Genomic DNA, 57671 nt, shown 5'->3' with positions numbered 1-57671 from the left:
CGTTCCGCGAGGCCTATCCCGAGATTCACATCGAACTCGTGCTGTCGGAAGCCAAAACGGATCTGCGGCGCAATAACTTCGACATCGACTTTCGCATCTCGCCGCCCGTCGAGGCCGGCCTGAAGCGGCGCATCCTGTTCAAGAGCGAACGCTACCTGGTGGCCTCGCCGGCGTACCTGGCGAATCGCGAAGTGCCTACGCGGCCCGCGGATATCGCGCAGCATGACTGCCTGGCGTATCTGCTGCCCGGCGACCAGACCTGCTGGCGCTTCAAGCAGGGCGACGCCATCGACGAGGTGCTGATCAAGCCGCGGCACGTCACCAACAACGGCGTGGCCTTGCTGGAACTGGCCCGGCTGGGCGAAGGCATTGCGCTGCTGGATGACTACACCGTGCACCATGACATCGAGCGCGGCACGCTGGTGCGGCTATGCCCCGATTACCGTGTCACCAACACGACGTTTGAAGAAGGCATGTACGCCACCATCCTGGACACCGCCATGATCCCCGTGAAGATCCGGCTGTTCCTGGACTTCGTGGCCTCGCACGTATCCGGCGCGGAACTGCGCTTTGCGGCGTACGGCAAGCCGGCCGCCAGCGACTGACGCGCCGGCAGGCCTCAGGCTTGCGGTCGGATCCGGCAATGCGGACGCGGCGCGCCGGCATAACCCGTGCCGCGCACGCGCAGCAGTGCACCATCCATCGGGCCGTCCGCCGACAGGCGTCCGCTGTCGCTGATGGAGGTGACGTACAGGTCGGCCAGCCCGTCCCCGCCAAAACACAGCGACGCTGGATGCGCGACCGGCAGGTCGATGCGCACATCCAGCTTTCCGTCGCGGTCGAACCTGGCAATGGCGCCGGCATGCACCAACGCCGTCCATAACCCGCCGTCGCGGTCGAAACAGCAGCCGTCGGGCGCCGACCCTAGCGCGTCCGTATCGACGAAGACGTCGCGTTCCGACAATCTGCCCTGCGTGTCCATGCGGTAGCGGTAGATCTTGCGCACCGAACTGTCGCACACGTAAAAGTGCGTGCCGTCCGGATGCAGGGCCGGCCCGTTGACCACCCCCAGCCCCGCGTCGATGCGGTCAAGGCGGCCGGCGGGATCCAGGCGGTACAGGCCGCCCAGCGGCGGCTCCCCGGCCTCGCGGTAGATATGCATGGTCCCCGCCACGAAGCTGCCGTCCGGCAGGGGCGTGCCGTCGTTCAACCGCAGATTGGGGTGGCTGTCCTCGATACTGGCCAGCATCCGCAGGCTGCCATCTGCCGGCCAAAAGCGCGCAAACGACTCCTTCAGCGCCACCACCAGCTCGTCCTCGCCGTTGAACGCAAAGGAACCCAGCGGCGCAGGCAACTGCCAGCGTTGCACGCTGCCAGAGTCGGGGTTCACGGCCAGGATCAGCCCCTTGCGGCAATCCGCCATCCACAGCAGCCCGCGCGCCGCATCCCAGACCGGACATTCGCCCAGGGCTGCGCGCAGCGTCCCGATTTGTTCAATCAGCATCTTCCGCCTCGCTCCTTATTAGCCGGCTTTCCACCGACTTTTTTCCCCATGGTATCGGCTTGGCGTGGGCCGGAATATGCGGCATTCCTGCAGAACACAACCACCGTTTTTGGCGTAGATCGCGCAGGAGCCCCTACCTAAAATCAAAAAAAAGTCCGGCGCCGCCCGGCACGGACTGCGGACAAGACAGGTCGATCCGACCCGAGGAGACTTCCATGCAGCACGCCCACGGCGCCCGGCGCCCCACTGTCCATGCCCAGTCGAACGAGGTGCGCGCATGAGCGACACCCCCGTCAAGTTCGAAGTCAACGAAGGCGTTGCCCTGGTCACTCTGAACAACGCGCCCGTCAACGCGCTCAACCGCAACATGCGGCGGCGCATCGTGGCGATCTTCGACGAGATCTCCGAGCGCGAGGACATCCGCTGCGCGGTGCTGACCGGCAACGGCACGGTGTTCTGCGCGGGCGCCGACCTGAAGGACCGCCCCAACGCCGACATTGCCGGCGACTTTCTGGAACACAACCGCATCACCCGCGAGACCGGCAACGCCATCAAGGAGTGCGCCAAGCCGGTCATCGCCGCCGTCAACGGCGCGGCGCTGGGCGCCGGCCTTGGGCTCATGGCTGCCTGCGACATCATGTATGCGTCCGATAACGCCACGTTCGGCATGCCCGAGATCAACGTCGGCCTGGCCGGCGGCGCTTCCATGCTGCGTACGCTGTTCGGGCGCTCGACACTGCGCCGCATGTTCTACACAGGACAGCGTTTGACCGCGCACGACCTGCTGCGCCGCAACGTGCTGGAAGACGTGCTGCCCCCCGATCAGCTGCTGCCCGCCGCGTTGGCGCTGGCGCACGAAATCGCCGCCAAGGCGCCGCTCGCCGTGCTGTACGCCAAGCGCGCGGCCAACATGGTGGACCTGATGCCGCAGCGCGACGCCTATCGCTTCGAGCAGGACTTCACGATGGCGCTGGCCAAGACCGAAGACGCGCGCGAGGCCCGCATGGCGTTCCTGGAAAAGCGCCAGCCGCAATTCAAGGGGCGTTGAGCATGACGCAGCAGAATCAACGCCCCGGTGCGGGGCTGGCGCCCTTTTTCCAGGCGTCGGGCATCGCCGTGATTGGCGCCTCCGATGAGGTCACCAAGATCGGCGGCCGCCCCGTCCACATGCTGATCAAGCATGGCTACCGCGGCGCCGTGTATCCCATCAACCCCAAGGGCGGCACCATCCAGGGGCTGCCGGCCTACACGTCGGTGAAAGACACGCCGGCAACGCCGGAACTCGCCATCCTGGCCGTGCCCGCCGCCGCCACGCCTGCCGCGCTGCGCGACTGCGGCGCGCGCGGCGTGAAGGCGGCCATCGTCCTGTCGGCCGGCTTCACCGAGGCCGGTCCGCAAGGCGCGGCGCTACAGTCCGAACTGGTGGCGATCGCTCGCGAACACGGCATGCGCGTCCTGGGCCCGAACTGCCTGGGCACCGTCAACGTCGCCGAGCGCCTGATCGGCTCTTTTTCGATCGCGCTGGAAGAGAACATGCCGCCGGTCGGCCACGTGGGCATCGTGTCGCAGTCCGGCAACGTGGGCAGCCACACCATGCAGAGCGTCGCCCGGCGCGGCATGGGCGTCAGCCGCTTCATCGCGACCGGCAACGAGGCGGATGTGGACGCCGCCGACGGCATTGCCGCGCTGGCCGAGGATCCGGACACGCGCATCATCCTGTGCTGCATGGAAACTTGCCGGAATGCCGGAAAGCTCATCGACGCGTTGCGCCTTGCGCGCGGCAAGGGCAAGCCCGTCATCATCCTGAAGATCGGTTCCACGGAAAAAGGCCAGGCGGCCGCCGCCTCGCACACGGGCGCCCTTACTGGCTCGGACGCGGTGATCGACGCGGTCTTCCGCCGGCACGGCGTGCTGCGCGTGCGCTCTGTTGAAGCGTTGATCGACATCGGCCACGCGGCCTCGCTGCTCATGCCCGACCGCCTGCCGGCCAACGACGCGGTCACGCTCGTTGCCGCGTCCGGCGGCTTCGGCATCATGATGGCCGACGCCATGAGCGACGCCGGCCTTGCGCTGCCCGCGCTCGCGCCCGACACCCAGCGGCGCATCCTGGAAGCCGTGCCCACGGCCAGCACCGGCAATCCGGTGGACGCGTCCGCCCAGATGTCCAGCCGCCCCGACATTCTGCTCAAGATGCTGACGGCCCTGCTGGACGATCCGTCGGCCAGTTCGCTGGCGCTGTTCATGTCGCTGTCGCTCTACAACACCCGGCTGCGCGGCATCTATCTGGAAGCGCTGGCCCGGGTACGCACCAGCCATCCAGACCGCCTGCTGATGGTCATCAGCCAGGGGCCCGCCGACGCCGTCGAACAGATCAACGCGCTGGGCATTCCGGTGTTCTCCAGCATCGACGCCGCGGCGACGGGGCTGTCGGGCCTGGTGAAGCTGGGCAAGCTGCGCGCGGCCGCTTATGCCGACACGGCGCTGCCCGCCGCCGAACCCGTCGATCCCGCGGTGTTCCGCAACGAATTCCACGCCAAGCAGGCGCTGGGCAACGCCGGCATCGACGTGCCGCGCGAATTCATCGCCCGCAGTGCCGACGACGCGGTGCGCGCGGCCGAGGCCATCGGCTACCCCGTCGTGCTCAAGATCGCCTCCGAAGACGTCGCGCACAAGACGGAAGCCGGCGGTGTGCTGCTCGACGTGGCCGATGCCGACGCCGTGCGCCACGGCCATGCCCGCATCCTGGCCAACGTCGCGCGCCATGCGCCCGGCGCCCGCATCGATGGCGTCCTGGTCGCGCCGATGGTCGCGGGCGGCACCGAACTGATCGCCGGCGTGTCGCAAGACCCCGTCTTCGGCCCCATCGTCATGGTCGGCATGGGCGGCATCTACGCCGAGGTGCTGAAGGACGTGGCCGTGCAGGCCGCGCCCGTGACAGAGGACGAGGCCGCGGAAATGATCCGCTCGCTCAAGATGTTTGCCATCCTGGACGGCGCGCGGGGCCAGCCCAAGGCCGACATCGCCGCCGCCGCGCGTAGCGTGGCGCGCCTGTCGGCGTTTGCGTACCGCCATCGCGACGACGTCGCCGAGATCGACATGAACCCCATTCTGGTCCGGCCGCAGGGCCAAGGCGTGGTCGTCCTGGACGCGCTGATGATCCCGCGCGCCGCGCCCGCCCATTGAGGACAGCCATGCAATTCGAACAACTTGCCACAGTCCCTGACCCGGGCGCAGGCCCCGAGGTCTACCGCCAGCATGCGCGCACCTGGCTGCGCGCCAACCTGCCAGATTTCATGCGCGCCGACAGCCCGGACTGGCGCGCGCCCACGCTTGCCGAGAGCAGCGCCTGGGAGGCCGCGATGTATCAGGCCGGACTCGCCGGCATGACGTGGCCCAAGGCCTACGGCGGCCACGGGTTGACGCTGCGCGAGCACCTGGCGGTGAACAAGGAGATCGGCGCGCTGCCCATGCCGGAAAGCGTCAGCTCGATCGGCAAGGAACTGGCTGGGCCAATCATCATGGCCGTCGGCACCGAGCAACAGAAGCAGGAATTCCTGCCCGCGATTCTGGCGATGCGGCAGTACTGGTGCCAGGGGTTTTCAGAACCGGACGCCGGCTCGGATCTGGCACGGCTGCGCACCAAGGCCGTGCAGGAAGGCGACACGTGGCGCATCAACGGGCAGAAGATCTGGACCAGCGGCGCGGCCAAGGCGCATTACTGCCTGCTGCTGACGCGCACCGGCACCGTGGCCGACAAACATCGCGGCCTGCTGATGTTCGCCGTGCCGATGGACACGCCGGGCATCCGCGTCGTTCCCATCAAGTCCATCGACGGCAAGGAATCCTTTGCCGAGGTGTTCTTCGACGACGTGGTGGTTCCCGACAGTGCACGCCTGGGCGCGCCGGACGAAGGCTGGAACGCCGCCATCCGCGTGCTGTCCATCGAGCGCGCCACCAACCGCATGTATCGCCCGTGGCGCTTCGAGTGCGAATTGCGCCAGCTCATTGCGGCCTGCAAGTCCGATGCGCAACTGGCGCCCGCGCTCGACGACGGCTATGTCCAGCGCCGCGTCGGCGATCTGGTCAGCGAAATCGACGGATTGAAGGGTCTGGTTGAACTCACGGTGGCGCGCATGCTGCGTGGCGAGACCATCGGCGCGCGCGGATCGCTGACCAAACTTTATTGGTCGGAATGCCACCAGGCCTTTGCCGGCCTGGCGCTGTCTCTGCTGTCGCAGGTCGGCCCGCACTCCAGCCCCCTGGCGCGCCGCGCCCAGAAGGCCTTTACCACCGCCTACCTCTTCTCGCGCGCCGAGACGATCTACGCCGGCACCACCGAAGTGCAGCTGGACGTCATCGCGCAGCGCGTCATGAATCTGCCCAAGGACCTGACATGAGCCACGAAGAACTGCGGCCCGAGGAATTCGCGCAGGCCGCCGAAGCCGCGATCACCGACGCCCTGTCCCGCCCGGATGCCGGCGCCATGGCCCAGGTGCTGGCGCAGGCCGGCCTGACTGGCGTGATGGCAGCCGAGGAAGACGGCGGGCTGGGCCTCTCACTCGATTTCGCGCTGCCGATCGCGCACGCCGCCGGACGCCTGCGCCTGCCGCTGCCGCTGCCCGAACAGATCCTGCTTGCCAGCGCACTGGCCGGCACGCCGCAGGCCGCCGCGCTGGCCGCCGGCGAGCGCCTGGCCGGCATCGCGTGGCAAGGCAGCCTGCAGTCGGGCCATGCCCGTCTGGACAATGGCCCGGCGGACTGGGTGCTGGTGGCTGACGGCGAGGGCGCCGCGCTGCTCGATGCCAGCGCCCTGCCCCGCGACGAACAGGCGGCGCTCGATCCCGATCATCCGCAAGCCTGGATCGCGCTGGACGGCGCGCCCGTGCTGGCGCGCCTGGACGCTCGGGCCTGGGACGCGCTCCAGCGCCAGGCCCATCTGCTGCTTGCCGAGTTCGCCAACGGCGCCGCCGAAGGCGCCCTGCAGGCCGCGGCCGAGTACATGGCGACCCGCGTGCAGTTCGGCCGCCCCCTGTCGGCCAAGCAGGCCGTGCGCCACCTCCTGGCCCGCATGCGGCTGCTGCAGGACGTGTCCAGCGCCGCGATCCGCCGCGCCACGCAAGCCGACGAATACGGCGCGCCGCGCGAGACGCAGCCCGCGCTGGCCGGCGCGCTCGCCAACGCGGCTTTCGTCATCGAGAAAGCCATCCACCTGCACGGCGGCATGGGCTTCACGTGGGAACTGCCCCTGCATCGCGCCTTGCGCGCGGTGCGCAAGCTGGACGCCGCCTTCGCGGGTCTGGCCAGCGGCAACGGCCGCGCATTCATCCAATCGGTATAGGAAGACACCATGGCACAAGATCTCGCCGGGCGCGTCGCGCTCGTCACCGGCGCGGGCGCCGGCATCGGCCGGGCCACCGCGCGCCTGCTCGCCGCGCGCGGCGCCACGGTCGGCGTCAACGACCTCAAGCAGGAGCTGGTGGACGAGGCCGTCGCCGGCATCACCGCCGAAGGCGGCAAGGCCTTCCCCGTCGTGCAGAACGTCGCCACGCGTGAAGGTATCGGCCAAGCGGTGCGACAGGCCGCCGAACAGGGCTCGCGCCTGGACATCCTGGTCAACAACGCGGCCTGGGTCCGCTATCAGAGCGTGCTGGAGATTCAGCCCGATACGCTGGAACGCATGCTGGACATCGGTTTCAAGGCCGTGATCTGGGGCATCCAGGCCGCCGCCGAGGTCATGGACGCCGAACGCGGCGGCGCCATCGTCAACGTGGCGTCAACCGCGGCGCTCAAGTCCGCCCCCAGTTCGATGGTGTACTCCGGCATCAAATCAGGCGTACTGGGCGTGACGCGCGCGGCGGCCGCCGAACTGGGCGCGCGTCGCATCCGGGTGAACGCCGTGTGCCCGTCAGCGGTGCCCACGGAAGGCACGCAGCGCAACCGCAACGCCGAGCGCGATGCGCGCCGCGTCGCAAGCACGCCGATGGGCCGACTGGGCTCGGTGGACGACATTGCCGACGCCATCGTGTTCCTGGCCAGCGACGAGGCGCGCTTCATCACCGCGCAGGCGCTGGTGGTCGACGGCGGCATCACGTTCACGACGCTCTGATGGACACCGTCCTGCTCACCGGCGCGGCCAGCGGCATCGGCCGGGCGACGGCCCGCCGGCTGGCCGCTGCGGGCCAACGCTGCGTGCTGGTCGATCGCAACGCGCCGGCGTTGCACGCGCTGCAGGCGGAACTGCCCGCCCTCGCAGGCGACGACCATCTTGCCTGCGTGACGGACCTGACCGAGGCCGGGCAGATAGCGGCGCTGGCGGACGGCTTGCCGCGACTGGACGCCATCATCAACAACGCGGGCATGACGGACAGCAGTAATCGTCCCACCGTCGACCAGACGGACGAGGACTGGCAGCGGCTGCTGGACCTGAACCTGCACGCGCCCGCGCGCGTGGTCAGCGCCCTGCGCGGTTGCCTCGCCGCGGGCGCGCGTGTCGTCAACGTCGCCTCGGGCGCGGGGCTGCGCGCCATCCCGTGGCGCGGCGGCTACAGCCCCAGCAAAGCCGGCCTGATCGCGCAAAGCCGCGCGCTGGCGCAGGCCGACCCCGGACTTTGCGTCACCGTGCTGTGCCCGGGATATGTGCAAACGGAACTGGTGGACGGCCTGATCGCATCCGGCCGCCTGGACCCCGCGCGCGCGGTCGCCAAGATTCCGCTGGGCCGGTTGGCCGATCCCGACGAGATCGCCTGCGCGCTGGTCTTTGCAGCGGGTGCGCAGGCCAAGCCCCTGGCAGGCAGTCTGCTGTGCGTGGATGGCGGCTCATCGGTGTACGGCGGCAGCCAGACCTATGCGCCGACCGCGGGCGAAAACCGTATTCAAATCGACGCGCCCCTGTCGCTGACCGTGCGCGGCGATTGGCCCTCGCCACGGGACGACGGGGCCGGCGACGGCTATCCCGCCGTGCTGGATGCCACGGTGCTATCCAGCCCGCCGGGGCAACGCCTGGCGGCCGTGCTGAATGCCGCGCGCCGCTTCGACCTGGACGGACCCGCCAGCCTCACGCTACTGCTGCCCGGCGGCGAGGGCCTGACGTGGGAGCATGCCGGGGATCACGCGGCGGCGCGGATGCTCGTGGCCTCGCTGGCCTGCGAATGGGGCCCCGCGGCGCGCCGCATCAACGCGGTGCAGGTCGCGCCGGGCGCCGCGCCCGAGGCGCTGGCGCCGCTGCTGCGCTTCGTCGCGGGCGCGCAGGCGCAATACCTCACGGGTCAGGTGCTATGCAGCCAATAAGCGATCTGGACGACATCAAGGCGCGCTTCATCGCCGCGCGCGGCTATTGGCGGCCGTGGACGGACGCGATGCTGCGCGCCAATCCGGGGTTTCTCGCGCACTATGCCGACTACGCGGGCCATCCCGCCAGCACGGGTCCGCTGTCGCCGCGCATGGTCGAACTGATCTATGTGGCGCTGGACGCATCGGCCACGCATCTTTACGAAGCGGGACTTGCCACCCATCTGCGCATGGCGCGCGAGGCCGGCGCCACGGATGCCGACGTCTTCGACGTGCTGCATCTGGTGACCCTGCAGGGGTTGAGCGCGGTTCTTCTGGCCGCCGATCTGCTGCACGAGGCCGCACCGCTACCGGCGCTGGACGCGCAGGATCCCTTGCGTAACCGCATCGCCGCGCTGTGGCCGGAACAGGCGCCCAGCCTGTTGCGGCTGGCGGCGCAGGACCGGGGCTATGTCGCCGTCCTGCTCGACTTCCTGGAAGGCGGCGCGTCGGCCGGCGGTCTGTCGCAGACGGAACGTTTGCTGATTCGCATCGCCTTGCACGCGTGCTTCACGCAGGGCGACATGGCAAACACGCGCGCTTGCATCGGCGAAGGGCTCGCACGAGGCCTGTCGCGCAGCGAGATCCTGCAAGCCATTCAACTGGGCGCCCATCTGGCCGTGCATGGCGCGGCGCTGGGCGCGACCGTCCACGCGCGTCTGCAAGACACCGGCGCGTCCCGCTGAAACGCGGACGCGCCGCGTTCACACGTGCAGCTGGTCCAGCACCGACCACCCGGCCCGCGCCTCAATGACCTCGCCGGCCGCCAGGCACAGGTCTTCGCGAAAGCGCCCGGCGACCAACTGCACCCCAACCGGCGCGCCCTCGGCGCGGCCAACGGGTACGGAGAGTCCCGGCAATCCCAGGATCGCCGTTGAAATCAACGGGCTCTGCGCCCGAAGGATGTCCGCCATCACGTCCGCGCCCTGCTGATCCCGATCCACCGGAAATGGCAGCGCGAAAGACACGGGCATCAACAGGACCGGATAGCGCTCAAAGAAGCGGCCCCACTCGCGCAGGATCGTCGTGCGCATCGCCATCGCCTGAATGAAGCCGTCCTTGTCCCGGCGGGGCGTGTGCGAAAGCATGCTTTGGTACGCGTTCTGGATGGCGCGGTCGCCGGCGCGTTCGATCTCGCGCTGCATGGACCCGGCGGCTTCGTTCATCAGCACGTCCAGCCACAGCGCGGCCGCGGTGTCGAACTGCGGCGGCTCGGCAACCTCGACGAAGTAGCCCGCGTCCTGCAGCCAGCCGGCGGCGCGCTGCAGCGCGTCGGTGACTGCAGCGTCGGCCTTGTGCTGCGCCGTGCCCGCAAACAGCGCGACACGACGGCCGCTGTTCAAGTCAGGAAATTCCAGTGGCGCCGGCACCCACCAGGGATCGCGCGCGTCGCCGCCCGACATCGCCGCCAGCCCCAAGCGCAGATCCGCCACGGTACGCGCCAACGGCCCTTGCGTGGCCGCCATCTGAGAGGCTACCGGGCGCTCGGCGCGCTGGGTCGCGTTATACGCGGGCACCCTGCCCTGCGAGGGCCGCAGCCCTGCCACGCCGCACGCATACGCGGGATAGCGGATGGAGCCGCCCTGGTCGCTGCCATGCGCAAGCGGCCCGACGCCCAGCGCGGCCGCCACTGCCGCCCCGCCGCTGGAGCCGCCCGGCGTTCGCGCCACATCGAATGGATTGACGGTGCGGCCGTGCAGATCGTTGTCGCTGAACCAGCGCCAGGAAAACGCCGGAACGTTCGTGCGTCCGATGACGATCGCCCCCGCGCGAAGCCAGTTGTCGACCGCCGGATTGTTTTCCTGCGCGATGAGGTCCCGGTAGGCCGTCACGCCGTTGGTCGTGGCCGTGCCCGCCAGATCCGCGTTGGCCTTGATCGTGACCGGCACGCCATGCAGCGCGCCCAACTCCTGCTTGCTGCGCACCGCCGCGTCGGCCGCATCCGCGGCGCGCAGCGCCTGCTCGGCATAGGTCTCCGTCAGCGGGTTGAAGGCTGGATTGACGACTTGGGCGCGGTCCAGGCAGCTTTGCACCGCCTCCCGGCTGGATACTTCACCGTTGCGGATGGCGCGGGCCAGGTCGAGCGCGTTCCAGCGCCAGAGTGCGTTAGTCATGTTGTCTCCCTATTCTGAAATACCGGATGTGCAAGAACCGCTGCGCGGCACGCGTTCTGCCCGCGCCATCCTGCAACGCGCGCTCAATCGGCGGACGCGCCGGATTGCTTCACCATCGCCGCCCAGCGCGGAATCTCGGCGGCGATCAGGCTGGCGAACTGCTCGGGCGTGGACGGCGTGGCGTCGACGGACAGGGTTTCGTTCTGCTTCTGCACCGCGGGGTCCAGCAGCGCCTTGGCGACTGCGGCATTCAGCTTATCGATCACCGGCTTGGGCACACCCGCCGGCGTGACGATGCCACCCCACGACACCACCTCGAATCCCTTCAAGCCCGACTCGTCGAGCGTCGGCACGTCCGGCAGCACGGGCACGCGTTTCAGGCTGGTGGCGCCCAGCACCTTGACCTGCCCCGACCGAATGAAGGGCAGAACGCCGGCGACGTTGTCGATCATCACGTCAAGCTGCCCGCCCGCCAGATCCACAACCGCCTGCTGGCCGCTCTTGTACGGCACGTGCAACATGGTGGTGCCGGTCTCGCTCTTGAGCATTTCGCCCGCCAGGTGGGCGCTGGAACCGACCCCCAGCGATCCCACGCTGACCTTGCCGGGATTCTTCTTCGCATACGCGGCCAGCTCCTGCACGTTGTTGGCCGGCAGGCCATTGCGCGCGATCAGCACCAGCGCGTTGCTGATGGCCAGACTGACGGGCGCCAGGCTGCGCTGCGGGTCGTAGGGCAGCTTGGCGTACATGCTCTTGTTGATCGCCAGCGTGACGATGTTGCCGAAGCCGATGGTGTAGCCGTCGGGCGGCGCCGACGCCAGGGCCTGCGTGCCGACGATGCCGCCCGCCCCGCCCCGGTTTTCCACGATGACCGGCTGCCCCAGTTCGCGGCCCAGCGCGTCGGCAATCGGGCGCAACACCACGTCGGGACCGGAGCCTGCGGCGTACGGAACGATGAGCTTGATCGGCCGTTCCGGCCAGTCGGCGCGGGCGGCGCCAGCGGCGGTGGCGGCCACAAAGACAAGAAACAAGGAAACGGCACGGCGGGCAAAGATCGGCATGGCATTCTCCTGAAGCGCTTTTTGGGCCAGGCCTCTCGGTTCTTGCCGGGCCTGATCGACGATCAGCTTAGGGATGGTCCGCGCTGCCTGTAAGGCTATATTTTTGTTAAGGTGACAACCCCAGATTGTCAGCCGGAAAGCCGTCATGAAGGACCATCAATTGCGGGCGTGGCTGAAGGTCGCCGAACTGCGCAGCATCCGCGCCGCCGCCCGCAGCCTGCACCTGAGTCAGGCCGCCGTGACCAAGGCCATCAAGGAACTCGAAACCGAACTGGACGCGCCGCTCCTGACGCGCAGCCCCAAGGGCATCGCCGTCACCGAATGCGGCGAACACCTGACGGTGCGGGCCCGCCTGGCGCAGGCGCAGCTCGCACTGGCGCGCCAGGACATCCGCCAATTGCTCAGCGGTGCGCAAGCGCGAGTGGCGGTGGGCGTGACACCCATGGTCATGCTCAGCGTGCTGCCCGACGTGCTGGCCGAATTCCGGGCCAGCATGCCGGCCGCGAAGGTCAAGGTCTCGGAAGGCCTGCTGGCCTCGGTGCAGCCGGCCCTGCGCAACGGCGCGCTGGATTTTGCGCTGGCCTCGCGCATGAACGACGGCGCTGGCGGCCAGGAATTTGAATTCGAAGAACTGCGCCCGCTGGAATTCATGATTGCCTGCCGCAAGGGCCATCCGCTGGCGCGCGCGCGGCGCTGGGAAGACATCCGCGGCTGCGAATGGCTGCTCAATGTCTCGGGCGGCAGCCATACCGAAGCCTTCCTGCGCGGCCTGCGCGCGCACGGCCTGCCCGAGCCCGCCCGCGTGATCGAATGCGACACCTTCGGCGTCATGTGGAGCCTTATGACCCGCAGCGACGCGCTCATCATCTGCCCGTCCGGCATGCTCGACATCAAACCCTATGGCGACGAGGCCCGGCGCATCCGCGCGGACGTGCCAATGCCGGTCGCCAGCATCGGCATCATGACGCTGCAGGGCACGCCGCTATCGCTGGCGGCCGCCACGATGGCGGATATGTTCCGGCGGCGCGTGGCGGCAATGGCGTAAGGCGGATGGCCGGTATGCCGTGAAGCGCATCGCCGCGACGCGTGGAGGTGCATCACCACCGGCGCATCACCCGCGGCGCGTCAATGTGCGGCGGCGATCAGCAACGGCGCCTTTTTTGCCTGCGGCAAAGTGAGGAAGCCGGTTGCGGCCCGCAGCACGCAGAGCGCGATGACGAGGCTGGCTGAGATGGTTGCGGCCGCCGCGCTGGCGCCGGCGGCAATAATTGCCGTCATTGCCGCTGCGCCCACATGCCCCCCGATGCGATACAGCCCATGAAAGCCCGACATCAGCGACTGCCGAGCAATCCGCTGGACCTCGGTGCCATGCACGTTCGCCGCCACGTCGATGGCGCCGGTGGAGCGCCTGTTCCAGACGGAGGTCGGCCTGTCGTTCGGCCGATGGCGCCAGCGCCAGCGGCTGCTCACCGCGCTGGAGCAGCTTGCCTACGGCGAAAGCGTCACCAACGTGGCGCTCGACGTGGGGTATGAATCCGCGTCCAGCTTCGTCGCTGCATTCAAGGCCGTGTTCGGCACTACGCCGGCGCGGTATTTCAAGACCTGATCACTGCCGCGTGCGTGGTCATCCCTGCCAACGCGGACGGCCCGGAGTCTGATGGTGGTAGGATCGCCTGCGTACGCCGCGCGGAATCCGACACCCGCCACGCCGCAAGATCCGACCGGGCCATCCCGCGAAAGCATCCGGCAGCGGCCATCCGGATCCATCCACGCCTGCAAGTTCGCGGAAGAACGACCCGGCATTCCGGGGCATTCACCTGCATGCCCCCGCCTCGCACGCCTTCTCCGCCTTTGTCGACGCGCTGAAATATCGCTGAGGTATCACCTGTCGGGTCCGCCGCACGACCGCCTCGCATTAATTCGTGAATTTGGAGTCTCTGCCTTGTTCCGCAGATTTGAAAGCCAGCTCAATCCGTTCCCTTCCGAGAACGTCCCCCCGCCGCCCACGGGGTTCTTCGCCTTCTTGTGGTTCTGCACGCACGGATCGCGCCGCTACATCGCCGCACTGGCGGTCCTGAGCGCGGCGGTCTCCATCTACGAAGCGTGGCTCTTCGCCTTTCTGGGTCAGGTTGTCGACATGCTCACCGCCTGGAAAGCCGGCGAGGCCGCGTCGGCACACGAACGCCAGGTACTGTGGGGCATTGCCATCGTGCTGTGCGTCAGCGTTGGCGTCGTCGCGCTACGTACACTGGTCCAGCATCAGGTCCTGGCCATCAACCTGCCGCTGCGCCTGCGCTGGGACTTTCACCGCATGATGCTGCGGCAAAGCCTGTCGTTCTTCTCGGATGAATTTGCCGGCCGCGTCACCACCAAGGTCATGCAGACCGCGCTTGCCGTGCGCGAAGTGCTGCTCACCTTTTGCGAAATTGTGCTCGGCATCGCTGTCTACTTCGTCACCATCGTCGCGCTGGCCGGGGGCTTCGACTGGCGTCTGATGCTGCCTTTCATCGGCTGGATGGCGCTCTACGGCCTGGCCATGATGTATTTCGTGCCGCGGCTGGGCAAGGTCGGCAAAGAGCAGGCGCATGCCCGCTCGTCCATGACCGGACGCGTCACCGATGCCTACACCAACATCACCACCGTCAAGCTCTTCTCGCACACCAATCGCGAGGCCCGCTTTGCGCGCGCCGCCATGGAGGACTTCAAGGAAACCGGCTACCGCCAGATGCGTCTGGTCAGCCAGTTTGAAATCGTGAACCAGGCGTTGGTGTCGGCGCTGATCCTGGCGGCCGGCGGCTACGCGCTGTGGCTGTGGCACGGCAACGAAGTCGGCACCGGCGCAGTCGCGGCCGTAACCGCCATGGCGCTGCGCGTGAACGGCATGTCGCACTGGATCATGTGGCAGATGACTTCGCTGTTCGAGAACATCGGCACCGTGCAGGACGGCATCGCCACCCTGACCCACGTCCCGAAGGTGCAGGACGCGCCCAACGCCGCCACCCTGCAAGTCTCGCAAGGCGAAGTCCAGTTCGACGACGTCTATTTCAACTACAACAACGAGCGCCAGGTCCTCGACGGCCTGACCCTTACCGTGCGCCCCGGCGAAAAGATCGGCCTGGTCGGACGATCCGGCGCCGGCAAGTCCACGCTCATCAACCTGCTGCTGCGCTTCTACGACGTCGAACGGGGACACATCCGCATCGACGGCCAGGACATCTCGAAGGTCACGCAGGACAGCCTGCGCAGCGCCATCGGGATGGTCACGCAGGACACATCGCTCCTGCACCGCTCCATCTGCGACAACATCGCCTATGGCCGCCCGGACGCCAGCCGCGAAGAAATCCGCGCCGCCGCGGCCCGGGCACAGGCCGACGACTTCATCCAGCAGCTCAGCGACTCGCACGGCAACACCGGCTACGACACGCTCGTCGGCGAACGCGGCGTCAAGCTGTCGGGCGGCCAGCGCCAGCGCATCGCAATTGCCCGCGTCATGCTCAAGAACGCGCCCATCCTGCTGCTGGACGAAGCTACCAGCGCATTGGATTCGGAAGTGGAAGCCGCCATTCAGGAGAGCCTGGACGAAGTCATGCAGGGCAAAACCGTCATTGCCATCGCGCACCGCCTGTCGACCATCGCCGCGATGGACCGGCTCATCGTGATGGATCAAGGCCAGATAATCGAACAGGGCAGCCATGCGGAACTGCTGGCAATGAACGGCGTGTACGCGCGCCTGTGGCGGCATCAGAGCGGGGGTTTCCTGGCCGAAGAGCCGAGCCAGCCGGTTTGAGATGGTGGCCGGGCCCGCGCCCGGCCGCTTCATGGGTCCAGGAGTTCAGATGCTTGCCTACACAATCGGCGCAGTTGCGGCGGCCGCCTTGGCGGCCAGCGTGTACATCAGCGTCGAACGGCCTTTCCGGTTCAAGGACAACGGCTCCGGCCCGGATCACCGTCCTTCCGCAGCCGTCGCGGGCGGGCTGATGACCATTGCCCTGCTGGGCTTTGTCCTGGCCTTCAGCCTTTGAATAAAACGCCTCGATGACAAGTTTGGTTGCACTTTATTAGGGACATAAGAAAGACCCGATCGGATAATCCTCGCGCTATTCGAAAAGGATCTTTATTTTGAAGTTGAAAGCTGCACTCCTCATTTCCGCGCTGACCGCCGTCGTCGTTGCTCCCGCGAATGCCGCGTCTCCCCGTTCGGTCGACGCCCGCACATTTGATGTCGCCGGCGTCAAGACGGGCATGGACTTCGACGAAGCCCTTGCCGCCACTGCCAAGAACTTCAATGTTGGCAAGAAGGACATCCGGATCGGCTACGCGACGAACAACCCCGTCACGAACACCAAGATGCCGATGAACTTCAGCTACGACAAAGATGGCGTCAGCTTCATCGTCCACTTCGAGCCGCGCGTGCCTGTCGACAAGCAACGGCCGCTGGCGGTGTCGCAGATCCGCTATGAACTGCCGTGGACGCCGGCCAACAAGGAAGCCATGGGCAAAGCCGTGCTGGAAAAATACGGCCGCCAGTCGAACTATCCCAACGACTTGAACATGGAATGGTGCACCAAACCCAGCACGAACCCCGGTATGGGCTGCTCGACGGACCTGACGCAGGCGGTATTGAAATACAGCGGCGTCAGCATTCAGATGCATGACCCGGCATGGATGAATGCGCGGATCGAGTATGTGCAGCGCAGCCAGTCCAGAAAGCCCAGCTTCTAACGCGTATCAGTAATTCTGAACGGGGCGCGCTTCGTTTTGACGGGGTGCGCCTTTCCCAACAAGACATATTCGATGAGGGCTTGGGCTACCAGCACCTGCCCTTCATCCTTTGAGCCGCGCGGGCAGATTCGCCACGAGCCAATCAATGAACACGCGCAGCCGATGCGTCACATGGCGGTTATGCGGGTACACCACATGAAACGGATAAGGCTGGGGCCGCCACGGTTTCAGAATCTCGACGAGCGCGCCGCTTTGCAACGCGGGGCCCGCCGCATAGGTGAACGTCTGAACGATCCCCAGGCCCGCCAGCGCCGCCGCCAGATGCGCGTTGCTTTCATTGACGCCGACGCGATGCTCGACCTTGACCTCCGTCTTTTCCCCATCGCGCTCAAAGCGGAACGGAAAGGCGCGGCCGTTCTGCGGCGACAGGTAGCTGACCAGCTTGTGGCCGTTCTTCAACTCATCCGGATAGGCAGGCGTGCCGAACTGTTTGAGGTATCCCGGTGTGGCGCAGGTGATCAGATCGGCGGTGCCGATCTGCCGCGCCACCAGCGAAGAGTCGTCGAGCGGTCCGCCGCGGATCACGCAGTCGACGTTGTCGCTGATCAGGTTGACGGGGCGGTCTGACACCCCGAAGTCGATCCGGATGTCGGGATAGCGCGTCAGAAAATCGGAGATCGCGGGGATCAGCACGTCGCTCGCGGTGGAGCCGCCCACGTCGATGCGCAGGTGTCCTTTCGGCTTGCCTTGCACAGCATTGAACGACCCGTCGATGTCTTCCAGGTCGCGTACGATGCGCAACGCTTTCTCGTAGTACTCGCGCCCTTCCGGCGTGACCGTGACGCGCCGAGTCGTCCGCTGAAGCAGGCGCACGCCCAGGTGCGCCTCCAGGTCCTGCACGATCTTGCTCAGCGTGGCATTGGGCATATCCAGCGAATCCGCCGCCCGCGTGAAACTGCCGGCCTCCACCACGCGCGCAAACCCGCGAATCGCGGTCAATTGATCCATGCCGAAGACTCCTTGAGATGAAGCGATTATCCACAAACACGCATAGTCGTTCCAATCTTTCCGGAGTTGTCCATTATTTCGGTGATCGATTGGCAAGCTTCGTCAATGGCATCGAGCTGTTTGTCGATGGCGGGATGGCGCAGGTGTGAGCGCCACCCGCGCCGGCTCCCTCCAATCGCGCCACCTTGCGAATCACCGCCCTGTCGTCCGCCCTGATGGCCTATGCTGATCGTTCCGGCCCGATGGGCCACCTTTCTGAAGGAGCGTTGCATGTTGGACCACATCACGATCCATGTGAGCGACTTCGAGCGCAGCCGCGCGTTTTACCTGAGCGCGCTGGCGGCGCTGGGTTATGTGGCACGCAAGACGTTCGAGACCGACATGGGCTTCGGCGTCGGAGAACCGGACAACGAGAACAACCCCGGTGGCGAATTCTGGATACATGAGGGCACGCCCTGCGCGCCACGCGTGCATGTGGCCTTCCGCGCCCGCAGCCGCGAAGCGGTCGACGCGTTTCATCGCGCCGCCTTGGCAGCCGGCGGCCGCGACAACGGCCCGCCAGGCTTGCGCACGCATTACCACCCCCACTACTACGGCGCCTTCATTCTGGACCCGGACGGCTACAACATCGAGGCCGTTTGTCACCGGGTCGCTTGACCGGAAGGCGCGCTCAGGAACGCCCCAGCGCAGGTCGACGCGGACATCCTCGGGCAATGCGTTGAATCGATGCAGGGAATGAATGTCGACGCCGCAGAATCAAGTGGTCAGCGTCGCATGAAGGGAACTTGCCGGGATTGATGGAGCGGGTGAAGGGAATCGAACCCTCGTATGAAGCTTGGGAAGCTGCCGTTCTACCATTGAACTACACCCGCTCGGGTGTCGTGCCGCAGCCGTGGGCCGGGCAGAGCCGCGATTATAGCGCGGCTTTTTCGGTCGGGGCGGGTCGAAAAAGCCCGCCCCCTTCTACCAAAAACCTGCCGCCATCAATTCGCCGTGATGTTCGCGGCCTTGACCACCTTGCCCCAGCGGTCCAGTTCGGTCTGCGTGTAGGCGCCCAGTTCCTTCGGGCCCATGAAGATCGCCTCGGCGCCCTGCTCGGCCGCCTTCTTGCGGAACTCGTCGGTCTTCATGATTTTCTGGATCTCGCCCGCGATCTTGTCGACGACCGGCGCGGGCGTGTCCTTGGGTGCGTACATGGCAAACCACGACGACACGATCAGGTCGGGGTAGCCGGCTTCGGCGGCCGTGGGCACGTCGGGCAGCGACGGCAAGCGGGCATTGCCCGTGACCGCCAGCGCGCGCAGCTTGCCTGCGGCGATCTGGCCCAGCAGCGGCGGCGGCGTGGTGATCGTCATGTCGACAGCGCCGCCCAGCAAGTCATTCAGCGCGGGGCCGGTGCCCTTGTACGGGATGTGCGTGATCTGCGTGCCGGCCATCTGGTTGAGCAGCTCCGTGGCGACCTGCTGCAGCGAACCGTTGCCCGACGACGCGTAGTTCAGCTTGCCCGGGTTGGCCTTGGCGTACGCGACCAGTTCCTTCAGGGACTTGATCGGCAGATCGGGACGCACGACCACGACTTGCGGCGCGGACAGCACGTTGGCGACCGGGGCGAAGTCCTTGATGGGATCCCACCCGGCGGCGGGCGTCACGTGCGGCGTGATGACCTGAAAGCCCGAGTACTGCAGCAGCAGCGTGTAGCCGTCCGGCTTGGCGCGCGCCACGGCCTGCGCAGCGATGCCGCCGGAGGCGCCGGGCTTGTTCTCGACGACGACGCTCTGGCCCAGCGCCGCACCCAAGGGCTGCGCGATCAGGCGGGCGGCGATGTCGGTGGTGCCGCCGGGCGCAGCGGACACGATCAGCGTGACGGGGCGGTTCGGAAAATCGGCCTGTGCGCTGGCGGCGCCGGCGGCGGTGATCAGGGCGAAGGCGGCGCTGACGCGCAGTGCGGTGGGCAGGCGGAAAGAGGCCATGCGTTGTCTCCTGGGTATTGTTTTATCTGTGGGTGGTTCGGGTACGGCAGGTACAGCTTGGAAAAGATCAATCAGGCGTCGGCCGGAAACCGTTCAGCCAGCCACGCGGGCGGCGCATGCAGGGCCAGCCTCGGCCCCGCCTGCAGCAATGCGTTGGACAGATCGCGCTGGACCAAACCGGGCAGGCTGCGAACGATCGCCAGCAGCGGCTCCAGCGACACGCCGGTCTCCACGTCCATGCAAGCAAACATGTGGACCAGCTCTTCGGTGTTGACGTTGCCGCTGGCGCCCGGCGCGTAAGGGCATCCGCCCAGGCCGCCCGCCGCGGCGTCAAAGCGGGTGATGCCGGTCTGCCAGGCCGCGATGGCGTTGGCCAACGCCATGCCGCGCGTGTTGTGCAGGTGTACGGTCAGCGCGGTGGATGGCAGGCGCGCCGCCGCCTGTTCGCACAGGGCGGCCACTTGCGTCGGAAACGCCATGCCTGTCGTGTCGCACAGCGTGATGCCGGCAGCGCCCGCATCGACCAGACGCGCCGCCAGGTCCAGCACCGTGTCCGCGGGCACGTCGCCGTCGAACGGACAGCCGAACGCGGTCGACAACGACACGTTGCACGGCGCACCAGCCTTTGCCGCGGCGGCCAGCACCTGCGACAGCTCGGCAAACGACTGGTCGCACGTCATGCGCAGGTTGGCGCGGTTGTGCGTCTCGCTGCACGACATGACGAGGTTCATCTCGTCGGTGCCGGCCTCCAGCGCGCGTTCCAGCCCGCGCACGTTCGGGACCAGCGCGGTATAGATCACGCCGGGACGGCGGCGGATGCGGCGCATGACGTCGACGGCGTCGGCCAGCGCGGGAATGGCTTTGGGGGACGTGAAGCTGGTGACCTCGATGCGGGCAAAGCCGCAGTCGGACAGCGCGTCCACGAAGGCGACCTTGTCGTCCGTGGACACCAGGGTCTTCTCGATCTGCAGGCCGTCGCGCGGCCCGACCTCGTTGATCTCGATGCGAGCGGGTCCGTGGTTCATGCAATCACTCCCTTGGCGCGCAACGCGGCACGCTGTTCTTCGGTCAGGCCCGCCGACGCCAGCACCGTGTCGGTGTGTTCGCCCAGGGTCGGCGCGCGTTCGCGCACTGCGCCCGGATTGGACGACAGGTACGGGAAGACGGCGGGCATTTCCACCTGCACGCCCGCCGCGGATTCCATTGAGGTGATGGCGTTGCGGGCGCGGTAGTGCGGATCCTTGGCAATGTCGGCAACGGAATAGATGCGGCCGGCGGGCACGCCGGCTTCCAGCATCGCGGCCAGCACGTCGTCGATCCGCCGTTCCTGCGTCCACGCGCCGATGGCGGCGTCGATCTCTTCCACTCGGCGCGCGCGGCCGTCGTTGTGCGCCAGCGCCGGGTCCTGTCCCAGGTCGTCGCGGCCGATGCGGGCCATCAGCCGGGTGTAGATGGCGTCGCCGTTGCCCGCGATGAGCACGTAGCCGTCCTGGCACGGGTAGGCGTTGGACGGCGCGATGCCGGGCAGCGACGCACCGGCGGGCTCACGCACCGCGCCGAACACCGAATACTCGGGCAGCAGGCTCTCGCTCAGGTTGAACAGGCTTTCGTACAGCGCGGTGTCGATCACCTGCCCCACGCCACCGCGCGCATCGCGTTGATACAGCGCCAGCATCACGCCCAGCGCGCCATGCAGGCCGGCGATGGTGTCGCCCAGCGACAGGCCGGCGCGCACCGGCGCGCGGCCCGGCTCACCGTTCAGGTAGCGCAGGCCCGCCATGGCTTCGCCGATCGCGGCAAAGCCGGGTTCGCGCGCCTTGGGACCGGTCTGGCCGTAGCCCGAGATGCGCAACATGATCAGGCGGGGATTCAGTTCATGCAGGGCTTCCCACGACAAGCCCCATTTTTCCAGCGTGCCGGGGCGGAAATTCTCGATCAGCACGTCGGCCTCGCGCGCGAGCATGCGCACGATGTCCTGGCCTTCCTGCTGGCGCAGGTCCACGCAGACCGACTGCTTGTTGCGCGATTGTGCCTCCCACCACACCGAGGTGCCCTCGTGCAGCAGACGCCATTTGCGCAGCGGATCGCCCTGGCCCGGCGGCTCGATCTTGATGACCTGCGCGCCAAAGTCCGCCAGCGTCTTGGCCGCAAAAGGCCCCGCAATGAGTTGTCCCAGTTCCAGCACACGAATGCCGGCAAGAATCTGCCCTGCCATATCGCCTCCCAGGCGCGTCTTACGGTAGTGATGGACGGCAGTGTGCGCGCAAAGCGCCGGGGAGCGGAATGGACAATCGGGGAAAGGGGCATTCCCGGAACGAGAAACCCCGGGCTAACCCTCAGCCCTCGCCGCGCAGGTGGGCCAGCAGCAGCCGCGCGGCCACGGTCAGGGTGTCGGCGTCGCGCACGCCCAGAAGCAGCCAGCGGCGCGCCCACTCGTCGGTCAGCGGAATCAGCCGGATCGGCATGGACCGCGCGTGCGGCTCGGCGGCGATGCGCGGCAGGATGCCCACGCCACGCGTGGCCGCCACCATGCGGCAGATGGCGTCAAAACTGCGCACCTGGATGCGCAGCCGCATCGCCCGGCCCATCCGGCCGCTTTCTTCCGACAGCCGGGTCGCCAGCGACGTCGCGGGCGGCAGGCCGACGTAGTCGTAGGCCAGCGTGTCCGCAAAGGCGACCTGCGGCTCCGCGGCCAACGGATGGCGCTGCGGCACGATCAGCACCAGTTCGTCCAGACGATAGGGAAAGGTGGCAAGACCGTCTGCCAGCGTGCGGTCGGCAAAGACGCCGATGTCCGCGCGGTTCTCCAGCACGGCGGTGACGATGTCACTGCTGTTCTGCTCTTCCAGGTCGATGCGCACGGCAGGATGCTCGTCCATGAAGGCGGCCAGGTCCTCGGGCAGGAACTGGGTCAGCGACGAGGTGTTGGCGGCAATGCGCACCTGGCCTCGCACGCCCTGCGCAAAGTCGGACAGCGCGCCGGCCATCTGCTCGACTTCCTGCAGCACCCGCAGCGCGTGCACCAGGCACGCCTGTCCGGCGTCGGTCAACTCCACGCCGGCGGCATTGCGAAACAGCAGGGGCGACCCCAGCGCGGCTTCCAGGTCGGAAATCCGCTTGCTGGCCGCGCCTACCGCCAGATGCGACTGGCGCGCGCCGGCCGAGATGCTTCCCTGGCGCGCAACAGAAACAAACAGGGCAAGCGTGACGAGGTCGATCCGGGCAAAGTTCATGACAAAGGACTACGGCGCAGGGAAACCGGGCTGAAACTATAGCCGCAGGCGTCCGCAATAAATGTGTCCCTGTTTTAGTCCCTATGACCGGCTCCGTGCGGGCAGACCTGCCACTACAATCCCGCCTATGAATACGAACAACCCCGCGAACAACGCCACGAACACCCCTGCGGACACCCCCGCAGACGCGCCCGCCAAGCCGGGCGTGAGTCCTTCCGCCTCGCCCGCCGCCGACGCCGCGCCCGCCCCCGTTTCCCCGGAAACCCAGGCCGCGCTGGCCAGCGCCGCGTATGCGCCCAACAGCCCGGGCGCCGCGCACATCCGCAGCTTCGTCCATCGCCGCGGCCACATCACGCAGGGCCAGCTGGCGGCGCTGGAGCGCCTGATGGGCCAATGGTCCATCCCGTACGCTCCCCGCCGCCTGGATCCGGCCGCCGCCTTCGGACGGCAGGCCCCGACGGTGCTGGAGATCGGCTTCGGCATGGGTGAAACCACCGAAAAGATCGCGCTGGCCCGGCCTGGCGACAACTTCCTGGGCGTGGAAGTGTTCAACGCCGGCGTCGGATCCCTGCTGCGCCGCATCGAAGACTCCAGCATTCAGAACCTGCGCATCATCCAGCACGACGCCGTTGAAGTGGTGCGCGACATGATCGCCCCCGACTCCCTGGCCGGCGTGCACATCTACTTTCCGGATCCGTGGCCCAAGAAGCGCCATCACAAGCGCCGCCTGATCCAGCCTACGTTCATCTCGCTGCTGGCCAGCCGCATCGCGCCCGGGGGCTACATCCACTGCGCCACCGACTGGGAAGACTACGCGGTGCAGATGCTGGAAGTGCTGAGCGGCGAACCGCTCCTTAAGAACACCGTCGACGGCTACGCGCCGCGACCCGACTACCGCCCCCTCACCAAATTCGAGACACGCGGCCTACGCCTGGGCCACGGTGTCTGGGACCTGATCTTCAAGCGAGCCGCCTGATGCTCTATCCGCCGATCGAACCCTACCGCCAAGGCATGCTGGATACCGGAGACGGTCACCAGATCTATTGGGAAATGTGCGGCAACCCCAACGGCAAGCCCGCCGTCTTCCTGCATGGCGGGCCCGGCAGCGGCTGCTCGCCCGTGCACCGGCAGTTGTTCGATCCGCAACGCTACAACGTGCTGCTCTTTGATCAGCGCGGCTGCGGTCGATCGCATCCGCACGCCAGCCTGGACAACAACACCACGTGGCATCTGGTCGCCGACATCGAGCGACTGCGCACCGAAGTCATGGGCGCCGAGAAGTGGCTGGTGTTTGGCGGATCCTGGGGGTCGACGCTGGCGCTGGCCTATTCCGAGACGCACCCGGCACACACCAGCGAACTGGTGCTGCGCGGCATCTTCGGCCTGCGCCGCGCCGAGATCCAATGGTTCTACCAGGAAGGCGCATCGTGGCTGTTTCCGGACCGCTGGGAAGAATACCTGGCGCCGATCCCCGAGGCCGAACGCGGCGACCTGGTCACCGCGTACCACAAGCGCCTGACGGGCAACGACCCCGCCGAGCAACTGCGCGCCGCCAAGGCCTGGAGCAAATGGGAAGACAGCACCATCACGCTGCTGCCCAGCCCGCGCCATCAGCAAAGCCACGCCGCGGACCGCGCGGCGCTGGCCTTTGCGCGCATCGAGAACCACTATTTCTTCAACGCCGGCTTCATGGAAGAAGGCCAGTTGATCCGCGACGCGCAGAAGCTGCGCGGCATCCCCGGCACCATCGTGCAGGGCCGCTACGACGTCTGCACGCCCGCGCGCACCGCGTGGGACCTGCACCGCGCATGGCCGGAAGCGCAGTTTCACCTGGTGCCCGATGCCGGCCACGCCTTCGACGAACCCGGCACGCTGGCGCGCCTGATCGCCGCCACGGACGCCTACGCCAAACAGTGAGGAGCCCTGACATGCACATCACCCTGAACGGAGACGCCCGCGAGTTCCCGCTGGACACCACGGTCAACGAATTGCTTGAAACGCTGGGCTATGCCGGCAAGCGCGTCGCCGTCGAACGCAACGGCGAAATCGTGCCCAAGAGCCAGCACGCGCAGACGGCGCTATCGGACGGCGACCAGATCGAGATCGTGGTCGCGGTGGGCGGCGGCTGAACGACGGTCACCGCAGCGCTCCGGCGCCGCATCGCGACACCCCATTTAAGGCCGCTGAAACCCAGCGGCCTTTTTGCATGCCGCCCTACGCACGAGGGGGCTTACGCCCCCGGATACCAACGTCCCGCCAAGATGCCAGCATTGTTGCGTAGTCTGGCAAGGGGCTAGCAACCTGTTACACCACAACCCCTCGTCGTAGGGCAAATGTGCGAGTCATAATCGTTTCTATCGCGCCGCCTTCAACCGGACAGGCGCCTTCGAGAGCACAGGTTTTCTCACCGCAATATCGATAAAGGAAACGCTATGGGTCTGCTCAATTTCATCAAGGACGTTGGAGAAAAACTCTTCGGCGCCAGCGAGGCCAAGGCCGCGACGGCAGAGGAATTGAAGAAAGAGCTGGATAAGCACGGCCTGAACGCGGATGGCCTGCAAATCACGGTGGACGGCGACAAGGTCACGGTCGCGGGCCAGGCGTTGAGCACGGAAGACGCCGAGAAGATTTCGCTGGCGCTGGGCAACACCGTCGGCGTGGCCGCGGTGGACAATCAGCTGCAGGTCAAGCAGGCCGCGCCCGAAGCCAAGATGTATACGGTGCAAAAGGGCGACAACCTGTGGAAAATCGCCGAAGCGCAATACGGCAAGGGCCAGGGCGCCAAGAACACCCTGATCTTCGAAGCCAACAAGCCCATGCTCACCAGCCCCGACAAGATCTACCCGGGCCAAGTGCTGCGCATCCCGCCGCTGTCGTAAGCGGCACCGAATTCAAACAAACCGGAGGACACCCATGCGTTCTCCGGCTTGTGTCGCGGCGCGGCGCCCCCTGCCTGCCGCGATTGCTTGGCCAGACGCAATGTCTGGCCATTTTTTTGACTGCGGACTTACAGTCCTGCGCTAGAAAAGCCGCCCGGAGGCGGGGCAGCCCCCTCGGGGGGCAGCAAGCGAGCGAAGCGAGTGCGGCGTGGGGGCCCTACTTCATTCCGAAGCGGCCCAGCCCCTTCATGCCGCCCATGGCGCGCATCATCTTGGCCATGCCGCCCTTCTTCATCTGCTTCATCATGCCCTGCATCTGCTCAAACTGAGCCAGCAGACGATTGACCTCCTGAACCGGCACGCCGGAGCCGGCGGCGATGCGGCGCTTGCGCGAGGCCTTGATCAGTTCGGGCTTGGCGCGTTCTGCGGCCGTCATCGAATTCAGGATGCCTTCCGTGCGGCGCAGCTGCTTTTCCGCCTGGCCGCCCTGCAACTGGCCTGCGGCCTGCTGAAATTGAGCCGGCAGCTTTTCCAGCAGCGAGCCCATGTCGCCCAGCTTCTTGACCTGACCGAGCTGATCGCGGAAGTCGTTCAGGTCGAACTTATTGCCCGACTTGATCTTGGACGCAAGCTTCTGCGCTTCGGCGATGTCGATGTTCTTTTGCGCCTGCTCCACGAGCGAGACGATGTCGCCCATGCCCAGCACGCGCTGCGCCATGCGGTCGGGGTAGAACGGCTCGAGGCCATCCAGCTTTTCCGACACGCCGACAAACTTGAGCGGCTTGCCGGTGACGTGGCGCACCGACAGGGCCGCGCCGCCGCGGGCGTCGCCGTCCAGCTTGGTCAGGACGACGCCGGTCAGGGGCAGCGCGTCGGCAAAGGCGCGCGCGGTGTTGACCGCATCCTGGCCCTGCATCGCGTCCACCACGAACAGCGTTTCCACCGGCTTGACCAGGTCATGCAGCGCGCGGATCTCGCGCATCATGGCCTCGTCGATGCCCAGGCGGCCGGCCGTGTCCAGGATCAGCACGTCGTAATGATGGCGGCGGGCGTGGTCAACCGCGCCGCGCGCGATGTCTTCGGGCTTCTGGCTGGGATCGGACGGCAGGAAATCCACACCGACCTGCGCGGCCACGCTCTTCAACTGGTCGATAGCGGCCGGACGGTACACGTCGGCGGACACCACCAGCACCTTCTTCTTGCCGGTCTTGCGGCCGTGCTGCGTGTGCTGCCCTTCGCTGAGCCAGCGCGCCAGCTTGCCGGTGGTGGTGGTCTTGCCGGCGCCCTGCAGGCCCGCCATCAGGATCACGGCGGGCGGCTGGACGGCCAGCGACAGTTCGTTGGCGTCGGCGCCCAGGTCGCCGCCCATGAGGGCAGTCAGTTCCTTGTTGACGACGCCGACGAGCGCCTGGCCCGGGCTGAGGCTGCCGGCGACTTCTTCGCCCAGCGCCTTTTCCTTCACCCGCGCGACAAAGTCGCGAACGACCGGCAGCGCGACGTCGGCTTCCAGCAGCGCCATGCGCACTTCGCGCAGCATCTCCTGCGTGTTGGCCTCGGTCAGGCGGGCTTCCCCGCGCAGCGTCTTGACGACGCGCGACAGGCGTTGAGTTAGGTTATCGAGCATGAGAGGCGTTTCCGCTTAAACTAGTTGATTGAACGGTGGCCGCAGGCGCGGATTCTGCGCTTTCGGGTGACGCGCACCCCAAGGCCCCATCCAGACAACGGTTTCTATGTCACTCGGCATTGTATTTCACACAGCGGCTGCCTTGGCGTACGCGGTGCTAGGGGGGTCGCTTTGGATCCGCCTGGCCGGCGCCGGGGAAGTGGAACAGACCGGCAGAATCGCCCGTCTGTGCCTGCTGGGCGCCCTGGTTCTCCATGGAATCGGGCTGCAACAATCGATGCTGGGATCCCAGCATCTTTTCATTGGATGGGCGCTGGCCCTGTCCGCCGCCATCTGGCTGGGCATGGTGGTGTTCTGGCTGGAAAGCCTGCTGGTACGCATCGACGGCCTGCAATTGCTGCTGTTGCCCGCCGCCGCCATCGCCAGCGGCCTTGCCGCCATCTTCCCGCAGGGGCAGTTCGTGCCCCATGCCGACGATCCCTGGCTGCGCGTGCACCTCTTGATCGCCCTGGCGGCCTACGGCCTGATCACCATCGCTGCCCTGCACGCCATGATGATGGCCCTGCTGGACCGCCACCTGCACCGTCCCCTGGACGCCCCCGCCGAACGCAGCATCATCGGGCGCGTGCTCGATTCGCAGCCGCCGCTGCTGGTGCAGGAGCAGCTGCTTTTCCGCATCATCTGGATCGGCTTTGTCGTGCTGACGCTGGCGGTGGGCTCGGGCTCCGTCGCCTCCCTGAAGCTGACCGGCAAGATCCTGCCGTTCGACCACAAGACCGTCTTCACCCTGCTGTCCTGGCTGACCTTCGGCGTGCTGCTGGCCGGCCGGCATATCTGGGGCTGGCGCGGCCGCGTCGCGCTGCGCTGGACCCTGACGGGTTTTGGTTTTTTGATTCTGGCCTACACCGGCAGCCGGTTCGTGCTGGAAATGATTCTGCATCGAGGCTGACGTGGGCAAGTTGCTGTTCTGGATCGTTCTGATCATCCTGGTTCTGTTTGTCGCCCGCATTGCCGGCCGCATGGCCGCGCAGCGCCAGGCCGACGCGCAAGGCGGCCAGAAGAAAAAGGCGCAGGGCGCGCAGCCCCCGCCCGCCATCGAATCCATGGTGCGCTGCGCCCATTGCGGCATCCATCTGCCCCGCTCCGAGGCCCTGCTGCAGGAAGGCCAGACCTGGTGCAGCCCCGACCACGCCCGCCTGGGTCCGGCCAAACGCTGACCGTCTCTCTCTATGCCTTTGTTCCTGGATCGACATGGCTGGCTGGCGCCGGCGCCGGGCATTAGCCTGATGCGGTCGCCCAACTGCGACGCGCGCCCCGCGGGCGAGCAGGTCTCGCTTCTGGTCGTGCACAACATCAGCCTGCCGCCAGGCCAATTTGGCGGACCTGAGGTCGCAGGCCTCTTCCTGAATACGCTCGATTACCGCTCGCATCCCTGGCTGGAACGCCTGCGCGGCCTGCGCGTGTCGGCGCACTTCTTCATCCGCCGCGACGGCCGCATCGTGCAATTCGTCTCGACGGACCGGCGTGCCTGGCACGCTGGCGTGTCGCGCTTTGCCGGCCGCGAGCGTTGCAACGATTTTTCCATCGGCATTGAACTGGAAGGCACGGACACGCTGCCCTACACTGGCGAACAGTACGCGTCGCTGCGCCGGCTGACCCACACCCTGCGCGCGCGCTATCCCCTGGTTGCCGCCCAGGGACACGAACATATCGCCCCGGGGCGCAAGACCGATCCCGGGCCGGCATTCGACTGGACGCGCTTCGGGCGCGACAGCGGCTTTGCGCGGCGGCACCTGCCGCCGGCCTGACCCTTAGAAGGATTGGCTATGTTGAAGATCTGGGGACGCCTGACCTCCGTCAACGTTCAGAAAGTGATGCTGGCCGTACGCGAGCTGGCCCTGCCGCACACCTTTGTCCAGGCCGGCGGCCCGTTCGGGGTGGTCGACACCGCCGATTACGCCGCCAAGCTCAATCCCAACCGCCTCGTCCCCGTCATCGACGACGGCGGCTTCATCTTGTGGGAATCCAACGCCATCGTCCGCTACCTGGCGGCGCGCTACGGCGTAGGTACGCTGTGGCCCGAGGACGTCTGCCTGCGCGCCGATGCGGACCGCTGGATGGACTGGCAGGCGACCGAATGGCAGCCGGCCATGGGGCCGGCTTTTCTGGGCCTGATCCGTACCCCGGAAGACAAACGTGACAAGGCCGCCATCGAAAATTCGATCAAACGCTCCAACGCCCGTGCGCTGATCCTGGACCAGGCCCTGCAAGGCCGCGAGTTCATCGCCGGGCGTCACCTCACCATGGGCGACATCGCGCTTGTCGCCGCCGCGCACCGCTGGCTGGCCCTGCCCCTCGAGCGGCCCGACACGCCCGCCCTGTCCGCGTGGTATCGGCGCGTCATGATGCGCCCCGCTCCGCAAGGCGTCCTGACCCTGCCGCTGGAGTAACCGGACGGGGGCCGTCACGCCCCGCCACAACCGGGACAAATTGCAACATTCCTTCTGCGCGATTCGTGCAATTATTTGAAGCCTCTGAGGCGCCTTGGCCCTTGCCTTGAGCGCCTCGTTTCAATCCCCCGTCCTGCCGGGGGACGGCCGCCGCCAAGGCGTCGCAAGAAGAGGAGATGCACTTGACCCACGAGCCGCCAGATTCCGCGAGCCAAGCTGCCCTGGACCAAGAACAGCGGCAGCTTCTGCTCCTTGTCGCTTCGGGGGCCCCAACGGGGTCATGCCTGGAAGCGCTTACCGAAGCCGTCTGCCGCCTGGCGCCCGGCAGCCGGGCATGCGTCCTGTTGACCGGCTCCGATCGCGTCACCGTCGGCGACGCCTATTCCACCCATCTCCCCGCCTCGATCGCCTGCCCCCTGCGCGGCCTGCCGATCCACGATGCGCTCTTTGCGACGGATGATCCGGCAATCCGGCGGGGCAATCCCGTCGAGAGCGAAGACATCGAGCAGTCGACGACGTGGGCCGAGTCCTGGCGCACCATCTGCCGCGACAACGGCATCCACGCCTGCCACGCGCGCGCCGCGATGGCGCCCGACGGCACGCCGGTCGGCTGGTTTTTGCTCTGCCTGCCGCAGGTGCGTCATTGCACGCCGTGGGAACAGCGCGTCGCCGAGTTCGGTGCGCTGGCAACCAGCATCGTCGTGGAACGCGACCGCGCCGCGGCAGATCTGCGCAACGAGGTCAACGCGCTATCCCGGTTGCAGGCACTGAGCGCCGAACTGGTCGGCCCCGGCGAATTCGAACCGCTGCTCAAGAAGATCCTGGCCGCCGCCGCCGACATCTCCGGAACGGAAAAGGGCAACATCCAGATCTACGATCCGGCAAAGAACACGCTGCGCATCGCCGTGCACCAGGGCCTGAGCGCGCGCCTGGTCGAACACTTCGCCGAAGACGGCTGGGTCGCAAGCTGCGCCGAAGCCGCCCAGCACCTGGAACGGCTGGTCGTGCCCGATGTCGAGCAACTGACGGATCTGCAAGGCACGCTGGGGCTTGAGATCGTCATGGAAGACAACATCCGGTCGATCCAATGCACGCCGCTGCTCAGCCGCAGCGGCCAACTGCTGGGCATGCTGAACAACCATTACCGCTGGCCCGGCGGCCCCACACCCGAAGCCTTGCGCTACATCGACCTGCTGGCGCGGCAGGCCGCCGAACTGCTGGAACGCCATATCGCGGAGTCCGAACTGGCGCGCGAACGGCGGCACAAGGATGAGTTCCTGGCCGTGCTGGCCCACGAGCTGCGCAATCCGCTGGCCGCGCTGCGCAACATGCTGGAAGTGCTGAAGCGCGCCGAACGCGACCCCGGCATGACGGCGCGCGCCCGCGAAGTGATGGACCGCCAGCTGCGCCAGCTGGTCAGGCTGGTCGACGACCTGCTCGACGTCAACCGCATCAATCGCGGCAAGCTGGAACTTCGGCTGACCGCCCTCACGCTCGACTCGGTTCTGCAGCATGCCGTCGAGTCGTGCAAGCCGGCTTTGGAACAGCACGGCCACCGGCTGAGACTGGTGCAGCCCGACGCGCAGATCATGCTGCACGGCGACGCCGAACGCCTGACACAGGTCTTCGGCAACCTCCTGTCCAACGCGGCCAAATACACGCCACCCGGCGGTGACATCGAACTCTTCGTCGAGCCCGGCAAGGACAGCGTCGACATCACGGTCCGCGACAACGGGTCGGGCATTCCGCCGGATCAGCTCGACCGTATCTTCGAGATGTTCACGCAGGTCGACCGAACGCTGGAACGCGCGCAGGGCGGACTGGGCATCGGCCTGATGCTCGTCAAACGCCTGGTCGAGATGCACGGCGGCACGGTGCGCGCGCACAGCGACGGTCAAGGCAAAGGCAGCGCATTCGTCGTGCGGCTGCCGGTCACCGACATTCAGGAGGTGGCGTCGCAACTACCCGCCAGTGCGCTGTCGCCGGCGGCAAGCAAGGTGCTCGTTGTCGATGACAACCGCGATGCGGTCGAGTCCCTGGTTGCGGTGCTCGCTATTGAAGGCCACGACGTCACCGCTGCGTACGATGGCGAAGAAGCCATCACCGTGGGCGAGCAGGTCAGGCCGCAAGTGATCCTCATGGACATCGGCATGCCCGGCATGAACGGCCACGAGGCCTGCCGCCACATCCGCACCCTGGACTGGGGCCAGCGCGCAACGATACTCGCGCTTAGTGGTTGGGGGCAGGAAGAAGACCGCCGAGCCTCGATGGAAGCCGGATTCGACGCGCATCTGGTCAAGCCGGTGGATATGGACGTGTTGCTGGAGATGCTGTCGACCATCGAGCACCGGGGCGGCGCAAGATAGCGTTGCGCGAGGGACAGCACGTCCGCGCCGAACACGCCTCATGCAATGCCACGTTGCAGATCCGGGCCGACACCATCGCGCCCGGCTGTTCCCGCGCGTTTTCAGCGCCCTTGCCGACAAATATAAGAACGGTTCGATACCCAGAAATTGGCCGGTATGACGAAATGGAAGCGCATGCCATGCGAGTCCATTGCAATTCTCCGATTGCGGCGGACGCTTGCCTATAGGCGGACCTGACGCTCACCGTTGCAGGGAAAGGTCTGTCGTTGCGGGAGCACGTCATACCTATCCAATCCGATCTTCGCTTCACGTTCTCCGTCGGCGACGAATCTTTTGAGGTCGTCGAATTCACCCTGCAAGAAGGCCTGTCCGAGACCTTCCTGCTTGAAGTGGAACTGGCCAGCAGCAACGCCGCCATCGACTTCGCCCAGGTGCTGGATCGCGCCGCGCTGCTCACTCTCTGGCATGGCGACACCCCGGCGCGGTACGTGCATGGCGCCGTGTCTTCATTTGTCCAGGGCGACACAGGCTTTCGCCGCACCCGCTATCGCGCAGTCGTCGAGCCGCGGCTGGCGCGCCTGAAACTCAGTGCCGACTGGCGCATCTTTCAGGCCGTCACGGTCCCGCAGATCGCCGAAACGGTGCTCAAAGCGCATGGTCTGACTCAAGACTACGAGCAGCGCAACACCACCGAGCACCAGGCCCGCGAATACTGCGTGCAGGCCGGCGACACCGACTACCACTTCGTCGAGCGCATCATGCGCGAGGAAGGCTTCTTCTATTCCTTCCGCCACAGCCCCGAAGGCCATCGCCTGGTCCACAGCGACCGCCTGTTCATCCATGGCCGCGTGGGCGATGAACCGGTCCAGTACAACCCCACACCCGGCGGGGATCAGCCGCAGCCCGCTCTGTGCCGCTTCGCGTACACCGAATACGTGCGCACCGCGCGCCAGACGCAGCGCGACTACACCTTCCACCATCCGCAATACGCGCACCAGCACAGCCGCGACGGGCAAGACCTAAACCACCAGGGCCGCCGCTACGAGCGCTACGACTATCCGGCGCGCGCCAAGTTCGACGAAGCCGGCAAGCCCTTTGCCGAGAACCGCCTGCGCGGCCATCGCCGTGATGCGCGCATTGCGCTGGTCGAAGGCGACGATCCCCGCTTGCAGCCGGGCATTTCATTCACGCTGGCCGGTCATCCACGCGAAGACATGAATCGCGGCTGGCGCCCCGTACGCATCGTCCACCGGGGCAGGCAGCACACCAGCCAGGCCGAGGAAAGCGCTGAGGCGCAGTCGGGTACGCATTACCGCTACGAAGCCGAACTGGTGCCGGACGATGCCGAATGGCGCGCCGAGCCGCTGCCCCGGCCTCGCATCGATGGCCCGCAGAACGCCGTGGTGGTTGGTCCACCCAACGAAGAAATCCATACCGACGAATATGGACGCGTGAAGGTCCAGTTTCCCTGGGACCGCGTGGGCAAACATGATGGGTTCAGCTCCTGCTGGATTCGTGTCTCCCAGAACATCGCCGGCGCCACCTGGGGGCACATGGCCATTCCACGCGTCGGCCAGGAAGTCATCGTCTCGTACTTCGACGGCGATCCGGACCAGCCCGTGATCACCGGCCGCGTCTACAACCGCCTGCAGTTGCCGCCATACGAACTTCCCAAGTTCAAAGACCTCGCAACCGTCAAGAGCAAGGAGCACACGGGCAAGCGGGCCAGCGAACTGCGCCTGGATGACACGCCATCCCAAATCAGCGCCGCCCTGATGAACGATCATGGCGCAAGTCACCTGCACCTGGGTTACCTCACCCATCCGCGTCCGAGTGGCGGCGCGCCGCGCGGCGAAGGCTTCGAACTACGCACCGACTTGCACGGGACGCTGCGCGCAGCGCAAGGCCTGCTGTTGACCACGGAAGCGCAAGCCAACGCCCAGGGCGGCCAACTCGACCGCGACGAAATCGTGGCCGTCCTGGAGGCCGCGCTACAACTTACCCGCAGCCTGGGCAACTACGCCAGTGAACATCAAGGAGCCCCGCACGACGCCGAGCCCCGCCGGGACCTGACCGCATTGGTGCGAGACCTGGGCCATGGCGCCAACGACCAGACCCGCGGCACAGGCGAAGGCGCGGCGCCTGTCATGGCGCTCTCCGCCCCCGCCGGCATCGCGGCCGGAACGCCCCTCTCCATCGCGTTGGGCGCGGGCGAGCATCTGGATGCCGTCGCCCACGCAAACCTGCAACTGACAGCCGGTGAACGCGTGGTCGTCAACGCCGGCAATGGCCTGGGCACGTTTGCGCAACGGGGAGACATGCGCCACATCGCGCATACCGGCCAGCTGCTCTTGCAGGCGCAACACAACGCCATCCGTATCGATGCCGACAAGAGCGTGGAGGTTCGCGCCAACAACAACCATGTCACGGTGTCCGCCGAAGAACACATCACTCTGTTGTGCGGCGGCGCCTATATCAAGATGGCGGGCGGCAACATCGAGATGGGCATGCCCGGCGTCTTCACCGTCAAGGCAACGGACCATAACTTGACCGGACCGGGAACGATGGTGCCCACGCTGGGCCAATTCTCTGGCCGGCCCGGGCCGTTTGAAGAGTTCTTCGTGCTGCGCGACGCCAGCACGAACAAAGCTCTGCCGGATCACGCCTACGAGATCGTCCGCGCCAGCGGCGACATCGTGCGCGGACGGACCGACGCGCAAGGCCGTACGCAGGTCATCACCAGCGACGCAAGAGAACCGCTGGAGGCTTCGGCAATACCGGACCCTGACGATCTCTTGCATCTGGACGCCAGCTATTGGGATGGCGGTGGCAGCTATTCGCTGGATTTTCTTCGCAATCCCAACTAGGAGCCAGGCTGAATCATGGCCAACCAAACTGCACGACCCGGGCCGAAGAATCCCGGGGGCAGCACCAGAGGATCCACCAGACCTGACGCTTCGGGTCAGGTGCTGCTCGTGACCAATCCTCTCGACCTTTGGTATCTGTGCGAGAAGGCGCGCTATGCCAGCGCTAATCCGTACAGGCGCTCAGGCGATGGCGCGCCCATGTATCAACGCACGGTGGCCCTGATGATCCGGGCGGATAACGAGCTCTTTGAGTATCGCTGGCCGTACTGCGCCGAAGTCGGCTACGACATGACGAAGACGCCGCCGGCGCCGATCATGAGCAGGAAACATCCGCATCGGCCGAGTTCCTTTCCGCTGTCTCAATACAAGCGGATCACCAGCCGGCAATTTCCGCAGTACAGCAGTGTTGAGGTGGTGGTGGACCTGTTGGGGCTGGACGAGCTAGAGGAGATGATTCCCGTGCCGTTGCCGCCAGATGTCGAGAATGGGATTTGGCAGGATATTCAGGTAATGCAGAAAAGCCCGTTGCGAATTCCGGATGTCATTAGGGTCAACAACCATGCGTTGGGGGGAGCGCCTCAATACAGCCAGGCGAATCTGGCCAGCGTTATTGAAATGAAGTTTGGAGCGGACTCGCTTACAAAAGAACAGAAGTTCGCTTACGAGTACATCGCGGGCCATAGCGAAAAATTTCGCCTTCTCCAAACCGAAAGGTGCAACAAAGCCGACAGGCGTCAGCGTCGCGATTGGATGAGCGCGGCGCAGCACGAGCCCGTCTATAAGCCCGTGTCGCAGGTCATGTCTCTCCCCTTGCGCGCTTCGGCCGATCCACACAGCCTCGTTGTCGGCTTGATCGATGCGGAGCATCAGGCCGCCCGGCAAGTGCTGGAGGTTAAGCCACCGCGAGGCACTCCCGTAATAAGCGCCGGCCCAGAGATGCGAGAGGCTGACGGGCACGCCGCACAGGTGCGCGCACAAATTGAAATTTCGCTTGCTGGCCCCTTCGTTCTTATGGGCGCCGCTGGTGTCGGCGCCGGCATGACCGCCATCGCAAGGGGCAGTTCCGCCATCGCGGGTTCGGCGCTAACCGCACGCGCCGGCTCACGCGTCGTGCAATACGACCGCCTTATTACGTGGGGCCGTATCACCGGAGGAACCGGCGCAGCAGGAGCGACTGTGGCCTATGCCCAATCAGAAGACGGAAGCTCCGCGCCCGCGCCATCTCCGGAACGTCAACGGCATTGGGAAGCCTACCAGCAGTGGGACGCCAGCCAACGCGATCAACCACGCACGGAACAGCTGTATCTGTTCTGGGCCGATTTGCCGGAGACAACACAATGAGCGATTTCTTCAAAGAGTTCGATGCCGAACGCTGGTATTTCACTTTTGGCGATGAGGAGGACAACACGCTCATCGTCCAACAAGTGGGAATCGTTGCCATCTTTCATCTTGTTGACGCCTATCTGCCGGTTCGCCGCAAGGGCATCGCAGAGGCGTTCGCTCTCTACCATGAACTTTATGGCCAAAATCTCAAGGGCGGATATCGTGCAGACAAGCGCATGATCGTTCGCCCCTTCTCCAAGATGGGTTTTGACGCTTATCGAGACTACATCGTCGATACAAGCCCAATGGACACCGTTGAGTTCGATTGCATGTCCCGGCTTAGCTTGGGGCATGCAAGTGACTACATGTTTGGTGTTTTCTCTCCCGCCGGCTGGTATGAACAAGTTCATAAATCCCTTACCACGGTACGGTTTTACCTACCTGTAGTAGAGCTCGCGGCGGAAGGGAGAGCTCGGTTCGAGAGTTTCCTGTTGAAGTGTTGCGCGTTGCTTCGTCCTCTCCATGGCGCGGCCGGGCTTGGGATTCAGGAATGCCACGATTGGGAGGACTACCAGACCCTGGGACACGAGACAGCTTGGGCATACAGAGCGGTAGATGTTTGCGGACCGACTGGTAAGAAAAACCTGCGCGAGGGCTACAAGAATCTCAACTGGTACACCTTCCTGGCCCATCACTGGATCGCCACCCTGGGCACACCCGAGGAGTTGAAGAGCAAGCTCAATGACCATCGCATCGAGCTCCTCCCCTACGAATGGGGCACCGCCATCCGCGCCGGTGATTGGCCAGCACTCGGCAAAGCCGAGACAGACCCCACTCCCGAACTCTACGTAAAGGTCAACAACGCCATCCGTTCATTGCGCGTGCAGGACATCGGCTCGCTCCACTACGGTTCTATCGCCGGCGAGGTTCGCTTCAATCCGCTGACCAGCAATCTCTGGCTGCGCCGCTTCGATACGCCGCAGGAAATCAAGGCCGTAATCGACGAGGCGGGCAACGTCAAAGCAGACGAACGTCACTTCCTCCGCATGCCCTCGGGCACACCTTGTCCATGGCCTGGCATCTGGATCTGCGAGGAGGATCCGTCACAGGGAAGGAAGACGTTCATGCACAACGACCTCTTGCCGGAAGTGAACGGGCAGGTAGTTACCTGGCGTCTGGTCAAAGCGTTTTAGCGGGTCAGCTTCTCGTCTGTGCGTCAGCGTACCGACAAGCATAGCCCTGCCAAACTCATCCACAACTCCATCAAGGAGAAAGGCTTAACCATGCCCACCCAGCATGTACGTACCGGGCCGAAGAATCCCGGGGGCAGCACCCGAGGCTCGACCAAACCTGACGCATCGGGCCAGGTGCTGCCCGTGACCAACCCGCTTGACCTTTGGTACCTGTGCGAGAAGGCGCGCTATGCCAGCGCTAATCCGTACCGGCGTGCCAGCGACGAAGCGCCCATGTATCAACGCACGGTGGCACTGATGATCCGGGCGGATAACGAGCTCTTTGAGTATCGCTGGCCTTACTGCGCCGAAGTCGGCTACGACATGACGAAGACGCCACCGGCGCCGATCATGAGCAGGAAGCATCCGCATCGGCCGAGTTCTTTTCCGTTGTCTCAATACAAGCGGATCAGCAGCCGGCAGTTTCCTCAGTACAGCAGTGTTGAGGTGGTGGTGGACCTGTTGGGGCTGGAGGAGCTAGAGCAAATAATTCCGGTGCCGTTACCTCCAGCTGTCGAAAACGGAATTTGGCAGGATATTCAGAAACCGCCGACAAGCCCGATGCGTATTCCCGACGTTGTTCGGGTCGTCAACCACACGATGGGAGGTGCGCCTCAATATAGTCAGCCGAATCTGGCCGGTGTGATCGAAATGAAGTTTGGGAACGACTCGCTCTCTGATGACCAAAGAAGAGCATACCGAGATATTGCTGGCACCAGCGATAAGTTCCGCTTGCTTCATACGGATCGATGCAACAGAGCCGACAAACGCCAGCGTCGCGAATGGATGACCGCTACCCAAAACGAACCGGTCTACAAGCCCGTATCACAGGTCATGTCGCTCCCATTGAGAGCTTCGGCGGATCCTCACAGGTTGGTCGTTGGGCTGATTGATGCCGAACACCAAGCTGCACGGCACATCCTTGAAGTCGGTCCGCCGCCTCCGGGAACCCCTGTGATGAGCGCCGGCCCCGACATTCGAGAGGCCAATCGGCGGGCCGCTCAGGCGCGAGCGCAAATCGAAATATCGCTTGCCGCCCCGTTCTTATTTGTAGGCGCGGCAGCCATCAGCGCCGGCATGGCAACGGTTGCTGGAGGCAGTGCAGCGATTCCCAGTTCAACGCTGACTGCAAGCGCCGGCCCAAGAATGGTTCACTACGGCCGCCTTGTCGGCTGGGGCCGTCTCATCGGAGGAACTGGTTCAGCTGGAGCCACTATGGCCTACGCACGATCTGGAGACGGAAGCTCAGCGCCAGTACTGACTCCCGAAGTTCAACGCCAATGGCAGGCCTATCAGGAATGGGAAGCCAGCCAAAGATACCAGCCGCGCACGGAACAGCTGTATCTGTTCTGGCCCGACGCCCCGGAGACAAAAAAATGACCGATTTCTTCAAAGAGTTCGATGCCGAACGCTGGTACTTCACCTTTGCGGATGAGGACGACAACACACTACTGGTCCAACAAGTCGGCATCGTTGCCATCTTCCATCTCGTTGACGCCTATCTACCGGTTCGCCGCAAAGGCATCGCGGAGGCATTCTCGCTCTACTACGAGCTCTATGGCGACAAACTCAAGGGCGGTTATCGCGAAGATAAGCGCATGATCGTCCGGCCCTTCGCCAAAATGGACTTTGAGGCCTATCGAGACTACATCGTGGACACGAGTCCCATGGGAGTCGTCGAGTTCAAATGTATGTCCAAGTTAAGTCTCGGCCATGTCAGTGACTATATGTTTGGGGTCTATTCTCCTGCCGGATGGTATGAGCAAGTTCACAAACCTCTCACCACGGTAAGGGCGTATTTGCCCGTAGAAGAGCTTGCGGGAGAAGGGAAAGCACGGTTCGAGGCTTTCTTGTTGCAGTGCTGTGCATTGCTTCGTCCTCTTCATGGCGCGGCCGGACTCGGGATTCAGGAATGCCACGATTGGGAGGACTACCAGACCCTTGAACACGAAACGGCCTGGGCATACCGAGGGGTAGACGTCTGCGGACCGACCGGAGAGAAAAACTTGCGCCAGGGCTACCAGAATCTCAACTGGTACACCTTCCTTGCCCACCACTGGATTGCCACGTTGGGCACGCCGGAAGAACTGAAGACCAAGCTCAACGACGAACGCATCGCCCTACTCCCCTACGAATGGGGCACGGCCATCCGCGCTGGTGATTGGCCAGCACTCGGCAAAGCCGAGACAGACCCGACTCCCGAACTCTACGTAAAGGTCAACAACGCCATCCGCTCATTGCGGGTGCAAGACATCGGATCACTCCACTACGGCTCCATCGCCGGCGAGGTTCGCTTCAACCCGCTGACCAGCAACCTCTGGCTGCGTCGCTTCGATACGCCGCAGGAAATCACGGCCGTAATCGACGAGGCAGGCAACGTCAAAACAAACGAACGGCACTTCCTGCGCATGCTCTCCGGCTCACCCTGCCCATGGCCCGGCATCTGGATCTGCGAAGAGGATCCTTCTCAAGGCAGGCAGACCTTCATGCACAACGATCTCTTGCCGGAAGTGAACGGGCAGGTAGTTACCTGGCGTCTGATCAAAGCGTTGTAGCGGGTCAGCTTCTCGTCTGTGCGTCAGCGTACCGACAAGCATAGCGCTGCCCAAGTCACCCGCAACCCCATCGAGGAGAAAGGCTTAACCATGGCCACCCAGCATGTACGTACCGGGCCGAAGAATCCCGGGGGCAGCACCCGAGGCTCGACCAAACCTGACGCATCAGGTCAGGTGCTGCCCGTGACCAACCCGCTTGACCTTTGGTACCTGTGCGAAAAGGCGCGCTATGCCAGCGCCAATCCGTATCGGCGTGCCAGCGACGAAGCGCCCATGTATCAACGCACGGTCGCGCTGATGATCCGGGCGGACAACGAGCTCTTTGAGTATCGCTGGCCTTACTGCGCCGAAGTCGGCTACGACATGACGAAGACGCCACCGGCGCCGATCATGAGCAGGAAACATCCGCATCGGCCGAGTTCTTTTCCGTTGTCTCAATACAAGCGGATCAGCAGCCGGCAGTTTCCTCAGTACAGCAGTGTTGAGGTGGTGGTGGACCTGTTGAGTCTGCATGAGTTGGAGGAGATGGTTCCGGTGCCTTCACCTTCAAACGTCGAAAAAGGGATTTGGCAGGATGTCGAGTCGGAGAATTTGGGGAACTTGCGAATTCCCGATGTTGTGAGAGTCACCGATCACACGATGGGGGGAGCGCCGCAATACAGCCAACCTAATCTCACCAGCGTAATTGAAATGAAGTTCGGCGGCGACGCGCTTTCGGATAGACAGCAGAAGGCCTACGAGAGAATCGCGGGCGACAGACTCAAGTTTCGATTGCTGAACAATGACCGTTGTGACAGAGCGGACAGGCGTCAGCGTCGCGAGTGGATGACCGCTGCGCAGCAAGAACCCGTCTACAAACCTGTATCGCAGGTCATGTCCCTTCCCCTGCGAGCTTCGGCCGATCCGCACGGTTTGGTCGTTGGCCTGATTGACGCCGAGCATCAGGCGGCCCGGCAGGTTCTTGAAGTCAGGCCGCCTCCGCCTGGAACCCCTGTTATGAGCGCCAGTCCAGGCATGCGAGAGGCAGCCGCACAGGCGGCACGGGCTCGCGGACAGATTGAAATGTCGCTTGTGGGACCGTTCGTCATCGTAGGCGCCACGGGCATCGGCGCTGGCATGGCCACCGTTGCTGGAGGCAGCGCCGCAGTATCCGGAACAACCTTGGCGGCGCGCGCCGGACCTCGAGTCGTGCATTACGGCCGCCTTCTTTCCTGGGCGCGTTTCACAGGCGGGACGGGAACGGCAGGAGCGACAGTGGCCTATGCGAAGTCGGATGACGGGAGCTCCGAGCCTGTACTGTCTCCTGAACTTCAACGCCAATGGAAGGCCTACCAAGTGTGGGAGGCCAGCCAACGTCATCAACCGCGCACGGAGCAACTGTATCTGTTCTGGCCCGATGCGCCGGAGACAAAACAATGACCGATTTCTTTAGGGCGTTCGACGCCGAGCGCTGGTTCTTCACCTTCATGGATGAAGACGACAAAACCCTTCCAGTGCAGCAGGTGGGAATTGTTGCGGTCTTTCATCTTATCGACGCGTATATCCCAGTTCGTCGCAAAGGCATTGCGGACGCTTTCTCCCTTTACCACGACCTCTATGGCGATAAGTTGAAGGGGGGATACAGAGAAGACAAGCGGATGATAATTCGCCCCTTCTCCAAGATGAACTTTGACGCCTATCGGGACTACGTTTTGAAGACCTCCCCAATGAACGCCGTCGAGTTCAAGTGCATGTCTCAACTAAGTCTGGGGCATGCCAGTGATTACATGTTTGGCGTCTTTTCTCCAGAAGGCTGGTTCGAACAGATTCACAAAACATTTACCACTGTCCGGTTCTACCTGCCTGCGGAAGAAATCCATGGTGACGGGAAAGCCCGGTTTGAGGGCTTCTTGCTGAAATGCTGCTCGTTGCTCCGCCCACTCCACGGCGCTGCCGGACTAGGTATTCAGGAATGCCACAACTGGGGGGACTACCAGACCATCGAGTACGAAACAGCCTGGGCGTACAGAGGCGTTGACCTCTGCACCCCCACGGGAAACGAAGCATGGCGCGACGGCTATTCCAATCTCAACTGGTACACCTTCCTCGCCCACCACTGGATTGCCACGCTGGGCACGCCGGAAGAACTGAAGACCAAGCTCAACGACGAACGCATCGCCCTTCTCCCCTACGAATGGGGCACCGCCATCCGCGCCGGTGATTGGCCAGCACTCGGCAAAGCCGAGACAGACCCCACTCCCGAACTTTACGTAAAGGTCAACAACGCCATCCGTTCATTGCGCGTGCAAGACATCGGATCACTCCACTACGGCTCCATCGCCGGCGAGATTCGCTTCAATCCGCTGACCAGCAACCTCTGGCTGCGCCGCTTCGATACGCCGCAGGAAATCAAGGCCGTAATCGACGAGGCAGGCAACGTCAAAACAAACGAACGGCACTTCCTGCGCATGCTCTCCGGCTCACCCTGCCCATGGCCCGGCATCTGGATCTGCGAAGAGGATCCTTCTCAAGGCAGGCAGACCTTCATGCACAACGACCTCCTGCCGGAAGTGAACGGCCAAATCGTCACCTGGCGTTTGGTCAAAGCGCTATAGCGGAGGCAACAACCACATGCCAGAAATCATCCGCAAAGACGACACCACCGACCACGGTGGATTGGTGCTCGACGGTTTCCCGCACACCAACCTCAATGGCAGACCCATGGCCGGCCTCGGCCATCAGGTTTCATGCCCAAAATGCGAGGGCGTCTTTCCCATCGTCGAGGGCAGCCCGACATACAAGGTCAATGGCATCCCGGTGGCGCTGCACGGCATGAAGACAGCGTGTGGCGCGCGCCTGATCGCCAGTGGCTCGAAAGCGCGCGTCGATGGCCACGCGGTCCGGGATCATCTGCCTGAGTAGCCCTCAGCCCCGCTCAACCTTCCATCCCATCTCGGCCGAAATCCCCGCAGCCGCGCCCTGCACCACCGGCACCATCTCGCGCATGCGCTCCAGCGACATATAAGGCACGGTGCTCGACACACTGATGGCGGCGACGATGCCGCTGGAGGCGTCGCGCACGGGCGCTGCCACGCAGCGGATCGAAGGCTCGTTGTCTTCCAGGTCGAACGCATAACCCTGCGACGCGTAATCGCGCATGCGATCACGGAACGCCTCCCATCCCTGCTGTCCGCCGGGCGCGCGCGACGACACCGGTGCGCCGACGCGATGCAGCGCCTTCCACTGCGGCTCATCCGCGTCCAGCAGCAATGCCTTGCCCACACCGGTCGCGGCGAGCGGCATCCGGTGGCCGACCCGCGATCGCATTTCCAATCCCTTTTTGCCCGGAATCTTTTCCAGGTACAGCACGTCGTTGTTGTCGCGCACGGCCAGGTGGATCGTGTCGCCGGTCATGTCGGCCAGGCTGTCCAGATAGGGCCGCGCCAGCGTCGCCAGCGGAAACGCCTCGCGCGCCTGAAAGCCCAGCTCTATCAGCTTGGGACCCAGCACGTAGCCCACGCCCGGCAGTGCGCGCAGGTAGCGCTCTTGCACCAGACAGCTTGCAAGCCGATGCGTCGTGCTGCGCGCCACGCCGATGCGCGCGCAGATTTCCTTCAGGTCGCGTGCGCCATCGGCCACCGCCTGCACCACGGCAAGACCGCGCATCAGCGTCTGCGTGCCGGCGGGCGCGGCGGCATCGGGGTCAAGCGTGGCAGGTTGCTCGGGGGGCAGTGTGATGGCGGTCATGTGGCAAAGGCAAAGTTGCGGCGCGATGGGAAAGATCGGCAAGCATACCGGGCGCCGCGGCACGGATGCGTGGGTGATAGGGATATGCACGGCGCTTCGCCGAGCGAACAAAACACTTCGAAGGCTCAACTGAAAGCCTAATCGAAACGCACACCAAATTCCCTGTATGTGGGATTTAATTCTATATTTTGAGATTTTTCAAGCGCTGAACTAGAATTTTTGCCATCGTGCACCGCGCGCCTCCCGCGCGCGCACGGCAGATTTCAGACAACAAGGTCCGCGACCACTCCGCCCAGTCCCGCGCGCATGACGGCGCAACGACGGCAGCCGGATGCGCGGCCAGAGACGAGACAGACTCTGATGAATACCGGATCGCCCGCCCGTGCGGCTCTCATCGCGCTGGATTGGGGAACCTCTTCACTTCGCGCCTATCGCCTGGATGCCACGGGCCGTACGCTCGATACGCGCCATCTGCCCTGGGGCATCATGCGCCTGCCGCAACCGCTGCTGGACGGCGCCGCCACCACCACACTGTCCGGCTTTGAACTGGCTTTTGATCAGGCATGCGGCGACTGGCTGCGCGCCGAGCCCGCCCTGCCCGTCATTGCCTGCGGCATGGTCGGCAGCGCGCAGGGCTGGAAGGAAGCCGCCTACCTGGACGTGCCCGTCGACCTGGAGCGCATCGGCACCTTGCTGACCGTGGTGGAACGCCCCGGCGGCACGCCCGTGCACATCGTGCCCGGTCTCATCCAGCGCCACGGCCTGCCCAACGTGATGCGAGGCGAAGAGACGCAGGTCTTCGGCGTGATGGCCGACGAAGCCAGTGCCAATGCCGACAGCGTGCTCATCGGATTGCCCGGCACGCACTCCAAATGGGTCAACGCGCGCCGAGGCCGCGTCACGCACTTCGACACCTTCATGACCGGCGAGGTCTACGCGGCGCTGCGCGGCCACACCATTCTGGGCCGCACGATGGCCGACGCCCCCAACGCCGACATGGCCGCCTTCGAGCGTGGCGTGAAAGTTGCAGGCGCGCCGGCTGGCCGGGCGGGCGTGATGTCCACCATATTCAGCACGCGCGCGCTGGGCCTGATCGGCGAACTCGCGCCTGAGTCGCAGGCCGACTATCTGTCGGGCCTCTTGATCGGCCATGAAGTCGCCGCGCTGGCCGAGATGCTGCGCCAACAGGGCGAACTGCCCCACATCGTGCTGTGCGGCGAGCCCGCGCTGTGCAAGCGCTACCTCCTGGCCATGCAGCATTACGGCCTGGGCGCACCCGAGCAAGCGCAGAACGCCACCGAGCGCGGCCTGTGGCACCTGGCCATCTGCGCCGGGCTTGTGTCCCCCTCCACCCCGATCCCCGCCTAGGAACCTTCGATGAACCATCCCGGTCTGCAAACCGCCATGGCCCACTGCGGCCTGATCGCCATCCTGCGCGGCATCACGCCCGCCGAAGCCGAACCCGTCGGGCAAGCGCTGTACGGCGCGGGCTTCCGCCTGATCGAAGTGCCGCTGAATTCGCCGGATCCGCTGGACAGCATCCGCGCCATGCGCGCCGCGCTGCCCACCGACTGCCTCATCGGCGCCGGCACCGTCCTCAATCCCGACGACTGCGCGCGCATCCAGCAGGCCGGCGGCGAACTCATCGTCATGCCGCACAGCGATCCGGCCGTCATCCGCCAGGCCAAGAAGCTGGGCATGGCGTCCTGCCCCGGCGTCGCCACGCCCACCGAGGCCTTTGCGGCACTGGCTGCCGGCGCCGACGTGCTGAAGATGTTCCCGGCCGAGCAGCTCGGCCCGGCCGTGCTCAAGGCCTGGCGCGCGGTAATGCGCCCGCCGATCGCACTGGTTCCCGTGGGCGGCATCACGCCCGACAACCTATCGAATTACGCCCAGGCGGGCGCCAGCGGCTTCGGCCTGGGCTCCGCCTTGTACAAACCCGGCCTGTCGGCCGAAGCAACCGGCCAGAACGCGCGCGCTTTCGTCGCGGCCTGGCAACGCGCCTATCCTGCCCAGGAGACACAAGCATGAAGATCACCAAGCTCACCACCTACATCGTGCCGCCCCGGTGGTGCTTCCTGAAGATTGAAACGGACGAAGGCATCGTCGGCTGGGGTGAACCCGTCGTCGAAGGCCGCGCGCACTCGGTTGCTGCCGCCGTCGAAGAACTGTCCGATTACCTGATCGGCAAGGATCCGCGCAACATCGAAGACCATTGGACGGTCCTGTACCGCGGCGGCTTCTACCGCGGCGGCGCCATCCACATGAGCGCGCTGGCCGGTATCGACCAGGCGCTGTGGGACATCAAGGGCAAGCACCTTGGCGTGCCCGTGTCGCAACTTCTGGGCGGCAACGTGCGCGACCGCATCCGCGTGTACTCGTGGATCGGCGGCGACCGTCCCGCCGACACCGCCGCGGCCGCCAAGAGCGCCGTCGAGCGTGGCTTCACCGCCGTCAAGATGAACGGCACCGAAGAGCTGCAATACATCGACTCGTTCGACAAGGTTGAGAAGTGCCTGGAGAACGTGGCCGCCGTGCGCGACGCCGTTGGCCCGAACGTGGGCATCGGCGTGGACTTCCACGGCCGCGTCCACAAGCCCATGGCCAAGGTTCTGATGAAGGAACTTGATCCGTTCAAGCTCATGTTCATCGAAGAGCCCGTGCTGAGCGAACACTACGAAGCGCTGAAGGAATTGGCGCCGCTGACGTCTACGCCCATCGCGCTGGGCGAGCGCCTGTTCTCGCGCTGGGACTTCAAGCGCGTGCTGTCCGAAGGCTACGTCGACATCATCCAGCCCGACCCGTCGCACGCAGGCGGCATCACCGAGACCCGCAAGATCGCGGCGATGGCCGAAGCCTATGACGTCGCGCTGGCGCTGCACTGCCCGCTCGGCCCCATCGCGCTGGCCACCTGCCTGCAGATCGACGCCGGCTGCTACAACGCGTTCATCCAGGAGCAGAGCCTGGGCATCCACTACAACGCCGCCAACGACCTGCTCGACTACGTCAGCAACCGCGAGGTCTTCGCGTACGAGGACGGCATGGTCGCGATCCCGCAAGGGCCGGGCCTGGGCATCGAAGTGAACGAGGAATACGTCAAGGAACGCGCCGCAGTGGGCCACCGCTGGCGCAATCCCATCTGGCGTCACGCCGACGGCAGCTTCGCCGAGTGGTAAGCCGATAAAAGAGAGAGGAGACTCCATTGTCCACCGTCGCCCAAGCCGGCCTGCAAGGCGCTCAGCGCCCGACCCGCAGCCGCTACATCATCATGGTGATGCTGTTCATCACCGTCGTCATCAACTACCTGGACCGCAGCAACCTGTCCATCGCCGCCCCCGCCCTGAAGGACGAGTTCGGCCTGGATACCTGGCATGAAGGCCTGATCCTGTCGGCCTTCGGCTGGACCTACGCCGCCATGCAGATTCCCGGCGGCTGGCTGGTGGACCGCGTGTCCCCCCGCGTGCTGTATGCCGCCGCGCTGATCCTGTGGTCCGCGGCCACGTTCTTCATGGGCTTTGCCGGCAGCTTCGTCATCCTGTTCGTCCTGCGCCTGGCCGTGGGCGCGCTGGAAGCCCCGGCCTATCCCATCAACAACCGCGTCGTCACCACGTGGTTCCCCGAGCGCGAACGCGCCACCGCCATCGGCTTCTACACGTCGGGCCAGTTCGTCGGCCTGGCGTTCCTGACGCCGGTGCTGGCCTGGCTGCAGCATCATTACGGCTGGCACATGGTGTTCGTCAGCACCGGTCTCCTGGGCATCATCTGGGGCGTGCTGTGGTTCATGATCTACCGCGAACCGCGCCAGTTCAAAGGCGCCAACGCGGCGGAAATCGAACTGATCCAGAAAGGCGGCGGCGTCGTCGACCTGGACACGCGCGTGCGTGAAAAGAAGGCCCCGTTCAACTGGAACGACCTGGGCCTGGTCATGAGCAAGCGCAAGCTGTGGGGCGTGTACCTCGGCCAGTTCTGCCTGACCTCCACGCTGTGGTTCTTCCTGACCTGGTTTCCCACATATCTGGTCAAGTACCGCGGCATGGACTTTATCAAGTCCGGCTTCCTGGCCTCGGTGCCGTTCCTGGCGGCCTTCATCGGCGTGCTGTGCTCGGGCGTACTGTCCGACTTCCTGATCCGGCGCGGCGCCACCGTCGGCATGGCGCGCAAGCTGCCCATCATCCTGGGCCTGTTGATCTCCACGTCCATGATCGGCGCGAACTTCACGGACTCCACGCCGTGGGTCATCTTCTTCCTGGCCTTGGCGTTCTTTGGCAACGGCCTGGCGTCGATCACGTGGTCGCTGGTTTCTGCGCTGGCTCCGGTGCGCCTCCTGGGCCTGACCGGTGGCGTGTTCAACTTCGTCGGCAACCTGTCGTCGATCTGCACGCCCATCGTGATTGGCTTGCTGGTGTCCAAGGACAGCTTCGCCCCGGCAATCGTGTACGTGTCGTCGCTGGCGTTGCTGGGCGCGCTGTCGTACATCCTGCTGGTCGGGAAGGTGGAGCGGATCGAGGCTTGATGAATCGGCCTGGATTTGAATTCTGGCTTTGAATGAAGGGGCGTCCTGCGGGACGCCCTTTTTCATATGGGGCGAATCTGGCGCAGCTTATTCGTCTGTCTGATCAGGCGAAATCCTGACCGTAGGGAGTGCCAGCCCGGCTGCGATGCTCACGGCAAACAAAAAAGCCTCGGCGGATCCACGTCCACCGGGGCTTTTCATTGGGCGGTCCGCAGGCCGAAACCTCAGCAGCCCTGCACTGCCAGCTTGCGCCGCCGCACGTTCCCGGCCCGCTGCACCAGCACCAGCGCCAGTCCCGCCGTTGCAATCACCGCGCCGGCGATCGGCACCGCCGCGTAACCCAAGCCCGCCGAGATCACCGCGCCCCCGGCCGCCGCGCCCACCGCATTGCCCAGGTTGAACGCGCCCACGTTCATCGACGATGCCAGTCCCGGCGCATCGGTCGCGGCGCGCATCACGCCCATCTGCAGGGGCGGCACCACCGCGAACGTCGCGACGCCGAAGATCAGCAGCGCCACAGCCGCGCCGACCGGCGTGGACGCCAGCCACGGGAACGCCAGCAGGTCCACGATGACCAGCACCAGGAAGAAGATCAGCGTGCCATCGAGCGAGCGGTCGGCCATGCGTCCGCCCACGCCGTTGCCCAACGTGAAGCCCAGACCGATCAGCACCAGCATGCCCGTCACGAACGCCGGGGACGCGCCGGTAATCTCGGCCAGCGTCGGGGCGATATACGTGTACAGCGTGAACATCGCGCCCGCGCCCAGCACCGTGGTCAGCAGCGCCAGCAGCACCGCAGGGCTGCGCAGCACGGCCAGTTCATGGCGCACGTTGGGACGCCGGCCCGCCTCGCCCGCCGGCAGGGCGAACCACAGCGACAGCATCGCAATCAGGCCCAGCACCGCCGTCGCGAAGAACGACATCCGCCAGCCGATCGTCTGACCCAGCCACGTCGCGGCCGGCACGCCGCCCACGTTGGCGATGGTCAGCCCCATGAACATCGTCGCCACCGCGCTGGCCTGCTTATGGCGCGGCACCACGCTGGCGGCCACCAGCGAACCCAGGCCAAAGAACGCGCCGTGGTTCAGGCTGGTCACCAGGCGGGCCAGCAGCAGCGTCGTGTAGTTGGGCGACAGCGCCGACAGGATATTGCCGATGGTGAAGATCGCCATCAGCAGAATCAGCGCCTTGCGCCGCGACCAGCGCGAGAACGCCAGCGTCATCAGCGGCGCGCCGACCATCACGCCGATGGCGTAGGCGCTGACCAGCATGCCCGCGCTGGGGATGGATACATTCACCCCCTCGGCGATGACGGGCAACAGGCCCATGGGAGAAAACTCGGTCACGCCGATGCCAAACGCACCGACGGCAAGCGCCAACAACGGCGGGCCGGCCTTCACCGGCTGGGTTTCTTGGGGATTCATGCAAGTTCCTTGGGTTCGACGGCGCCGACGGGATGTTCCTGGGGCGCGCCCGGCCAGAAATGGCCGGCGCATCGGATAGACAGGCGTGCAGTATGACGGCCGGATACTTGCAGAAAAAGCCGTCTGGCAGGCAAACACTTTTGACTTCAGGTCATTAATGGTCTACACCCTGTTTCCTGGCAAGTCTCCATGCGGCGCGTTCCTGAGGCTCGGGACGCTTTCACCGCTGTCAAAATGGTTACCAATGGGCATCGAAAAAAAGAAATTTTCCGCCGCTCGTACAGCATCTTCTAGATTTCTATCCCCGTATAGAACACCGAATTCTTCAAGTTTCTGAAAGGGAGGAAAGGGAAGGCTGTTTAAGTCACCACAATTAATCTGAGTGTGCCCAGAAAAACGCCTAACATATTGATCAATAGATTTACAGGAAAGGTAGGCGCAAATCGCAACGCACAGCTCTTTCGACATGCCCACCCCATCGCGCCAAACGAAGTTGACGTGATTCTCCACGCCGATAAAGTCTCCATCGAAATCCTCCTCTAAAAGCAAACATGCGACTATACGACGCGAAGCCTCTTTGAATGATATTCGCCGTATTAATACATAATTTCCTTTTGGAAGAAGTTTTCGACGAGTTGATTCCGTAATTTTTATGTACCGTCGACGGCCCGTCTTATTAGACGGAACTAATTCCAATCCAGATTCGCTTACGCAATCCTGATAGATAAGCGCGACCGAATTGACTGATTTTCTCTGCCTTAGATCCCTTACGGACCTGAAATCAACCACTTTTCCTGTAGACGCCTTGCACCCAATGTCAGCAAGACGTCCCGTATAATTCGCAATACTCGTAATCAGCAAATTATCGCCAAAAGGCAGTGGAATATGAATGACTTTCGCAGAATCCCCGCTCAACACGATCGTGGAAAACGGATATAAAATTTCCGTGACCTTACCGTCCTCTCCCTCGTGCGAAACCAATACTCGTGTGGCTTGTCGCGCACCCACCTTAATAATGACTGATTCCTGAACCACACCGGAATCATGAAATATTCTGCGAGATTCGAATAGATACAGCGCATGAATCCAAAAATTCGCCAGCAAAAATTTTCTAATTCTGAGAACATGGCACCATTGCAAAAACTTCTGGGAATGATTGCAACCAGTTCACCATCGTCCGTCAAAAGTTTGAGGCAGCAGGCAATAAACGCAGAGTACAAATTATTTTCCCGATATCCAAGATGCTCTCTGACCTTTTTCCCTAATGCGGATTCTGGAGATAGCTTGGCATAAGGCGGGTTTAGCACTATTCTTTCGAACTTTCCAAGACGGAGATACCGTTGAAGAAAATCTCCCTTTATCACATCAACGTCGGCACACGAACGTAGATTCTCTTTTGCCGCATTGAAGAGATACGCGTCTTTTTCTATCGCCGTAATCTTCATTCGTTCGTGGCGCGTATGGCCTAAAGCGATGACAGCTGCCGACAAGTTTCCAACTCCCGCACACGGGTCCAGGCACGAAATCAATCTCCCGAATTGCACGGAAAACATTTCAGCCATCAGAAGGGCAACACGCTGAGGCGTGAAATATTGCTCGGCCAATTTCTTCTTTTTGACGGCAATGCTTCGACTGGCGGCGATGCGAGAAGACTCAACAACGGATAAGAGCTCGCTAGTCACGCTTTAGTATCCCAGAGTACTTAGAAAATTCTTGAAAGAGACATGTAAATCTCAAAACTGCATCGGTGTTTTCAGGATGATTTTTTACGTAATCAGCTAGGGATATCAACTGACTATCAATACGTTCCAGAAGCCAGCACAACTGCCGCCGAACCAAATGAAGCTTTAATCGCTTATGCATGTACGCCCCCAACGGAGTAAGGGCTACAATTTTGCCGTCAGGGGCACGCCCTAAATGACGAATGTACATCTCAGAACAAGGGTCGATGTACCCGCAGTCATCGACATAGGAAACCGTCGCGCTGGTGCTTGGCCAGTCGTCACTCTTTCCAATATTGCAGATCGGACAGCAATACACTAGATTGTCATAACTATCCGCGAGCGTCACAAACAATTTCTTTGGCGCAAAATGGTCGATGTGGAATCCCCGAACGCCGCCGAAGTAGAAATCGATGGTGTCGCAGTATCCACACTTGCGATAAAAGTCCTCTCGCAACTCTGATTTATATTCACGGTAGCGCTTGTTCCGGCCCGCAATCACTCGCCGTTGCGGATGGATCTCACGCAGTGAAAGGTATGCCACTTTCACTTCTTGACTCCTTCCAGCACTTTGTCCACTTGTGCCACGAGCTCCGCGAGTAGCCGAAGAGCTCTACCGTCCTTTAACTCGTCTGGTATGGGAAAATCAGCCCCGCCGTAGGATTCCAATAAGTTGTCCAACTCTACAAGCCTCTGTCGCTCCATTGCCGACATCGTTTCTGGCTTACGATTAACCAGCTCCTCAAATTCCTCAAGCGTTTGTGCATACTCGTCGCGATATATACTGATAGCTTTTGCGACCTGCGCACGAAAATGAACCTTCAACTCGTCGGTACCGTTGCCTCCAAACGGAACAACCTTAGCCTGAACACATAACGCGTCAGTCGCGGCGTTCAGCGCATCCGGGGCATGTGATGTGAGAAGAAAGCAAGGCACACGCTTGTTTTTTTTCCTAATCGCGTCAATTAAGTCCTGCCCGTTGAATGCAACCCGTGCCGTCTCATTAAGCATGAAGTCCGTTATGACTGCATCCACATTAGAGCTAATTATCTCTTCCACTAAGTACTCAAGTTTCGAATCATTCGTCACCAGTTTAGTGTCTAGGTTGAAATGCTTATGGGCAAAATATTGAAAGCTTTGAATGTCATCCTCGCTTTCATCAATGTAAACGATGTTATATTTTTTCATTTAAATTTCCATTTGCAATTGAAATCCTTTGCCTTTTACATACGTTATCTTTCCCCCGTATTCGTCGACCGTCTTGGAAACCAACCACATTCCTAAGCCAGTTCCAACTTCTTCACCCTGGGAATTTACTTTGGTCGTGAAAGTTGGTTTAAATATGTCGTAAGGATCACGAATACTAGGGGAAAGACCGGGCCCACTATCTCTGTACGTCAAGAGCAGTTTTGGTCCAACTCTATTCGCCGAAATGAGTATTTCGCGTTCGGCATCAAAACCTGTCCGCTTGAAGGCGTCTAGCGAATTAATTATCAAATTATTAAATATGCAATCGAGATCAATTTCGTAAGCGCGCAGCGACATAGTTTCGTCCGGAGCGTCCACATTCACGTGGACTTGCCGCTCTATGAGCGTACCGGACCACTCTTCCCTCAAGTTTCGCAAGTAGTCCGGAACACTAATTTTCGTGCGTTTCCGCTTGTCCTTCCTGATAGTCCTCAAAGAATACTTAATCCAGTTTTTCACTCTTTCATCATCTTTCCGCAGCGCCACGATCTTTTCGAATGGATCTTGAAAAGGGAGAACTCTCTTCCGCGCCTCTTCATCTTTTTCAAGATATTCCTTAAAGATATTAGTTAAGAGATCAAATCGCCCACCAAGTTTGAAGTTGAGACCATCCAGCTCATGTGTAAATGACGCGATGGTCACTCCACTGGAGGCGAAAACGCGCAGCAATGAGTTCTCTTTTTTCATGTCTTCCAAGCGATCGTCTATCTCCCGAGACCGCGCCTTCTCTTTCAACAGAGCCAGTGCGAGCGTGTCTGACTCGGTTTTTCCCGCATCCGGCCTTTTCTTGAACTGTTCGAAAATTTTCTGAGCGATCTTTTCCGCTTGCTGTTCTTCTTTCGGTGCCAGATCACGATCGTTTGGCAGCTCTTTCTTCTCTTGAGAATAATGGTACAACTCACGATAAATTGCAGCCCGATCCTCTTCAAATTCTTTAATTATATTGATTATTATCTGTCTGAAGAGTGCAAACGCATCGTTTTCTTGTATGCCCTCGCGACTAGACTTATCCGCAAGCAAGGGGTTCTCGATTCTGGAAATCGTCACTACACCTGAGATATTCGCGGGGGTTACGCGCCATCGTCCGGATCTGGGCGCTGAGGGATCTTCTGCTTGCCGACGTCCCAGTCCTAGCCAGTCCCAAGCTGCCTTGCCAACCTCCCCATACGGCCGGACACGAAAATTATCTCGAAATACGCGAATTCCGCTGTTATTATCCAACCAACGACGGCGCGTTTCACTATCAAAAGAACGATGCAAGTAAACATCCGAGTCTACCCCATCGCTCTTTTGTCGCTTGAGAAAATACAATACAAAAGAGAATGGGCCGATAATTTTATGCGGGTCTTTCAGCTTCTCCGATAGACCTGGAATCAAGGCGGTCAACGGCTTGTTATAGATAACAGATTGTCCTGTCAGATTTTCGGCCGATACACCTTTTTCGATCAAAAATCTCTTTTGAGAACTTCGCCTGCAAGACGGCTTCGATCGAGCTCATTGCGATTCAACTGAAAGTGAATGTCTCCCCTTTCATCCATCTTAGCGGCTAGGCGATAGTCGAAATCGTCACACATTCCACTCTCCACCCGACCAAAGCGATCAGGGTAGCGAGTACTGAAAAGAAATATTTGAAAGTCATTTGCTTCAGCCGGAGGGGCGAGAGTTTCTAATTCTGCATAAATACGCTCGACTGCCGATATGCTCCACTCATCTCGGACATCCGTTATTTCAATGTGAACACCCTGCTCCGGTGCCACCAAAAACGCACCCGGCAACCGCGCGCCCAATCTGTCCTTTGCGATTTTCGCCAGTGAAAAGTGCGCGGTCTCTAGGGTCGCATTAACCCGATCAATGGTGAGCCCTGCGTGATCGAAGTCGCTCCAATCAACATTCCACTCCAATCCTTCCGGCACTCCCGGCGATTGCCCGACTGCTTTTGTCCACAGACGGCACTTCCCTCCTAGGCGATCCAGTGCGAAGCGGCCAATTCCTTTCGCGCCGGACTTAATCCGACCTGTCGATGACTCGTACTCCTGATGTTTATTATCAGTTCCAATGGTCATCCAAGCTTCAACCAAAGTATCCTCCTGCATACCATCACCATTATCTATAATGGAGATTCTTACGGAGCCTTTTAGTTTCTCCTCGATCGCCCTCTGATCACTCTCACTAAAAAATTCGGCGTGTCTTATCGAGGAAAATTCAAGTTCCGACTCAGACGCATAAGGGGATTCAACGTATGAATTGAGGATTTCATTGTTCCCAACTATCTTGACAAGCTGAACGGCATCTTCTGCGCTTAGTCGAGAAGGCAATTCGACAAACCGGTCGTCAATGTAAACGATGCAGCAGCGAGCATCTGCGTCATAACTGTTTTTAACCAGTTCAATGAGTGCTCCCTCCGCCGAGGATACGTTTTCGCGTCCAATTAATCTTGCAGTTCTCGCCGACACATTAAATGGTATTTTCTTTTTCATTTAATTTCCTGTTTTTATGCCCGGACCAGATTTACGCAGTCTATCGAAGCGCTACCGACCAAGTTAATCAAATGCGTCTTTTGAAGCAATCAGAAATTTATTCTTACCTGTGCGACGACGATCATAACAAGTTGAAGAGCCACGACAAAACAAAAAAAAAGCGCCTTTCGGCGCTTTTTTTAGGGGAGCGACATTAGTCACTTCAATAACAAAGCATTCAACCGCTTCACAAACGCTGCCGGGTCCGCAATCTGCGCGCCCTCAGCCAGCAGCGCTTGATCCAGCAGCAGACGCGCCCACTGATCGAATTCGCTATCATCAGCCGCTCGAATACGCGCCAGCAGCGGATGCTCGGGGTTGATCTCCAGCACCGGCTTCACGTTCGGCGCTTCCTGGCCGGCGGCCTTCAGCATGCGCAACAGGTGCGGGCTGAGTTCGTTCTGGCCCACCACCACGCACGCCGGCGAATCCACCAGGCGCAGCGTCACACGCACTTCCTTGACCTGGTCTTCCAGCGTTTTTTGCAGACGCTCGACCAACGGCTTGAAGTCCTCGGCCACTTCGGCCTGGTGCTTCTTTTCTTCCTCGTCGGCCAGTTCGGCCAGATCGAGGCCACCCTTGGCCACCGACACCAGCGACTTGCCGTCGAATTCGCGCAGGTACGACAGCATCCACTCGTCAACGCGATCCGACAGCAGCAGGACTTCGATGCCCTTCTTGCGGAAGATTTCCAGATGCGGGCTGTTGCTGGCCGCGGCGAAGGTGTCCGCCGTAACGTAGTAGATCTTGTCCTGGCCTTCCTTCATGCGCGACACGTAGTCGGCAAACGACACCGTCTGCGCCTGATCACCGGAATTCGTCGACGCAAAACGCATCAGCTTGGCGATGCGCTCAAGATTGGCCGAGTCCTCGCCCGCACCTTCCTTCAGCACCTGGCCAAACTCCGACCAGAACGTCGCGTAGTCTTCCGGCTTGTTCTCGGTCAGGTCTTCCAGCAGCGACAGGATGCGCTTGGCCGAACCCTCGCGAATGGCGCGCACGTCGCGGCTTTCCTGCAGGATTTCGCGCGACACGTTCAACGGCAGGTCCGCCGAATCGATCACGCCGCGCACAAAGCGCAGGTACGACGGCAGGAGCTGGTCGGCGTCGTCCATGATGAAGACACGCTTCACGTACAGCTTCACGCCATGGCGGCCGTCGCGGTCCCACATGTCCATGGGCGCGTGCTTGGGAACGTACAGCAGTTGCGTGTACTCGCTGCGGCCTTCGACGCGGTTGTGCGTCCAGGCCAGCGGATCGTCGTAGTCGTGCGAGACCGTCTTGTAGAACTCGCGGTACTGCTCTTCCGTCACTTCGGACTTGTTGCGGGCCCACAGCGCGTTCGCCTGGTTCACCGTTTCCAGTTCGTCGGTCTTGACCTGCTCGCCCTTCTCTTGATCCCACTCTTCCTTGGCCATGCGGATCGGCAGCGAGATGTGGTCGGAGTAGCGGCGCAGGATCTCGCGCAATTTCCAGCCGTTCAGGAGTTCGTCTTCGTCAGCGCGCAGGTGCAGCGTCACGTCCGTGCCGCGGCTGGCCTTTTCAGCGGCGGCAATCGTGAATTCGCCCTGGCCGTCGGATTCCCACTGGATCGCGTCCGTGGAACCGGCGCGGCGGCTGACCACCGTCACCTTGTCCGCCACGATGAACGACGAATAAAAGCCCACGCCGAACTGGCCGATGAGCTGCGCGTCCTTCTGCTTGTCGCCGGTCAGCTGCGAGAAGAACTCGCGCGTGCCCGAGCGGGCGATCGTGCCCAGGTTGGCCACCGCTTCTTCGCGCGACAGGCCGATGCCGTTGTCGGAGATCGTGATGGTGCGGGCGGCCTTGTCGTAGCTGACCGTGATGGCCAGTTCGCCGTTGCCTTCCAGCAATTCCGGTTGGTCGATGGCTTCGAAGCGCAGCTTGTCGCAGGCGTCCGACGCGTTCGACACCAGCTCGCGCAGGAAGATTTCCTTGTTGCTGTACAGCGAATGGATCATCAGATGAAGCAATTGCTTCACCTCGGCCTGGAACCCCAGGGTTTCGGACGCGGAATTCGTGGCGGTTTGGCTCATAGTTCTACGTGGCTCGGAAAATAAATTAGGGACAAATATCGGTCGGCTGGGGCGATGCGCCCGCGCGGCCGCTCGGAAACCCTACTGATGTGGGGGCCAATGGGAACTTTTCAAGACCGGGGTGGCGGAGAAGCCAACCTGGGCACGATCGCCCGCTCGGGCACGCGCGAGTTCTTCTCGCAGCTGACCGGCGACAAGCAGAAGGACGCGCAGCTCATCGGCCAGTTCGGCG

53 protein-coding genes and 1 tRNA gene (1 of these 54 running past the window's edge) are annotated in these 57671 nt (G+C 63.5%); 35 read left to right on the top strand and 19 right to left on the bottom strand.

The genetic code is table 11. The annotated features are described in order from the left end of the window. On the top strand, window positions 1-605 hold the 3' portion of the coding sequence (locus MHZ91_RS00270; protein ID WP_175184912.1) for a LysR family transcriptional regulator. 337 nt of this gene lie to the left of the window's left edge; only the last 605 of its 942 coding nucleotides appear in the window; the start codon falls outside the window, past its left edge; it ends in the stop codon at window positions 603-605. A gap of 14 nt (window positions 606-619) precedes the next feature. Here the strand turns inward: MHZ91_RS00270 and MHZ91_RS00265 are convergent, their stop codons facing one another. Then, window positions 620-1504, bottom strand: a complete 885-nt coding sequence (locus tag MHZ91_RS00265; protein WP_239211265.1) for an SMP-30/gluconolactonase/LRE family protein — start codon at window positions 1502-1504, stop codon at window positions 620-622. Between the two features lie 277 nt (window positions 1505-1781). Here MHZ91_RS00265 and MHZ91_RS00260 point away from each other — a divergent pair, with 277 nt between their 5' ends. From MHZ91_RS00260 to MHZ91_RS00230, 7 genes are read left to right on the top strand one after another with little or no spacing between them, the layout of a single operon-like run. After that, window positions 1782-2552, top strand: coding sequence for an enoyl-CoA hydratase/isomerase family protein (locus tag MHZ91_RS00260; RefSeq protein WP_175184746.1), 771 nt, complete (start codon window positions 1782-1784; stop codon window positions 2550-2552). A gap of 2 nt (window positions 2553-2554) precedes the next feature. Then, window positions 2555-4687, top strand: a complete 2133-nt coding sequence (locus MHZ91_RS00255) for an acetate--CoA ligase family protein (protein ID WP_239211262.1) — start codon at window positions 2555-2557, stop codon at window positions 4685-4687. An 8-nt stretch (window positions 4688-4695) separates the two neighbouring features. Continuing rightward, window positions 4696-5901 (top strand): acyl-CoA dehydrogenase family protein, encoded by a 1206-nt coding sequence (locus MHZ91_RS00250; protein WP_239211259.1) that lies wholly within the window; start codon window positions 4696-4698, stop codon window positions 5899-5901. Next, window positions 5898-6842 (top strand): acyl-CoA dehydrogenase family protein, encoded by a 945-nt coding sequence (locus MHZ91_RS00245; RefSeq protein WP_239211253.1) that lies wholly within the window; start codon window positions 5898-5900, stop codon window positions 6840-6842. Before MHZ91_RS00250 ends, MHZ91_RS00245 begins: the two co-directional genes overlap by 4 nt. 9 nt (window positions 6843-6851) lie before the next feature. After that, on the top strand, window positions 6852-7610 hold the full coding sequence (locus tag MHZ91_RS00240) for an SDR family NAD(P)-dependent oxidoreductase (RefSeq protein ID WP_239211251.1): 759 nt from the start codon (window positions 6852-6854) through the stop codon (window positions 7608-7610). Continuing rightward, on the top strand, window positions 7610-8791 hold the full coding sequence (locus tag MHZ91_RS00235; protein ID WP_239211249.1) for an SDR family oxidoreductase: 1182 nt from the start codon (window positions 7610-7612) through the stop codon (window positions 8789-8791). Before MHZ91_RS00240 ends, MHZ91_RS00235 begins: the two co-directional genes overlap by 1 nt. After that, a complete protein-coding gene (locus tag MHZ91_RS00230; RefSeq protein WP_239211247.1) occupies window positions 8779-9516 on the top strand; it encodes a carboxymuconolactone decarboxylase family protein in 738 nt (245 codons plus the stop codon). The genes MHZ91_RS00235 and MHZ91_RS00230 overlap by 13 nt, the downstream gene beginning before the upstream one ends. Before the next feature lie 18 nt (window positions 9517-9534). On the opposite strand, the gene MHZ91_RS00225 is transcribed toward MHZ91_RS00230, so the two are convergent. Beyond that, complete coding sequence (locus MHZ91_RS00225) at window positions 9535-10944, bottom strand: amidase family protein (RefSeq protein WP_239211245.1); 1410 nt, start codon at window positions 10942-10944, stop codon at window positions 9535-9537. An 83-nt stretch (window positions 10945-11027) separates the two neighbouring features. Beyond that, a complete protein-coding gene (locus tag MHZ91_RS00220; RefSeq protein WP_175137901.1) occupies window positions 11028-12005 on the bottom strand; it encodes a tripartite tricarboxylate transporter substrate binding protein in 978 nt (325 codons plus the stop codon). A gap of 145 nt (window positions 12006-12150) precedes the next feature. On the opposite strand from MHZ91_RS00220, the gene MHZ91_RS00215 reads away from it, so the two are divergent. Beyond that, window positions 12151-13050, top strand: a complete 900-nt coding sequence (locus tag MHZ91_RS00215; protein ID WP_239211243.1) for a LysR substrate-binding domain-containing protein — start codon at window positions 12151-12153, stop codon at window positions 13048-13050. An 80-nt stretch (window positions 13051-13130) separates the two neighbouring features. Here the strand turns inward: MHZ91_RS00215 and MHZ91_RS00210 are convergent, their stop codons facing one another. Then, complete coding sequence (locus tag MHZ91_RS00210) at window positions 13131-13379, bottom strand: hypothetical protein (protein ID WP_239211241.1); 249 nt, start codon at window positions 13377-13379, stop codon at window positions 13131-13133. Here MHZ91_RS00210 and MHZ91_RS00205 point away from each other — a divergent pair. The 4 genes from MHZ91_RS00205 to MHZ91_RS00190 all read left to right on the top strand — a co-directional run bounded on the left by MHZ91_RS00205 (window position 13369) and on the right by MHZ91_RS00190 (window position 16727). Continuing rightward, window positions 13369-13611, top strand: coding sequence for a helix-turn-helix domain-containing protein (locus MHZ91_RS00205; RefSeq protein ID WP_370647761.1), 243 nt, complete (start codon window positions 13369-13371; stop codon window positions 13609-13611). The two genes, MHZ91_RS00210 and MHZ91_RS00205, sit on opposite strands and share 11 nt — an antisense overlap. 336 nt (window positions 13612-13947) lie before the next feature. Beyond that, window positions 13948-15792 carry an ABC transporter ATP-binding protein gene (locus tag MHZ91_RS00200; RefSeq protein WP_239211238.1) on the top strand — a complete coding sequence of 615 codons (1845 nt, stop codon included), beginning with the start codon at window positions 13948-13950 and terminating at the stop codon, window positions 15790-15792. 49 nt (window positions 15793-15841) lie between these two features. Further along, on the top strand, window positions 15842-16027 hold the full coding sequence (locus tag MHZ91_RS00195) for a hypothetical protein (protein ID WP_239211236.1): 186 nt from the start codon (window positions 15842-15844) through the stop codon (window positions 16025-16027). Window positions 16028-16124: 97 nt separating this feature from the next. After that, window positions 16125-16727, top strand: coding sequence for a hypothetical protein (locus MHZ91_RS00190; protein WP_175137906.1), 603 nt, complete (start codon window positions 16125-16127; stop codon window positions 16725-16727). A gap of 102 nt (window positions 16728-16829) precedes the next feature. Here MHZ91_RS00190 and MHZ91_RS00185 read toward each other — a convergent pair whose 3' ends face one another. After that, window positions 16830-17735, bottom strand: a complete 906-nt coding sequence (locus tag MHZ91_RS00185) for a LysR family transcriptional regulator (protein ID WP_239211940.1) — start codon at window positions 17733-17735, stop codon at window positions 16830-16832. Between the two features lie 270 nt (window positions 17736-18005). Between MHZ91_RS00185 and MHZ91_RS00180 the strand changes: the two genes are divergently transcribed. Beyond that, window positions 18006-18392 carry a VOC family protein gene (locus MHZ91_RS00180; RefSeq protein ID WP_175137908.1) on the top strand — a complete coding sequence of 129 codons (387 nt, stop codon included), beginning with the start codon at window positions 18006-18008 and terminating at the stop codon, window positions 18390-18392. Window positions 18393-18533: 141 nt separating this feature from the next. On the opposite strand, the gene MHZ91_RS00175 is transcribed toward MHZ91_RS00180, so the two are convergent. The 5 genes from MHZ91_RS00175 to MHZ91_RS00155 form a co-directional block, all read right to left on the bottom strand. Beyond that, window positions 18534-18607: transfer RNA gene (locus MHZ91_RS00175), tRNA-Gly, on the bottom strand. 111 nt (window positions 18608-18718) lie between these two features. Beyond that, entirely contained in the window at window positions 18719-19705 is a 987-nt protein-coding gene (locus tag MHZ91_RS00170) for a tripartite tricarboxylate transporter substrate binding protein (RefSeq protein ID WP_175184770.1), read from the bottom strand. 71 nt (window positions 19706-19776) lie between these two features. Next, complete coding sequence (locus MHZ91_RS00165; protein WP_239211235.1) at window positions 19777-20730, bottom strand: hydroxymethylglutaryl-CoA lyase; 954 nt, start codon at window positions 20728-20730, stop codon at window positions 19777-19779. Further along, window positions 20727-21920 carry a CaiB/BaiF CoA-transferase family protein gene (locus tag MHZ91_RS00160; protein ID WP_239211234.1) on the bottom strand — a complete coding sequence of 398 codons (1194 nt, stop codon included), beginning with the start codon at window positions 21918-21920 and terminating at the stop codon, window positions 20727-20729. Before MHZ91_RS00160 ends, MHZ91_RS00165 begins: the two co-directional genes overlap by 4 nt. A 121-nt stretch (window positions 21921-22041) precedes the next feature. Beyond that, entirely contained in the window at window positions 22042-22938 is an 897-nt protein-coding gene (locus tag MHZ91_RS00155) for a LysR substrate-binding domain-containing protein (RefSeq protein WP_175122360.1), read from the bottom strand. Window positions 22939-23065: 127 nt separating this feature from the next. Here MHZ91_RS00155 and trmB point away from each other — a divergent pair, with 127 nt between their 5' ends. From trmB to lysM, 4 genes are all read left to right on the top strand, one after another. Beyond that, a complete protein-coding gene (trmB, locus tag MHZ91_RS00150; RefSeq protein ID WP_239211232.1) occupies window positions 23066-23914 on the top strand; it encodes a tRNA (guanosine(46)-N7)-methyltransferase TrmB in 849 nt (282 codons plus the stop codon). Further along, window positions 23914-24855 (top strand): prolyl aminopeptidase, encoded by a 942-nt coding sequence (pip, locus tag MHZ91_RS00145; RefSeq protein ID WP_218342798.1) that lies wholly within the window; start codon window positions 23914-23916, stop codon window positions 24853-24855. Before trmB ends, pip begins: the two co-directional genes overlap by 1 nt. Before the next feature lie 11 nt (window positions 24856-24866). Then, the gene (thiS, locus tag MHZ91_RS00140; RefSeq protein ID WP_056559414.1) at window positions 24867-25067 is read left to right on the top strand and encodes a sulfur carrier protein ThiS; all 201 of its coding nucleotides are present in this window, start codon (window positions 24867-24869) and stop codon (window positions 25065-25067) included. A 303-nt stretch (window positions 25068-25370) separates the two neighbouring features. Then, window positions 25371-25817: a peptidoglycan-binding protein LysM gene (gene lysM / locus MHZ91_RS00135; protein WP_175137914.1), complete on the top strand. Its 447-nt coding sequence runs from the start codon at window positions 25371-25373 to the stop codon at window positions 25815-25817. A 217-nt stretch (window positions 25818-26034) separates the two neighbouring features. Here the strand turns inward: lysM and ffh are convergent, their stop codons facing one another. Continuing rightward, a complete protein-coding gene (gene ffh, locus MHZ91_RS00130; RefSeq protein ID WP_056559422.1) occupies window positions 26035-27441 on the bottom strand; it encodes a signal recognition particle protein in 1407 nt (468 codons plus the stop codon). 106 nt (window positions 27442-27547) lie between these two features. Here ffh and MHZ91_RS00125 point away from each other — a divergent pair, with 106 nt between their 5' ends. The 13 genes from MHZ91_RS00125 to MHZ91_RS00065 all read left to right on the top strand — a co-directional run bounded on the left by MHZ91_RS00125 (window position 27548) and on the right by MHZ91_RS00065 (window position 43135). Then, entirely contained in the window at window positions 27548-28390 is an 843-nt protein-coding gene (locus MHZ91_RS00125; protein WP_175122358.1) for an inner membrane protein YpjD, read from the top strand. Between the two features lies 1 nt (window position 28391). After that, on the top strand, window positions 28392-28658 hold the full coding sequence (locus tag MHZ91_RS00120) for a PP0621 family protein (RefSeq protein WP_175122357.1): 267 nt from the start codon (window positions 28392-28394) through the stop codon (window positions 28656-28658). Window positions 28659-28670: 12 nt separating this feature from the next. Continuing rightward, window positions 28671-29249 (top strand): 1,6-anhydro-N-acetylmuramyl-L-alanine amidase AmpD, encoded by a 579-nt coding sequence (gene ampD / locus MHZ91_RS00115; RefSeq protein WP_239211231.1) that lies wholly within the window; start codon window positions 28671-28673, stop codon window positions 29247-29249. 18 nt (window positions 29250-29267) lie between these two features. Next, window positions 29268-29891 (top strand): glutathione S-transferase family protein, encoded by a 624-nt coding sequence (locus MHZ91_RS00110; protein WP_239211230.1) that lies wholly within the window; start codon window positions 29268-29270, stop codon window positions 29889-29891. Between the two features lie 344 nt (window positions 29892-30235). Continuing rightward, on the top strand, window positions 30236-32257 hold the full coding sequence (locus MHZ91_RS00105) for an ATP-binding protein (RefSeq protein WP_239211229.1): 2022 nt from the start codon (window positions 30236-30238) through the stop codon (window positions 32255-32257). A 266-nt stretch (window positions 32258-32523) separates the two neighbouring features. Next, window positions 32524-35124: a type VI secretion system Vgr family protein gene (locus MHZ91_RS00100; protein ID WP_239211227.1), complete on the top strand. Its 2601-nt coding sequence runs from the start codon at window positions 32524-32526 to the stop codon at window positions 35122-35124. 108 nt (window positions 35125-35232) lie between these two features. Further along, window positions 35233-36465, top strand: coding sequence for a hypothetical protein (locus MHZ91_RS00095; protein WP_239211224.1), 1233 nt, complete (start codon window positions 35233-35235; stop codon window positions 36463-36465). Beyond that, a complete protein-coding gene (locus MHZ91_RS00090) occupies window positions 36462-37640 on the top strand; it encodes a type VI immunity family protein (protein WP_239211222.1) in 1179 nt (392 codons plus the stop codon). Before MHZ91_RS00095 ends, MHZ91_RS00090 begins: the two co-directional genes overlap by 4 nt. Before the next feature lie 183 nt (window positions 37641-37823). Then, complete coding sequence (locus MHZ91_RS00085; RefSeq protein ID WP_239211219.1) at window positions 37824-39059, top strand: VRR-NUC domain-containing protein; 1236 nt, start codon at window positions 37824-37826, stop codon at window positions 39057-39059. Further along, window positions 39056-40234, top strand: coding sequence for a type VI immunity family protein (locus tag MHZ91_RS00080; RefSeq protein WP_239211213.1), 1179 nt, complete (start codon window positions 39056-39058; stop codon window positions 40232-40234). Before MHZ91_RS00085 ends, MHZ91_RS00080 begins: the two co-directional genes overlap by 4 nt. Window positions 40235-40324: 90 nt before the next feature. Further along, entirely contained in the window at window positions 40325-41653 is a 1329-nt protein-coding gene (locus MHZ91_RS00075; protein WP_239211212.1) for a VRR-NUC domain-containing protein, read from the top strand. Beyond that, window positions 41650-42828, top strand: a complete 1179-nt coding sequence (locus MHZ91_RS00070; protein ID WP_239211211.1) for a type VI immunity family protein — start codon at window positions 41650-41652, stop codon at window positions 42826-42828. The genes MHZ91_RS00075 and MHZ91_RS00070 overlap by 4 nt, the downstream gene beginning before the upstream one ends. Window positions 42829-42844: 16 nt before the next feature. Continuing rightward, on the top strand, window positions 42845-43135 hold the full coding sequence (locus MHZ91_RS00065; RefSeq protein ID WP_239211210.1) for a PAAR domain-containing protein: 291 nt from the start codon (window positions 42845-42847) through the stop codon (window positions 43133-43135). A gap of 3 nt (window positions 43136-43138) precedes the next feature. Here MHZ91_RS00065 and MHZ91_RS00060 read toward each other — a convergent pair whose 3' ends face one another. Continuing rightward, complete coding sequence (locus tag MHZ91_RS00060; RefSeq protein WP_175122348.1) at window positions 43139-43960, bottom strand: IclR family transcriptional regulator; 822 nt, start codon at window positions 43958-43960, stop codon at window positions 43139-43141. 360 nt (window positions 43961-44320) lie between these two features. On the opposite strand from MHZ91_RS00060, the gene MHZ91_RS00055 reads away from it, so the two are divergent. Genes MHZ91_RS00055 through MHZ91_RS00040 form a run of 4 tightly spaced genes read left to right on the top strand, consistent with a single transcriptional unit; the run spans window position 44321 to window position 48473 of the window. Further along, window positions 44321-45328, top strand: coding sequence for a 2-dehydro-3-deoxygalactonokinase (locus MHZ91_RS00055; protein ID WP_239211206.1), 1008 nt, complete (start codon window positions 44321-44323; stop codon window positions 45326-45328). A 9-nt stretch (window positions 45329-45337) separates the two neighbouring features. Next, window positions 45338-45991, top strand: a complete 654-nt coding sequence (locus MHZ91_RS00050; RefSeq protein WP_239211205.1) for a 2-dehydro-3-deoxy-6-phosphogalactonate aldolase — start codon at window positions 45338-45340, stop codon at window positions 45989-45991. Continuing rightward, entirely contained in the window at window positions 45988-47136 is a 1149-nt protein-coding gene (gene dgoD / locus MHZ91_RS00045) for a galactonate dehydratase (protein ID WP_056559450.1), read from the top strand. Before MHZ91_RS00050 ends, dgoD begins: the two co-directional genes overlap by 4 nt. A gap of 26 nt (window positions 47137-47162) precedes the next feature. Further along, window positions 47163-48473 (top strand): MFS transporter, encoded by a 1311-nt coding sequence (locus tag MHZ91_RS00040; protein WP_239211204.1) that lies wholly within the window; start codon window positions 47163-47165, stop codon window positions 48471-48473. A gap of 224 nt (window positions 48474-48697) precedes the next feature. Here MHZ91_RS00040 and MHZ91_RS00035 read toward each other — a convergent pair whose 3' ends face one another. The 7 genes from MHZ91_RS00035 to htpG all read right to left on the bottom strand — a co-directional run bounded on the left by MHZ91_RS00035 (window position 48698) and on the right by htpG (window position 57439). Then, window positions 48698-49897, bottom strand: coding sequence for an MFS transporter (locus MHZ91_RS00035; protein WP_175122345.1), 1200 nt, complete (start codon window positions 49895-49897; stop codon window positions 48698-48700). Window positions 49898-50808: 911 nt separating this feature from the next. Then, a complete protein-coding gene (locus MHZ91_RS00030; protein ID WP_239211203.1) occupies window positions 50809-51579 on the bottom strand; it encodes an N-6 DNA methylase in 771 nt (256 codons plus the stop codon). After that, entirely contained in the window at window positions 51572-52168 is a 597-nt protein-coding gene (locus tag MHZ91_RS00025; RefSeq protein WP_239211202.1) for an HNH endonuclease, read from the bottom strand. Before MHZ91_RS00025 ends, MHZ91_RS00030 begins: the two co-directional genes overlap by 8 nt. Further along, window positions 52165-52806 (bottom strand): hypothetical protein, encoded by a 642-nt coding sequence (locus tag MHZ91_RS00020; RefSeq protein ID WP_239211201.1) that lies wholly within the window; start codon window positions 52804-52806, stop codon window positions 52165-52167. Before MHZ91_RS00020 ends, MHZ91_RS00025 begins: the two co-directional genes overlap by 4 nt. Then, a complete protein-coding gene (locus tag MHZ91_RS00015; protein WP_239211200.1) occupies window positions 52807-54315 on the bottom strand; it encodes an ATP-binding protein in 1509 nt (502 codons plus the stop codon). Next, complete coding sequence (locus tag MHZ91_RS00010) at window positions 54312-55343, bottom strand: ATP-binding protein (RefSeq protein ID WP_239211199.1); 1032 nt, start codon at window positions 55341-55343, stop codon at window positions 54312-54314. Before MHZ91_RS00010 ends, MHZ91_RS00015 begins: the two co-directional genes overlap by 4 nt. Before the next feature lie 197 nt (window positions 55344-55540). Further along, on the bottom strand, window positions 55541-57439 hold the full coding sequence (gene htpG, locus MHZ91_RS00005) for a molecular chaperone HtpG (protein ID WP_239211197.1): 1899 nt from the start codon (window positions 57437-57439) through the stop codon (window positions 55541-55543). Window positions 57440-57671 lie beyond the last annotated feature (232 nt).

Origin of the sequence: Achromobacter sp. ACRQX (genome assembly GCF_022346505.1) — a bacterium.
Lineage (GTDB): Bacteria > Pseudomonadota > Gammaproteobacteria > Burkholderiales > Burkholderiaceae_B > Achromobacter > Achromobacter animicus.
This window is presented reverse-complemented; position numbering and strand designations above follow the sequence as displayed.

Coding starts and splice junctions, on each gene's coding strand:
- trmB (WP_239211232.1), top strand. CDS start 23,066: ATGAATACGAACAACCCCGCGAACAACGCCACGAACACCCCTGCGGAC.
- ampD (WP_239211231.1), top strand. CDS start 28,671: ATGCCTTTGTTCCTGGATCGACATGGCTGGCTGGCGCCGGCGCCGGGC.
- MHZ91_RS00195 (WP_239211236.1), top strand. CDS start 15,842: ATGCTTGCCTACACAATCGGCGCAGTTGCGGCGGCCGCCTTGGCGGCC.
- MHZ91_RS00035 (WP_175122345.1), bottom strand. CDS start 49,897: ATGAATCCCCAAGAAACCCAGCCGGTGAAGGCCGGCCCGCCGTTGTTG.
- MHZ91_RS00165 (WP_239211235.1), bottom strand. CDS start 20,730: ATGAACCACGGACCCGCTCGCATCGAGATCAACGAGGTCGGGCCGCGC.
- dgoD (WP_056559450.1), top strand. CDS start 45,988: ATGAAGATCACCAAGCTCACCACCTACATCGTGCCGCCCCGGTGGTGC.
- htpG (WP_239211197.1), bottom strand. CDS start 57,439: ATGAGCCAAACCGCCACGAATTCCGCGTCCGAAACCCTGGGGTTCCAG.
- lysM (WP_175137914.1), top strand. CDS start 25,371: ATGGGTCTGCTCAATTTCATCAAGGACGTTGGAGAAAAACTCTTCGGC.
- MHZ91_RS00075 (WP_239211212.1), top strand. CDS start 40,325: ATGGCCACCCAGCATGTACGTACCGGGCCGAAGAATCCCGGGGGCAGC.
- MHZ91_RS00060 (WP_175122348.1), bottom strand. CDS start 43,960: ATGACCGCCATCACACTGCCCCCCGAGCAACCTGCCACGCTTGACCCC.
- MHZ91_RS00065 (WP_239211210.1), top strand. CDS start 42,845: ATGCCAGAAATCATCCGCAAAGACGACACCACCGACCACGGTGGATTG.
- thiS (WP_056559414.1), top strand. CDS start 24,867: ATGCACATCACCCTGAACGGAGACGCCCGCGAGTTCCCGCTGGACACC.
- MHZ91_RS00055 (WP_239211206.1), top strand. CDS start 44,321: ATGAATACCGGATCGCCCGCCCGTGCGGCTCTCATCGCGCTGGATTGG.
- MHZ91_RS00220 (WP_175137901.1), bottom strand. CDS start 12,005: ATGCCGATCTTTGCCCGCCGTGCCGTTTCCTTGTTTCTTGTCTTTGTG.
- ffh (WP_056559422.1), bottom strand. CDS start 27,441: ATGCTCGATAACCTAACTCAACGCCTGTCGCGCGTCGTCAAGACGCTG.
- MHZ91_RS00170 (WP_175184770.1), bottom strand. CDS start 19,705: ATGGCCTCTTTCCGCCTGCCCACCGCACTGCGCGTCAGCGCCGCCTTC.
- MHZ91_RS00020 (WP_239211201.1), bottom strand. CDS start 52,806: ATGAAAAAATATAACATCGTTTACATTGATGAAAGCGAGGATGACATT.
- MHZ91_RS00225 (WP_239211245.1), bottom strand. CDS start 10,944: ATGACTAACGCACTCTGGCGCTGGAACGCGCTCGACCTGGCCCGCGCC.
- MHZ91_RS00125 (WP_175122358.1), top strand. CDS start 27,548: ATGTCACTCGGCATTGTATTTCACACAGCGGCTGCCTTGGCGTACGCG.
- MHZ91_RS00235 (WP_239211249.1), top strand. CDS start 7,610: ATGGACACCGTCCTGCTCACCGGCGCGGCCAGCGGCATCGGCCGGGCG.
- MHZ91_RS00110 (WP_239211230.1), top strand. CDS start 29,268: ATGTTGAAGATCTGGGGACGCCTGACCTCCGTCAACGTTCAGAAAGTG.
- MHZ91_RS00255 (WP_239211262.1), top strand. CDS start 2,555: ATGACGCAGCAGAATCAACGCCCCGGTGCGGGGCTGGCGCCCTTTTTC.
- MHZ91_RS00090 (WP_239211222.1), top strand. CDS start 36,462: ATGAGCGATTTCTTCAAAGAGTTCGATGCCGAACGCTGGTATTTCACT.
- MHZ91_RS00240 (WP_239211251.1), top strand. CDS start 6,852: ATGGCACAAGATCTCGCCGGGCGCGTCGCGCTCGTCACCGGCGCGGGC.
- MHZ91_RS00050 (WP_239211205.1), top strand. CDS start 45,338: ATGAACCATCCCGGTCTGCAAACCGCCATGGCCCACTGCGGCCTGATC.
- MHZ91_RS00185 (WP_239211940.1), bottom strand. CDS start 17,735: ATGGATCAATTGACCGCGATTCGCGGGTTTGCGCGCGTGGTGGAGGCC.
- MHZ91_RS00080 (WP_239211213.1), top strand. CDS start 39,056: ATGACCGATTTCTTCAAAGAGTTCGATGCCGAACGCTGGTACTTCACC.
- MHZ91_RS00215 (WP_239211243.1), top strand. CDS start 12,151: ATGAAGGACCATCAATTGCGGGCGTGGCTGAAGGTCGCCGAACTGCGC.
- MHZ91_RS00155 (WP_175122360.1), bottom strand. CDS start 22,938: ATGAACTTTGCCCGGATCGACCTCGTCACGCTTGCCCTGTTTGTTTCT.
- pip (WP_218342798.1), top strand. CDS start 23,914: ATGCTCTATCCGCCGATCGAACCCTACCGCCAAGGCATGCTGGATACC.
- MHZ91_RS00250 (WP_239211259.1), top strand. CDS start 4,696: ATGCAATTCGAACAACTTGCCACAGTCCCTGACCCGGGCGCAGGCCCC.
- MHZ91_RS00245 (WP_239211253.1), top strand. CDS start 5,898: ATGAGCCACGAAGAACTGCGGCCCGAGGAATTCGCGCAGGCCGCCGAA.
- MHZ91_RS00070 (WP_239211211.1), top strand. CDS start 41,650: ATGACCGATTTCTTTAGGGCGTTCGACGCCGAGCGCTGGTTCTTCACC.
- MHZ91_RS00230 (WP_239211247.1), top strand. CDS start 8,779: ATGCAGCCAATAAGCGATCTGGACGACATCAAGGCGCGCTTCATCGCC.
- MHZ91_RS00010 (WP_239211199.1), bottom strand. CDS start 55,343: ATGAAAAAGAAAATACCATTTAATGTGTCGGCGAGAACTGCAAGATTA.
- MHZ91_RS00180 (WP_175137908.1), top strand. CDS start 18,006: ATGTTGGACCACATCACGATCCATGTGAGCGACTTCGAGCGCAGCCGC.
- MHZ91_RS00260 (WP_175184746.1), top strand. CDS start 1,782: ATGAGCGACACCCCCGTCAAGTTCGAAGTCAACGAAGGCGTTGCCCTG.
- MHZ91_RS00265 (WP_239211265.1), bottom strand. CDS start 1,504: ATGCTGATTGAACAAATCGGGACGCTGCGCGCAGCCCTGGGCGAATGT.
- MHZ91_RS00160 (WP_239211234.1), bottom strand. CDS start 21,920: ATGGCAGGGCAGATTCTTGCCGGCATTCGTGTGCTGGAACTGGGACAA.